The sequence below is a fragment of the Nocardia sp. NPDC003979 genome (assembly GCF_053605015.1).
On sequence record NZ_JBSGIJ010000008.1, the window covers coordinates 227234 to 279920 of the forward strand.

General features: G+C 69.2%; 49 protein-coding genes (1 of these 49 only partly in view). 30 read left to right on the forward strand and 19 right to left on the reverse strand.

Features of this window, described 5'->3' with window-relative positions; all coding sequences use genetic code 11:
- The 3 genes in view from ACWEVR_RS19310 to ACWEVR_RS19320 are tightly spaced (at most 36 nt apart) and all read right to left on the reverse strand, a layout consistent with a single transcriptional unit that may run on beyond the window.
- Window positions 1–297, reverse strand: partial view of a hypothetical protein gene (locus ACWEVR_RS19310; RefSeq protein WP_452468047.1) — the 5' portion only. 1041 nt of this gene lie to the left of the window's left edge; 297 of the gene's 1338 nt are visible here — the first part of the coding sequence; the start codon lies at window positions 295–297; its stop codon lies beyond the left edge, outside the window.
- The gene (locus ACWEVR_RS19315) at window positions 297–668 is read right to left on the reverse strand and encodes a hypothetical protein (protein ID WP_181698332.1); all 372 of its coding nucleotides are present in this window, start codon (window positions 666–668) and stop codon (window positions 297–299) included. Before ACWEVR_RS19315 ends, ACWEVR_RS19310 begins: the two co-directional genes overlap by 1 nt.
- A gap of 36 nt (window positions 669–704) precedes the next feature.
- Window positions 705–1439, reverse strand: coding sequence for an ESX secretion-associated protein EspG (locus ACWEVR_RS19320; RefSeq protein ID WP_067486242.1), 735 nt, complete (start codon window positions 1437–1439; stop codon window positions 705–707).
- Window positions 1440–1675: 236 nt separating this feature from the next.
- Between ACWEVR_RS19320 and ACWEVR_RS19325 the strand changes: the two genes are divergently transcribed.
- A complete protein-coding gene (locus ACWEVR_RS19325; protein ID WP_452468048.1) occupies window positions 1676–2476 on the forward strand; it encodes a DUF5602 domain-containing protein in 801 nt (266 codons plus the stop codon).
- A 53-nt stretch (window positions 2477–2529) separates the two neighbouring features.
- On the forward strand, window positions 2530–5274 hold the full coding sequence (locus ACWEVR_RS19330; protein ID WP_452468049.1) for an ATP-binding protein: 2745 nt from the start codon (window positions 2530–2532) through the stop codon (window positions 5272–5274).
- Here the strand turns inward: ACWEVR_RS19330 and ACWEVR_RS19335 are convergent.
- The 7 genes from ACWEVR_RS19335 to ACWEVR_RS19365 form a co-directional block, all read right to left on the reverse strand.
- Entirely contained in the window at window positions 5268–6218 is a 951-nt protein-coding gene (locus ACWEVR_RS19335; RefSeq protein WP_452468050.1) for a D-isomer specific 2-hydroxyacid dehydrogenase family protein, read from the reverse strand. The two genes, ACWEVR_RS19330 and ACWEVR_RS19335, sit on opposite strands and share 7 nt — an antisense overlap.
- Before the next feature lie 77 nt (window positions 6219–6295).
- A complete protein-coding gene (gene ligD / locus ACWEVR_RS19340; protein ID WP_452468051.1) occupies window positions 6296–7255 on the reverse strand; it encodes a non-homologous end-joining DNA ligase in 960 nt (319 codons plus the stop codon).
- A 63-nt stretch (window positions 7256–7318) separates the two neighbouring features.
- A complete protein-coding gene (locus ACWEVR_RS19345; protein ID WP_452468052.1) occupies window positions 7319–7708 on the reverse strand; it encodes a hypothetical protein in 390 nt (129 codons plus the stop codon).
- A gap of 62 nt (window positions 7709–7770) precedes the next feature.
- Window positions 7771–8862 carry a methyltransferase gene (locus tag ACWEVR_RS19350; RefSeq protein WP_452468053.1) on the reverse strand — a complete coding sequence of 364 codons (1092 nt, stop codon included), beginning with the start codon at window positions 8860–8862 and terminating at the stop codon, window positions 7771–7773.
- Between the two features lie 77 nt (window positions 8863–8939).
- Window positions 8940–11063: a RecQ family ATP-dependent DNA helicase gene (locus ACWEVR_RS19355; RefSeq protein WP_452468054.1), complete on the reverse strand. Its 2124-nt coding sequence runs from the start codon at window positions 11061–11063 to the stop codon at window positions 8940–8942.
- Between the two features lie 61 nt (window positions 11064–11124).
- Window positions 11125–12336, reverse strand: coding sequence for an RtcB family protein (locus ACWEVR_RS19360; RefSeq protein WP_452468055.1), 1212 nt, complete (start codon window positions 12334–12336; stop codon window positions 11125–11127).
- Between the two features lie 102 nt (window positions 12337–12438).
- The gene (locus ACWEVR_RS19365) at window positions 12439–13314 is read right to left on the reverse strand and encodes a ribokinase (RefSeq protein ID WP_452468056.1); all 876 of its coding nucleotides are present in this window, start codon (window positions 13312–13314) and stop codon (window positions 12439–12441) included.
- Between the two features lie 184 nt (window positions 13315–13498).
- Here ACWEVR_RS19365 and ACWEVR_RS19370 point away from each other — a divergent pair, with 184 nt between their 5' ends.
- The 12 genes from ACWEVR_RS19370 to lexA all read left to right on the forward strand — a co-directional run bounded on the left by ACWEVR_RS19370 (window position 13499) and on the right by lexA (window position 24002).
- Window positions 13499–14764 (forward strand): glutamate-5-semialdehyde dehydrogenase, encoded by a 1266-nt coding sequence (locus ACWEVR_RS19370; RefSeq protein WP_452468057.1) that lies wholly within the window; start codon window positions 13499–13501, stop codon window positions 14762–14764.
- Window positions 14761–15639, forward strand: a complete 879-nt coding sequence (locus tag ACWEVR_RS19375) for an AAA family ATPase (protein WP_157105062.1) — start codon at window positions 14761–14763, stop codon at window positions 15637–15639. Before ACWEVR_RS19370 ends, ACWEVR_RS19375 begins: the two co-directional genes overlap by 4 nt.
- A 3-nt stretch (window positions 15640–15642) precedes the next feature.
- The gene (locus ACWEVR_RS19380; RefSeq protein WP_452468058.1) at window positions 15643–17034 is read left to right on the forward strand and encodes a vWA domain-containing protein; all 1392 of its coding nucleotides are present in this window, start codon (window positions 15643–15645) and stop codon (window positions 17032–17034) included.
- Window positions 17035–17045: 11 nt separating this feature from the next.
- Window positions 17046–17381 (forward strand): MmcQ/YjbR family DNA-binding protein, encoded by a 336-nt coding sequence (locus ACWEVR_RS19385; RefSeq protein WP_452468059.1) that lies wholly within the window; start codon window positions 17046–17048, stop codon window positions 17379–17381.
- A gap of 161 nt (window positions 17382–17542) precedes the next feature.
- Complete coding sequence (locus tag ACWEVR_RS19390) at window positions 17543–18697, forward strand: hypothetical protein (RefSeq protein WP_452468060.1); 1155 nt, start codon at window positions 17543–17545, stop codon at window positions 18695–18697.
- Window positions 18698–18708: 11 nt separating this feature from the next.
- Window positions 18709–19353, forward strand: a complete 645-nt coding sequence (nadD, locus tag ACWEVR_RS19395; RefSeq protein WP_067486262.1) for a nicotinate-nucleotide adenylyltransferase — start codon at window positions 18709–18711, stop codon at window positions 19351–19353.
- Window positions 19350–19769, forward strand: coding sequence for a ribosome silencing factor (rsfS, locus tag ACWEVR_RS19400; protein WP_452468061.1), 420 nt, complete (start codon window positions 19350–19352; stop codon window positions 19767–19769). Before nadD ends, rsfS begins: the two co-directional genes overlap by 4 nt.
- Complete coding sequence (locus tag ACWEVR_RS19405; RefSeq protein WP_067486266.1) at window positions 19766–20425, forward strand: histidine phosphatase family protein; 660 nt, start codon at window positions 19766–19768, stop codon at window positions 20423–20425. The genes rsfS and ACWEVR_RS19405 overlap by 4 nt, the downstream gene beginning before the upstream one ends.
- Window positions 20415–21920, forward strand: coding sequence for a diglucosylglycerate octanoyltransferase (gene octT / locus ACWEVR_RS19410; protein WP_452468062.1), 1506 nt, complete (start codon window positions 20415–20417; stop codon window positions 21918–21920). The genes ACWEVR_RS19405 and octT overlap by 11 nt, the downstream gene beginning before the upstream one ends.
- Before the next feature lie 3 nt (window positions 21921–21923).
- Window positions 21924–22766, forward strand: coding sequence for a DegV family protein (locus tag ACWEVR_RS19415; RefSeq protein ID WP_452468063.1), 843 nt, complete (start codon window positions 21924–21926; stop codon window positions 22764–22766).
- 63 nt (window positions 22767–22829) lie between these two features.
- Window positions 22830–23318 carry a GNAT family N-acetyltransferase gene (locus tag ACWEVR_RS19420; RefSeq protein WP_452468064.1) on the forward strand — a complete coding sequence of 163 codons (489 nt, stop codon included), beginning with the start codon at window positions 22830–22832 and terminating at the stop codon, window positions 23316–23318.
- 33 nt (window positions 23319–23351) lie between these two features.
- The gene (gene lexA / locus ACWEVR_RS19425) at window positions 23352–24002 is read left to right on the forward strand and encodes a transcriptional repressor LexA (RefSeq protein WP_452468065.1); all 651 of its coding nucleotides are present in this window, start codon (window positions 23352–23354) and stop codon (window positions 24000–24002) included.
- 8 nt (window positions 24003–24010) lie between these two features.
- Here the strand turns inward: lexA and ACWEVR_RS19430 are convergent, their stop codons facing one another.
- Entirely contained in the window at window positions 24011–24973 is a 963-nt protein-coding gene (locus tag ACWEVR_RS19430) for a DUF2332 domain-containing protein (RefSeq protein WP_452468066.1), read from the reverse strand.
- Window positions 24974–25152: 179 nt separating this feature from the next.
- Between ACWEVR_RS19430 and ACWEVR_RS19435 the strand changes: the two genes are divergently transcribed.
- The 3 genes from ACWEVR_RS19435 (at window position 25153) to holA (ending at window position 30041) form a co-directional block, all read left to right on the forward strand.
- The gene (locus tag ACWEVR_RS19435; RefSeq protein ID WP_452468067.1) at window positions 25153–26160 is read left to right on the forward strand and encodes a helix-hairpin-helix domain-containing protein; all 1008 of its coding nucleotides are present in this window, start codon (window positions 25153–25155) and stop codon (window positions 26158–26160) included.
- 199 nt (window positions 26161–26359) lie between these two features.
- Window positions 26360–29110, forward strand: a complete 2751-nt coding sequence (locus tag ACWEVR_RS19440; protein WP_452468068.1) for a ComEC/Rec2 family competence protein — start codon at window positions 26360–26362, stop codon at window positions 29108–29110.
- A complete protein-coding gene (gene holA / locus ACWEVR_RS19445; RefSeq protein ID WP_067486278.1) occupies window positions 29073–30041 on the forward strand; it encodes a DNA polymerase III subunit delta in 969 nt (322 codons plus the stop codon). Before ACWEVR_RS19440 ends, holA begins: the two co-directional genes overlap by 38 nt.
- A 3-nt stretch (window positions 30042–30044) precedes the next feature.
- Here the strand turns inward: holA and ACWEVR_RS19450 are convergent, their stop codons facing one another.
- On the reverse strand, window positions 30045–30290 hold the full coding sequence (locus tag ACWEVR_RS19450) for a hypothetical protein (RefSeq protein WP_067486280.1): 246 nt from the start codon (window positions 30288–30290) through the stop codon (window positions 30045–30047).
- 92 nt (window positions 30291–30382) lie between these two features.
- Window positions 30383–30643 carry a 30S ribosomal protein S20 gene (rpsT, locus tag ACWEVR_RS19455; protein WP_067486282.1) on the reverse strand — a complete coding sequence of 87 codons (261 nt, stop codon included), beginning with the start codon at window positions 30641–30643 and terminating at the stop codon, window positions 30383–30385.
- Between the two features lie 398 nt (window positions 30644–31041).
- Here rpsT and ACWEVR_RS19460 point away from each other — a divergent pair, with 398 nt between their 5' ends.
- The 4 genes from ACWEVR_RS19460 to ACWEVR_RS19475 all read left to right on the forward strand — a co-directional run bounded on the left by ACWEVR_RS19460 (window position 31042) and on the right by ACWEVR_RS19475 (window position 35234).
- On the forward strand, window positions 31042–32571 hold the full coding sequence (locus ACWEVR_RS19460) for a circularly permuted type 2 ATP-grasp protein (protein WP_245655477.1): 1530 nt from the start codon (window positions 31042–31044) through the stop codon (window positions 32569–32571).
- 4 nt (window positions 32572–32575) lie between these two features.
- Entirely contained in the window at window positions 32576–33553 is a 978-nt protein-coding gene (locus ACWEVR_RS19465) for an alpha-E domain-containing protein (RefSeq protein ID WP_452468069.1), read from the forward strand.
- 8 nt (window positions 33554–33561) lie between these two features.
- Window positions 33562–34392, forward strand: coding sequence for a transglutaminase family protein (locus tag ACWEVR_RS19470; RefSeq protein WP_452468085.1), 831 nt, complete (start codon window positions 33562–33564; stop codon window positions 34390–34392).
- A 65-nt stretch (window positions 34393–34457) separates the two neighbouring features.
- The gene (locus ACWEVR_RS19475) at window positions 34458–35234 is read left to right on the forward strand and encodes an aquaporin (protein WP_067642390.1); all 777 of its coding nucleotides are present in this window, start codon (window positions 34458–34460) and stop codon (window positions 35232–35234) included.
- Between the two features lie 52 nt (window positions 35235–35286).
- Here the strand turns inward: ACWEVR_RS19475 and ACWEVR_RS19480 are convergent, their stop codons facing one another.
- The gene (locus ACWEVR_RS19480; protein ID WP_067642340.1) at window positions 35287–35841 is read right to left on the reverse strand and encodes a type II toxin-antitoxin system PemK/MazF family toxin; all 555 of its coding nucleotides are present in this window, start codon (window positions 35839–35841) and stop codon (window positions 35287–35289) included.
- A gap of 70 nt (window positions 35842–35911) precedes the next feature.
- Between ACWEVR_RS19480 and lepA the strand changes: the two genes are divergently transcribed.
- Window positions 35912–37795: a translation elongation factor 4 gene (lepA, locus tag ACWEVR_RS19485; RefSeq protein ID WP_452468070.1), complete on the forward strand. Its 1884-nt coding sequence runs from the start codon at window positions 35912–35914 to the stop codon at window positions 37793–37795.
- A 1-nt stretch (window position 37796) separates the two neighbouring features.
- Here lepA and ACWEVR_RS19490 read toward each other — a convergent pair whose 3' ends face one another.
- From ACWEVR_RS19490 to ACWEVR_RS19500, 3 genes are read right to left on the reverse strand one after another with little or no spacing between them, the layout of a single operon-like run.
- On the reverse strand, window positions 37797–39101 hold the full coding sequence (locus tag ACWEVR_RS19490) for an ATP-binding protein (RefSeq protein ID WP_452468071.1): 1305 nt from the start codon (window positions 39099–39101) through the stop codon (window positions 37797–37799).
- Window positions 39098–39790 (reverse strand): response regulator transcription factor, encoded by a 693-nt coding sequence (locus ACWEVR_RS19495; RefSeq protein ID WP_067642337.1) that lies wholly within the window; start codon window positions 39788–39790, stop codon window positions 39098–39100. Before ACWEVR_RS19495 ends, ACWEVR_RS19490 begins: the two co-directional genes overlap by 4 nt.
- A gap of 35 nt (window positions 39791–39825) precedes the next feature.
- On the reverse strand, window positions 39826–40203 hold the full coding sequence (locus ACWEVR_RS19500; protein ID WP_067642336.1) for a hypothetical protein: 378 nt from the start codon (window positions 40201–40203) through the stop codon (window positions 39826–39828).
- Between the two features lie 278 nt (window positions 40204–40481).
- Here ACWEVR_RS19500 and ACWEVR_RS19505 point away from each other — a divergent pair, with 278 nt between their 5' ends.
- A complete protein-coding gene (locus ACWEVR_RS19505) occupies window positions 40482–42863 on the forward strand; it encodes a hypothetical protein (protein ID WP_452468072.1) in 2382 nt (793 codons plus the stop codon).
- A 45-nt stretch (window positions 42864–42908) separates the two neighbouring features.
- Window positions 42909–44711 (forward strand): hypothetical protein, encoded by a 1803-nt coding sequence (locus tag ACWEVR_RS19510; protein WP_452468073.1) that lies wholly within the window; start codon window positions 42909–42911, stop codon window positions 44709–44711.
- On the opposite strand, the gene ACWEVR_RS19515 is transcribed toward ACWEVR_RS19510, so the two are convergent.
- The gene (locus ACWEVR_RS19515) at window positions 44705–46675 is read right to left on the reverse strand and encodes a glycoside hydrolase family 15 protein (RefSeq protein ID WP_452468074.1); all 1971 of its coding nucleotides are present in this window, start codon (window positions 46673–46675) and stop codon (window positions 44705–44707) included. The genes ACWEVR_RS19510 and ACWEVR_RS19515 overlap by 7 nt on opposite strands.
- A 96-nt stretch (window positions 46676–46771) precedes the next feature.
- Here ACWEVR_RS19515 and ACWEVR_RS19520 point away from each other — a divergent pair, with 96 nt between their 5' ends.
- Window positions 46772–47011, forward strand: coding sequence for a hypothetical protein (locus ACWEVR_RS19520; protein WP_067642389.1), 240 nt, complete (start codon window positions 46772–46774; stop codon window positions 47009–47011).
- Between the two features lie 113 nt (window positions 47012–47124).
- Here ACWEVR_RS19520 and ACWEVR_RS19525 read toward each other — a convergent pair whose 3' ends face one another.
- Window positions 47125–48174, reverse strand: coding sequence for a M48 family metallopeptidase (locus ACWEVR_RS19525; protein WP_452468075.1), 1050 nt, complete (start codon window positions 48172–48174; stop codon window positions 47125–47127).
- A 73-nt stretch (window positions 48175–48247) separates the two neighbouring features.
- On the opposite strand from ACWEVR_RS19525, the gene ACWEVR_RS19530 reads away from it, so the two are divergent.
- The 5 genes from ACWEVR_RS19530 to ACWEVR_RS19550 all read left to right on the forward strand — a co-directional run bounded on the left by ACWEVR_RS19530 (window position 48248) and on the right by ACWEVR_RS19550 (window position 52295).
- The gene (locus ACWEVR_RS19530; protein WP_019045829.1) at window positions 48248–48337 is read left to right on the forward strand and encodes an Ms4533A family Cys-rich leader peptide; all 90 of its coding nucleotides are present in this window, start codon (window positions 48248–48250) and stop codon (window positions 48335–48337) included.
- Between the two features lie 178 nt (window positions 48338–48515).
- The gene (locus tag ACWEVR_RS19535; RefSeq protein ID WP_452468076.1) at window positions 48516–49565 is read left to right on the forward strand and encodes a sulfate ABC transporter substrate-binding protein; all 1050 of its coding nucleotides are present in this window, start codon (window positions 48516–48518) and stop codon (window positions 49563–49565) included.
- A gap of 35 nt (window positions 49566–49600) precedes the next feature.
- Entirely contained in the window at window positions 49601–50500 is a 900-nt protein-coding gene (cysT, locus tag ACWEVR_RS19540) for a sulfate ABC transporter permease subunit CysT (RefSeq protein ID WP_452468077.1), read from the forward strand.
- Window positions 50497–51303, forward strand: coding sequence for a sulfate ABC transporter permease subunit CysW (cysW, locus tag ACWEVR_RS19545; protein WP_067642329.1), 807 nt, complete (start codon window positions 50497–50499; stop codon window positions 51301–51303). Before cysT ends, cysW begins: the two co-directional genes overlap by 4 nt.
- The gene (locus tag ACWEVR_RS19550; RefSeq protein ID WP_067642328.1) at window positions 51300–52295 is read left to right on the forward strand and encodes a sulfate/molybdate ABC transporter ATP-binding protein; all 996 of its coding nucleotides are present in this window, start codon (window positions 51300–51302) and stop codon (window positions 52293–52295) included. The genes cysW and ACWEVR_RS19550 overlap by 4 nt, the downstream gene beginning before the upstream one ends.
- Window positions 52296–52687: the final 392 nt, after the last annotated feature.

Consider the following 52687-nt stretch of genomic DNA (forward strand, 5'->3'; position numbering starts at 1 on the left):
GCGGGTGCCGACTTCCGCCATCACGGCGGCCAATTCGTCGATGGCGGCGGCGAAACTGCGGGTGCTCGCGGCGGCGGCTTCGGCGGCCGCGCCTTCCCATCCCGCCTCCTCCATCACCTGGTCGGCGTTGGCCTTGGCGACGGGGAGGGTGACGAGGGCGGCGGCGGTTTCCAGCCAGGCCATCGAGGCACCGAGGATCTCGCCCGCGTCGATCTGCTGGGTGCGGGCATAGATCTGTTCGTGCGGCATGGATTCGAAATGTTCCATCGCACTGATGTAGGTGGGATCAGTACTCATCAGTGCACCCGTGTATCGATGGCGCGCAGCGCGGCGGACGCGGCGGCATCGGCTTCCTCGTAGAGACCCGCGCTGAGCAGGAACGCCTCACGCATCCGGTAGGCCGCTTCGATGTAGCGATCGAGCAGGTCGGCGGCGTCGCGCGCCTTGTGGGCGAAGCCGGCCTGTAATTGCTGTGCGGAGACGAAACCACCGAATCCGCCTGCCTCGGCGGCATTTTCGAGGTCGTGGCGTAATTCGGCGAGCCGGTCGGCCTGCTGTGCGTAGAGATCGGCACACCGGCGCGCGGCCTCGGGATCGAATTTCACCGTCCCCGCCGCGGCGGCGCTGCGGAACCGGGAGATCTCGGCTCGGCTGCTCTCGATCGTCATCGCGTCTCCCCTCCAGATCAAGCGTCGGTGTCCAGGCTAGCCGGACCTACGATTGTGCGAACTGTGCGCCGGTGCCACCCGGCGTTGCAGTTGCGCGGCCAGCTGACCGGGCGAAGCGGGAACCACGTGCACCGTTTCCCCCACCCGCAGCAGGTAGCGCCCGTCGCCCGCGACGTCGATCCAGCTGTAATGCAGTGGCGGGGAAGGGGTTTCACGGTCGAGTCCGGTTTCGATGCGGATATGCCCCTCGGCGGTGTGCGGGCGGCGCAGCAAACGCTGGATCCGCGGAACCGCGGGGTGAGCGGCGATCACGGTCTCCTCGTCGCGCACCGCGTCGGCTGCCGCCTCACGCGCGGGTTCACGTCCGGGTGGCGTGTCGGGCAGGCAGGCGGTGACGCGCGCCCCGATTCCGGCGCTGTGCCCGATCGAAACCCGCACCTGCCCACCGTAATCGGGCCGGGTGCCGGGTTCCTGCACCACGAGAACCGCGTGATCGTAGACAGCGCAGGCCAGTAACCGGATCTCGCTGCCCGGTGTGTGCCCGCCGCCGACGAGCACGATCCTGGCGTGTGGTTCGGCGACGATCCGCAGGCACGCGGTGAGATCGGGATCGGTGCCGGGCGTCAGTCGCTGGTCGAGCGTCGAACGTAATCGGCGCGCTTCGTCCTCGGTGCGCGGCGTTTCGAGCAGCCGCAGCGGAAACGGCACCCGGTCGCGACCGGTCTCCCGCCAGACGTGCGCGAACTCGTCCGCGGTGAAGGTCCATCCCATTGCCGATCCCATCCTTACCGAACCAGGACGAGCTCAGCCTAACCGCAGTGTCCGATTCCGGCGCACCGTTCATCCGCCCGAATGGAAACTCCGGCGCAATGAGTACCCGGATGAGTATTTCGGCGGACGTCTGTCACCGCTGTGACTCCTACCGTCAGGACAGATCCGTTGACTGGAGGAGCTATGACCTACGTGTTCGAGGCGGCTGTCCGACTCGCGGAACTGGGGTGAGGACCATGCGTACTCGCGGCATCACCACGGCACTGGCCGCCGTTCTCGTGCTCGCCTTCGGCGCGGCCTGCGGTGACGACAGTGACGCGGCGACCTACTACGGCGACGAACTCGCTCTCGGCAACGGGCAGATCCGCACCTACGTGACCACCGACGACTCGGGCAAGCCGACCGAGATCGGCCTGCGAATCCAGGAGGCGGCGCTGGAGGGGCTGCCGATGCCCGCCGGCGCGCCGGAAGGCCCACCGCCCGCCGGTGTACCGCTGGCGCTGCCGAAGGAAGCGGCGGGCGCGGTGGTCGACCACCTCACCTTCGACTGGGTGCCGCACGGTCATCCGCCGGCAGGCATGTTCGACAAGCCGCACTTCGACGCCCACTTCTATTTCATCGACGCGGCGGCGGTGACGGCGATCAGCCCGCAGGATCCGCAGTTCCTGGCGAAGGCGGCCGTGAACCCGGACGCGAAATACATGCCCGCCGGTTACGTAACAGCACCCGAGCCGATCGAGATGCAGGCGGTCCCCGCGATGGGGGTGCACTGGCTGGATATGAGCAATCCGATCGCACTGGGCCAATTCACGCACACCCTGATCAACGGCTCCTGGGACGGCCAGTACATCTTCACCGAACCGATGTTCACCCTGGAATGGCTGCTCACCAAGCCGTCGTTCACCGGCGACATTCCGCAGCCGCAGGCCTACCAGCGCACCGCGCGGTATCCGACCACCTATTCGATCAGCTTCGACGATACGGCCGACGAGTATGTGGTGACCGTCGGTGGGCTCACCGATCGCACCGCTTCCTGACCCTTCTGCAAGCCCCTCACCTGCGAGTAGGCTCGTCTACTCGGAGGTGAGGTGTGATCACCGAGCTGATCGGGCGCGAGTGGGAGCTGGCTGACCTGCTGGCCCGGCTCGACGATGCGGTCCACGCGCTTCCACAGCAGGTGATCTGTACCGGCGAGGCCGGAGTCGGCAAGACCAGGCTGGTCGCCGAGCTGGCGGCGCGCGCACGTGAACGCGGGGTGCGCACGCTCTGGGCGCGGGCGCTCGAGCTGCCCGATCCGCCGCCGTTCTGGTTGTGGCGCCAGGCGCTCGGTCCGGGGATCGCCGCGCCCGACGGCGACCGGGTCGCGCTGTTCGAGGCGTTCGCGGCGAGCTTGGACAACGGCGCGGCAACCGGCACGCTGCTGGTGATCGACGACATCCACTGGGCCGACGAGCCCTCGCTACAGGCCCTGCTCTATGTCGTGCGCGGGCTGCGGGATCGCCGGGTGATGGTGTGCGCCACCGAGCGCACCGGCGCCGAGGACGGCGGCTGGACCGCGATCAAGCCCGAACTCCTGCGTGAACCGGTCACCGCCTCGCTGCCCGTACGCGGCCTCTCGCCCGCGGACTCGGCGCGCTGCCTGCAGCTCGAAGCGGGCCGCGCGCTGCCGGCCGAGCTCGCCGACCGTGCGTTCGACATGACCGGTGGAAACCCCTTCTACCTGCGTGAACTCGGCCGGTCGATGCGCGGTACCACTGACGACGCGCTGCACCTGCCGACCAGTCTGCGCGAGGTGGTGCGCGCGCGGATGGTGCCGCGGTCGGCCCGGGCCGTCGAGCTGTTGCGGGCGGCCTCGATTCTGGGTGAGCGGTTCTCGATCGCGGTCGCCGCTCGGCTGGTCGAGCGCTCGGCGGCCGACTGTCTGGCCGCGGTGGACGAAGCGGTCGACGCGGGTCTGCTGGCGACCGACGACGACCCGGGCACCGTGCGGTTCGCGCACGCGCTGGTGCGGGCCGCCCTGCTCGACGATCTGTCGCTGCACCAGCGCGTGGTGCTGCATCAGCGGGCGGCCCTGGCCATCGAGGCGTTGTATCCCGATGCGGTGGAGGCGAATTCGGCCGCACTGGCCTGGCACTGGGCGAACGCGGCGGTGACCGGAGCGCACGAACCCGCCGTGCGCTGGGCGCGTCGCGCCGCACAGGTGGCGTTGCGGGAGCTGGCTTTCGAGGACGCCGTGCGGTTCTACGGGCTGGCGATGACCCATGCCGCCGAGCTGGAACCGCTCGAGCGGGGCAGGTTGCTGCTGGAGCGGGCCGCCGCCCAGGTCCGCGCGGGTCGCCTCGTCGCCGCCCGGGCCGATTGCGCCGCCGCCGAGGCACTGGCCCGCAAATCAGGGGAACCGGTCCTGCAGGCCGAGGCGGCCTTGGTGCTCGAACCGATCGGCGAGCGCGGCTGGGACCGCGATATCGCCGACGCGTGCGCCGAAGCGCTCGCCGCCGCCGACCTGCCCATTTCGCTGCGAGCCCGGTTGCTGGCCCGGTCCACCGAAACCGCGATCTACCTCGGCCGCTCGCAGGGTGTCGACGCGTCGAGCCGGGTCGCGCTCGCGGTGGCCGAGCGCAGTGACGACCCGGCGGTCCTCGCCGCGGCGTTGCGGGCTCGTCAGCTCGCCTGCAGCGGGCCCGACCATCGGGACGAACATCGCGAACTCGCCACGAGAATGATCGCCGCGGGCGAGCACGCGCGCGACCCGGCCATGGAGATGTGGGGCAGGTTGTGGCGCATCGATGCGCTGTGGGAACAGGGTGACCTCGGCGCGATCACCAGGGAGCTGTCGTGCCTGTCCTGGTGTACCGAGCACACCGGCGGTCCGATGGCGCGGTGGCACCGGCTGGTCGCGGAAGCCGCGCTGGCGCAGGCGCGCGCCGAGTTCGACGACGCTCTCGACCGGGCTCGGCGGGCACACGAGCTGGCCACCGCGCTCGGCCATCCCGCCGCGTTCGGCGCCTACCGGTCACTGCTGGTCGTCGTCGGGCACCACCGCGGCCATCCGCCGGAGGCATTGACAATGCCGCAGACACCGGCGCGTGGCGAGGTGCGCAATCTGCTGTTCGCCGCGCTCGGCACCGCGTTCCCGCTGGTCGACAGCGGCATGACCGCAGCGGCCGAGTCCCTCTATCGTGGCCTCGGCCGTCCCGGAACCTGGTTGGTCCCACCGTATTTCGCGCTCGATGTGCTCGCCGTCGGTGGTGCGGTCGCGGCCGGTCTGGGCATCGTCGACGACGTGGCCTACTTCCGAGAGCGGCTGAGCCGCTACCGCCACGGCCACGTCACCGGTGGTGGTGGCAATGCGCACTATCTGGGACCCGTCGAGTTGTGGCTGGGGAAATTCGCTGCCGCACTGGATGATCCGGATGCCGCCGAAAAGGATCTGCGCGCGGCGGCGCGAACCGCCCGCACGATCGGCGCCCCCGGATTCGCCGTCGAGGCCGACTGCGAACTGGCCGGACTCCTGCTCGCCCGGGGCGCCACCGCCGATGCCGTCGCGGTGGCCGAGGGTGCGTTGCCGGTGGCCGAATCGGTCGGGATGACGCCGTGGATCGACCGGTTGCGGATGGTCGCGGTGCACGAAAACAGTGGTACGACACTGACTCCGCGCGAACGCGAGGTCGCCCGGCTCGTGGCACGTGGCCTCACGAATCGGGAGATCGCTGCCGCGCTCGTCCTGTCCGAACGCACCGCGCAGAACCATGTGCAGCACATTCTCACCAAACTCGGCTTCACCAGCCGCAGCCGCATCGCGTCCTGGGTCGGCAGCGGCCGGATCGATCAGTAACCGCGCTGCGGATCCACGATCGCCCGCAACGATTCGCCTGCCACGAACCGGGCGACGTTGGCGCCGACATGATCGGCGAAAGCGGCGAGGCGCAGTTGCGGCGGATTGGAATCGTGCGGGGTGATGATCGCGTTCGGCAGGTCCCACAGCGGATGCCCGTCGGGCAGCGGTTCCGGGTCGGTGACATCGAGTCCGGCACCGCCGATGATGCCGCGCCGCAGTGCGTCGACCAGCGCGTCGGTGTCGATAAGGCTGCCGCGCGCCACATTCACCACCCACGACGACGGCTTGAGCCTGGCCAGCTCGTCGGCACCGATCAGATGCCGAGTCTGCGCGGTCGCCGGGGCCGCGACGACGACGTGGTCGGTGTGCGACCAGACCCGTCCGAGCTGATCGGCGGGCACCGTCTCCACGTCGGCGCCGATTCCGGGTCCGGTGACGCGGTCGCCCGACCGGTTCACCGCGATCACGTGCGCACCGAGCGGGGCGAGCATCGGGATCAGCGCGCGGCCGATACCGCCCGCGCCGACGATCGTCACGGTCTTGCCGCGCAGCGATCCCACGTGCGGGAAGAACTCGCGCTGCCGCCACGAGGTCGCGCGCAACTGCTCGGGCAGATACCGCACGCCCGCCAGCAACAGCATCAGCGCGTGCTCGGCGACGCTGTGCGCGAAGGCGCCCGCCGCGGAGGTGAACGTCGGGCCGGGGTGGGCGGCGAACACGCCCGCCTCGAAGAAGTCCTCGATTCCCGCGGCGGGCAACTGCACCCAGCGCACCGACGCGGGCAATTCGGCCGGGAAATCAGCGGGCGTCCCGGTCCAGATCAGGGCGTCGGCGTCGGCGAGCGGACCGACCCGGGCACCCGCGCCGACAACCGCCTTCTCGAGCAGTCGCGGAGCGTTCGGGTCCGGACCGATCGCGACGGTGATCGCGGATTCCTGCACAAAGTCCTCCTGGTTGGTGCCGGGGCGGGCAGAGTTCCGATTCTCCCGGACCGCCGGGACCGCGTCGAGCCAGGACCTCACGATTCGTCGAGATCGACGGGTTCGTCCACGCCGTGGCGGTCGGCGAGTTCCAGCAGTGGCGTGATGTCGAAAACGGCGTCGTCCATATCGGCCTGGATGTCACCGAGTTCGGCGTAGCGGGCGGGGACGGTCCGGATCGTGAAATCACGAGGATGGATGGAGTCGATCTCGTCCCAGCGCACCGGTGTCGACACGGTGGCCTCGGGGACGCCACGCACCGAATAGGCGGCGGCGATGGTGTGGTCGCGCGCGTTCTGGTTGTAGTCGACGAACAGGGCACTGGGGTCGCGATCGCGCCGCCACCACGCGGTCGTCACGTCGTCGGGCGCGCGTCGCTCGACTTCCTGGGCGAAGGCCAGCGCCGCCCGGCGCACCTGCTGGAAGCCGTGCTCGGGCGCGATCCGCACGTAGACGTGCAGGCCGTGACCGCCGGAGGTCTTCGGCCAGCCGACGGCGCCGAACTCGTCGAGGACCTCGTGCACCACCCCGGCGACGCGCTGCACTCGCGACCACGGGCAATCGGGCATGGGATCCAGGTCGATGCGCCATTCGTCGGGTGACTCGGTGTCGGTCGAGCGGGAATTCCAGGGATGGAACTCCACGGTGGACATCTGCACCGCCCACGCGACGTCGGCGAGCTTCTCGACACAGAGCTCGTCGGCGTGCCTGCCGTAGCGCGGGAAGTACACCCGCACGGTCGGAATCCAGTCGGGCGCACCGGCGGGCAACCGCTTCTGATGGACCTTGTCACCGGCCAGCCCTTTGGGGAAGCGGTGCAGCATGCACGGCCGGTCGCGTAGCGCGTCGACGATGCCGTCGCCGACGCTGAGGTAGTAGTTCACCAGGTCGAGCTTGGTCACCCCGAGCTCGGGAAAGTACACCCGATCGGGATTGCTGACCCGTACCGTGTGCTCACCCACCGGCAGTTCGACCGCCGGAGCCGCAGACTTGGCCACACGCGCAACGATAGACGAGCGGGCCCGCCCCGTGGCCGGGTAACGGACCCGCGTGGCGCGCGACTACAGCTCGTACACCCCGAAAGCCCGGTGCTGGATGCACATCGGCATCACATGCACCTGCTCGGTCCATTCGAATTTGGCCGCCGCCTCGACGGTTTCGCGTTCGGCGACGCACACGGTGTTGGTGCCGGGCATCGTCAACGGGTTGAGCACGGCCAGCGGGATGCCCGCGTGGATGCCGCTGTAGAGACCGCCGCTGAAGCACAGCGGGGTGATGGCGATGCCGCGCCGTGCGCTTTCGCGGTCGGCGGCGGCCTGGGCGCCCGGCACGCCGGCGCAGTCGAGCGGGTTCTCGTTCGTCGCCTGGGCAGGGGCGGTGAAAAGGGTGAAGCCGGCCGCACAGCCCGTGGCGACGGCCATCAGGGTTCGAGCAAATGTGGTCCTGGTCATAGCCGCATTGAAACACTGCTCACCGGCGGTACACACAATCGGCGACGGCGTGTCGGGCCCGATCAGCGCGCGACGGCCTCGAGGACACAGACCGGCGCCACGGTCTCCACCGTGCGCGTCAGCGTGAAACCGCAGCGGTCGAGCAGGGCGCGGAACTCGGCTTCGGTGCGTTCGTGGCCGCCCTCGGTATTGACCAGCATCTCCAGATCGACGAATTTGCCCGGGTGCGGCCGATGATGCTCGGGCAGCACCAGCTCGATCACCAGCAGCGTCGCGGCCGGGCCCATGGCGGCGCGGACGGTGCGCAGGATGCGTTCGGCGTGCTCGTCGGACCAGTCGTGGACGATGTTCTTGAGCAGATAGGCGTCGGCGCCCGCGGGCACGGCCTCGAAGAACGAGCCCGCTTCCACCGTGCAGCGTCGCCCGAGTCCGGCTGCCGCGAGATCGGTGCTCAGATCCTCGACCACGCCGGGCAGATCGAACACCACCCCGGTGGTCGAGGGATGCCTGCGGAGGATCTCGACGAGCAGGCTGCCACGACCGCCGCCGACGTCGACGACGGTGTCGAACCGGCCGAAGTCGTAGGCGGCGAGCAGCGGTTCGATCGACAGCGTGCCGATGCTGGTCATCGCGCGGTCGAACAGGTCGCCCACCGCACGATTGCGCGCGGCGTATTCGAAGAAGCTCGCGCCCTCCAGCGCCTGGCCGACCGCCTCGCCGCTGCGGACGGCATCACCGAGATGGGTCCAGTGGTTGCGGTGGTAGGGGGAGCCGAAGAACCGGGCCACCTCACGCATGGTCACCGCCGCGTCGCCGCGCAACGCCGCACCGATGCGGGTCAGGGCGTATCTGCCGTCGCGGCGCTGGGCGAACACCTCGTAGCTCACGAGCAGCCGCAGGAGCCTGCGCAGTCCGTCCTCGTCCACCTCGAGCGCGCTCGCCAGTTGCGCCGAGGTGCGCGGGCCGTCGGCGAGCTGGTCGGCGATGCCGAGCTCGGCGGCGGTGCTGATGGCCTGGGAGAGGAACCCCGCGAACTGCAGTTCCAGCAGCGCGATATGGCCGGGGACGAGCCGCCGGTGGAGTCTGGCCAGCGCGTCGCGCACCCGGTCGAACGCGTGGACCACGGGAATCGGGGGCAGCTTCTTCGACGTCATCACGACTCCATCGTCGGCCGTTCGACCTGCGCGTACGTGCTGAGAGTACGGGATCGGACGCGCTGGGCGGGAGTGGATCAGGTCGGCGTGGCCAGCGCGAACGGCAGCACCGCGTCCGCGCCGCTCGTGCGGAGGGCGTGGGCGGCGACGGTCATGGTCCAGCCGGTGTCGGTGAGGGTGTCGACCAGCAGGATCGGTCCGTCCACCTGTGACAGGTCGGGTACCTCCCAGTAGTCGAACAATCCCGCGACGCGGTGGGCCGAGTTCGCCGCCGAGACCGGGGGCCGGTCGGGGCGCGCGTGCAGGGTGCCCAGGTCGGTGAGTCGGCCGATCTGGGCGAGTCGCTGCGCGAGACTGGTGGTGAGCTGGGGGTAGCGCGGCGATTCCAGGGCGAGGACCGAGGTGGGCCGGGCCGTCCAGTCCCAGTCGCGCAGTACGGCGATACAGGCGTCGAACACCGCGTCGGGTACCGGGGCGTCGGGCCCGTCGAGCAGGGCCCGCAGGCGCTGACCCCAGCCGAGATCGGTGAGTCGGCCGAGCACACGCCCGGTCTCGGCGCCGCCGGTGATCTTGCCCGACAACGGGATTCCGAGTTTCGCCATGCCGGTCGGCCACTGTTTGCGCGGGGCGAGATCGAGGCCGGGGCGGTCGAGCCGGGCCCGGGTGGCGGCGATCGCGGCGTCGTCGATGCTGGCGTCGGGACGGGTGCCGGTGCAGTTGTCGCAGCGGCCGCAGTCGAGTTCGGCGGTGGCCAGGCCGTCGAGGCCCGGGTCGTCGAGCTGGCGGCGCAGGAACGTCATCCGGCAGGTCGTGGTCGACTGGTAGTCGATCATCGCCTGCTGCTCGGCGTCGCGGGCGGCGGCGAGCCGTTCGTAGCGTTCGGTGTCGTAGGTCCAGCTCTGTCCGGTGGACAGCCAGCCGCCGCGCACCCGGCGGACCGCGCCGTCGACGTCGAGCACTTTCAGCACCATCTCGAGCCGCGAACGGTTCAGCTCCACGAGCGGTTCGAGCGCCGCCGTCGACATCGCCCGATCGGTGTCGAGGGCCGCGAGCACCGAGCGCACGATGTGTTCGCGGGGGAAGGCGACGGAGGCGAAGTAACTCCAGATGCGCGCGTCCTCCGGGCCGGGGAGCAGCACCACCTCGGCGCGGTCGGTGCCGCGGCCGGCGCGGCCGACCTGCTGGTAGTAGGCGATCGGTGAAGAGGGCGCGCCGACGTGCACCACGAAACCGAGGTCGGGCTTGTCGAAGCCCATTCCGAGTGCCGAGGTCGCGATCAAGGCCTTGACCTCGTTGTTCAGCAGGGCCGCCTCGAGCGCTTCGCGTTCGGCCGGGTCCGTTTGGCCGGTGTAGGCGGCGACGGTGTGCCCGTGGGTGGCGAGCACGTCGGCCAGGTCGTTCGCCGCGGCGACGGTGAGGCAGTAGATGATGCCGGAACCGGGCATCCGATCGAGGTGGGCGCCGAGCCACGCCGTGCGCTGCACCGCGTCGTCGAACCGGACCACCGACAAGTGCAGCGACTCGCGATCCAGGGTGCCCCGCAACACCAGTGTGTCGGTACCGATCTGCCCGGCCACATCGGTGACGACCCGGTCGTTGGCGGTCGCCGTGGTGGCCAGCACCGGCACGTCGGTGCCGAGGTCGGCGATGAGGGTGCGGATGCGGCGGTAATCGGGGCGGAAATCGTGACCCCAATCCGACACACAGTGCGCCTCATCGATCACGACCAGCCCCGCATCGGCCGCGAGTTTCGGCAGCACCTGATCGCGGAAGTCGGGATTGTTCAAGCGTTCCGGACTCACCAGCAGCACATCGACCGCACCCTCGGCGACCCGCTGATGGATCTCGTCCCACTCGGTGACATTGCCCGAGTTGATGGTGGCCGCCACCACCCCCGCCCGTTCGGCGGCGGCCACCTGGTTGCGCATGAGGGCGAGCAGCGGCGACACGATCACCGTCGGCCCCCGACCCGCCCAGCGCAGCAGTTTGGCCGCGATGAAATACACCGCGGACTTACCCCAGCCGGTGCGCTGGACGACCAGTGCCCGGCTGCGCCGCACGACGAGCGCCTCGATCGCCGTCCACTGGTCCTCGCGTAGCCGGGCCTGCGGCCCGGCGAGGTCGCGGAGCAGCTCCTCGGCGCGTTCGCGCAGGTCGGGAGCCATCAGGTCGAGCACGTCGTTACCTGCCGCTGTGGTCATGGGCCCTATGCTGCCCCACCTCACCGACAGGTTTGATCGGCGATACAGACCGCCCGCCGAGTCACCCCTTCACGCACAGGACCTGACGCAAGGTCGCGACCACGTCGACCAGATCGGTCTGGGCCGCGATCACCTCGTCGATGTCCTTGTACGCGGCCGGGATCTCGTCGACCACGCCCGCGTCCTTGCGCGACTCCACGCCCTCGGTCTGGGCGATCAGGTCCGCGACGGTGTACTGCCGCTTGGCCGCGTTGCGGCTCATCCGCCGCCCGGCGCCGTGCGAGGCCGACTGGAACGACAACGGATTGCCCTTGCCGCGCACCACATAGGAGCGCGTGCCCATCGACCCCGGAATCAGCGCCAGCTCACCGGCACCCGCCCGCACCGCACCCTTACGGGTCACCAGCATCGGCACATCGTCGATGATCTCCTCGGCCACATAGTTGTGATGGCAGCTGATCGGCTCCTCGAAACGCACCGGCCGCTCGCCGAATTCGTCCCGCACCGCCCGGCACACCAGCGACAGCATCACCGCGCGATTGCGCGCCGCGTACTCCTGTGCCCAGGTGAGGTCCCGGCGATAGGCGTCCATCTCCGGTGTCCCGGAAAGGAAAACGGCCAGATCGCGATCGGGCAGCGACTGGTTGTGCGACAGCGCCCGCGCGATCGCCATGTGCCGCTCCGCCAGCTCCTTGCCGATATTGCGCGAGCCGGAGTGCAGCAGGATCCACACGGCGTCGTCCTGGTCGAGGCAGATCTCGATGAAGTGATTCCCGCCGCCGAGCGATCCGATCTGCTTGTGCGCCTTGGATTCCAACGCGGAAACACCAGGGTGCAGCTCGCCGAATGCACGCCAGAACCGGTCCCATCCCTTGGTGCGCGCGGACTGCCCGTGCGACCCGGCGTGCAGCGCGGTGACGTTCACCGCCTCCTTGTGCGCGCTGAACCCCACCGGCACCGCCTGCTCGATCCGCGAACGGAGCGAGCGCAGGTCGTCGGGCAGATCCGCCGCCGTCAGACTCGTCTTCACGCTCTCCATACCGCACCCGATATCCACACCGACGGCGGCGGGCGCCACCGCGTCACGCATGGCGATGACCGAACCGACCGTCGCGCCTTTGCCCAGGTGCACATCCGGCATCACGCGCAGCCCGTGCACCCAGGGCAGTTCCGCGATATTGCGGAGCTGCTGCAGTGCGGCCTGCTCGATCTGGTGCTCGTCTGCCCACATGAGCGTCTGCGCTCGGGTACCGCGCAGCTCGACGGGAAACATGGTCGGTCCTTTCCTTGGTGTAATACCAACGGTAGGAGCCGTGTCGTGGGCGGCGCACCTCATTTACCACGCGGCGGTCGGCGCCGACCTCGCCACCGCGGATCAGCGATTTTCGGCGAGCGCGGCCGCGATCTGTTCCCGTCCGGGGATGGACGCGCTGGCGCCGAGCTGGGTAGTCGCCAGGGCGCCGGCTGTGTTTGCCCAGTTCAGAGCGGCGGCCGCGCCCTGTGACCAGGTTGCTACGAGGGCGCCGGTGAAGGCATCGCCCGCGCCCGTCGTGTCGACCACGTCGACGCGGCGCCCATCGGCGACCAGTTCCGTGTCGCCGCCACGGTAGACCGCACCGTCGGCGCCCAGGGTTCGCACCACGTGCGCGACGGGCCCCAAGGTCGACGAGAACTGTTCGTACTCCAGCGAATTCACGATCGCCAGGTCGACATCGGCCCACAGTCGCGCGGGCAGCGGCTGGACGGGGGAGGGGTTCAGGGCGACGAGGGTGCCTACGGAGCCGGCGTGGTGTGCGGCCGTTGTGACTGTTACGAGGGGGATCTCGAGCTGGCACAGCAGGATGTCGGCGGCCGCGATCGCCGCGAGCTCCGCTTCGGTCAGGTCGGTCATCCGGCCGTTCGCGCCGGCCACGACGATGATGCTGTTCTCGCCGTCGCCGTCGACCACGATCGTCGCCACCCCACTGGGGCCGGCGACCGTGCGCAGCAGTGTGGTGTCGATGCCCGCGCCGTCGAGGGTCGTGCGCAGGGTGGCGCCGAAGGCGTCGTCGCCGACCGCGCCGAGGAAACGCACGCGCGCACCGGAGCGGGCGGCCGCGATCGCCTGGTTGGCGCCTTTCCCGCCCGGAACCGTGGCGAAGCCGGAGCCGAGCACGGTTTCTCCGGGGGCGGGCCGATGCGCGGTAGTGGTGACCAGGTCCATATTGACGCTGCCCAACACCGCGACGGTCGGTGCGGCGGAGTGGTTCATAAACCTCGAATCTAGCGGCGACGGCGTTGTGCGGTGCCCGCTCGCGACTCGTCGTCAGTGGTCGAGTCGCGGGGCGCCTGCTCGCAAGACCCTGTGGATAACTCGGTCCCGCTGCCGGTCGGAGCCACATTCCGGGTCCCGGGCGGCGTCGAGCGAAACCGGCACAATGCGTACGCTGATACCCATGACGGTAGAAGTGACCCCCGAGCTCGACATCCGCGCAGCGGTGCACGACGCCGCCCGCAGGGCTCGCGTCGCGTCCCGTGCGCTCGCTCAGCTCACCACGGCGCAGAAGAACGACGCACTGCACGCCGCGGCCGATGCGCTGCTCGCCGCGGCCGACCGCGTGCTCGCGGCCAACGACGCCGATATCGAGACCGCCCGCGCGGCGGGCACCCAGGAGAACCTGCTCGACCGGCTGCGGCTCACCAAGGCCCGCATCGACGGCATCGCCTCGGGCCTGCGTCAGGTCGCCGGCCTGCCCGATCCGGTCGGTGTGGTCGTGCGCGGCAGCACCCTGCCCAACGGGCTCGAGATCCGGCAGACCAGGGTGCCGCTCGGCGTGGTCGGCATGGTGTACGAGGCGCGGCCCAATGTCACCGTCGACGCCTTCGGCCTGGCACTGAAATCGGGCAACGCGGCGCTGCTGCGCGGCTCGTCCTCGGCGGCGAACTCCAATGCCGCGCTCGTGGAGATCCTGCGCGAAGCGCTCACCGCTCAGGGCATTCCGGCCGACTCGGTGCAGCTGCTGCCCAGCAACGACCGGTCAAGCGTCACCCACCTGATCCAGGCGCGCGGCCTGGTCGACGTGGTCATCCCGCGTGGCGGTGCCGGCCTCATCAACGCCGTCGTCCGCGACGCGCAGGTGCCGACCATCGAGACCGGCACCGGCAACTGCCACGTCTACGTGCACAGCGCCGCCGATCTCGACATGGCCGAGGCGATCGTGCTCAATGCCAAGACCCGCCGTCCCAGCGTGTGCAACGCCGCCGAGACGCTCCTCATCGATGCCGCCGTCGCCGAGACCGCGCTGCCGCGGCTGAGCAAGGCACTCGAGGACGCTGGCGTCACCATTCACGGTGATCTGCCCGGTCAGGTGCCCGCCACCGATGCCGACTGGGGCGAGGAGTACCTCACCATGGATATCGCCGTGAAGGTCGTCGACGACCTCGACGCCGCGGTCGAGCACATCAACACCTGGGGCACCGGCCACACCGAGGCTATCGTCACCGCCGACCTGGCCGCCGCGCGTGAGTTCACCGCCCGCGTCGATGCCGCCGCCGTGATGGTCAACGCATCCACCGCGTTCACCGACGGCGAGCAGTTCGGCTTCGGTGCCGAGATCGGCATCTCCACCCAGAAGCTGCACGCCCGCGGTCCGATGGCCCTGCCCGAACTCACCTCCACCAAGTGGATCGTGTGGGGCGACGGCCAGACTCGGCCGGTGTGACCGTGACCCTGGTACAGGAACCGATCTTCACCTCGGTCGACGACGTCATCGCCCGCCTGGCCACCACCGGCTACCTGGCCGACAAGGCCACGGCCACCTCGGTGTTCCTCGCCGACCGGCTGGGCAAACCGCTGCTCATCGAGGGCCCGGCAGGCGTCGGCAAGACCGAACTCTCGCGCGCGGTCGCCCAGGTCGCCGACGCCGAACTGGTGCGTTTGCAGTGCTACGAGGGTGTCGACGAGGCCCGCGCCCTCTACGAGTGGAACCACGCCAAGCAGATCCTGCGGATCCAGGCATCGAGCGAAAACGATTGGGCCGAAACCAAAGCCGACGTCTTCACCGAGGAGTTCCTGCTCTCGCGTCCGCTGCTCACCGCGATCCGGCGCACCGACCCCACGGTGCTGCTGATCGACGAGACCGACAAAGCCGACGTCGAGATCGAGGGTCTGCTGCTCGAGGTCCTCAGCGATTTCGCGGTCACCGTTCCGGAGCTCGGCACGATCACCGCCACCCGTAAGCCGTTCGTGGTGCTCACTTCCAACGCCACCCGCGAACTGTCCGAGGCACTCAAGCGTCGCTGCCTGTACCTGCACCTGGACTTCCCCGACGAAGACCTCGAGCGCCGCATCCTGGCCAGCCGGGTACCCGAGCTGTCGGCGGTGGTGTCCGAGCAGCTGGTGCGCATCGTGCATGTGCTGCGCGGCATGCAGCTCAAGAAGCTGCCGTCGGTGGCGGAGACGATCGACTGGGGCAACACCCTGCTCGCACTGGGTTCCCAGGACCTCGACGACGCCACCGTGCGGGCCACGCTCGGTGTGGTGCTCAAGCACCGCAGCGACCACCAGCGCGCACTGTCCGAGCTGAAACTGGCCTGAGGCATGACCGCGCCCGCGCCCCACGGCATCAGTGGTCACGTCGCGGGTTTCGTCGCGGCGTTGCGCTCGCGTGGGGTGCCGGTCGGTCCGTCGGAAACCGTCGACGCCGGCCAGGTACTCACCGTGCTCGACCTGCTCGACCGGGAAGCGGTGCGGGAGGGCCTCGCCTGCGCCCTGCTGCGTCGGCCCACTCACCGCGCCACCTTCGACAGCCTCTTCGACCTGTGGTTCCCGGTCGCCGTCGGGCAGCGCAGTGCCCAAGCGCCCGAACTGCCGCGCACACCCGACGGACGCGTCGACCTGCCCGCCCTGCGCGAACAGCTCGCCGAACTGCTCGCCACCCCCGACAGCGGCAACCAGCTCGAGCTGCTCGCCGCCCAGGTGGTGGAGCAGCTCGGGCGGTACCAATCGGCGCGTGGGCCGTCGTTCTCCGCCTACCAGGCGCTCAAAGACCTTGCGCCGCAGACCTTGCTGGCGCGTGCGCTGGCCGGTCTCGCCCTCCCGCCCGACGCGAGCGAACGCGACGCCGAGATCGCGCAGCGCCTGCTGCGGATGCGCATCGCCGGGTTCCGCGCCACCGTGGAGGAGGAGACGAACCGCCGCGTCGCCGAGCAGATCGGGCGGGAACGGGTCGCCACCTACGGGGTCGCCCGGCAAGCGGAGGACGCCGACTTCCTGCGCGCCTCCGAACGCGAACTCGCCGATCTGCGCCGGGGAACCCACCGGCTGGCGCGCATTCTCGCCTCGCGTTTGGCGGTGCGGCGCAAGCGTTCCCGTCGCGGCGAGATCGACCTGCGCAAAACCCTGCGGGCATCGATGTCCACCGGCGGCGTGCCGATCGACCTGGTGCAGCGCAAACCGCGCCCCGGGCGCCCTGATCTGGTTCTGCTGTGCGACATCTCGGGCTCGGTGGCCGGCTTCAGCGGCTTCACCCTGCTGCTGGTGAGCGCCCTGCGCGAACAGTTCTCCCGGGTGCGGATCTTCGCGTTCGTCGACCGCACCGACGAGGTCACCGACTACTTCGGCCCGCAGACCGGTCTCGACGACGTGCTCACCAGAATCTTCACCGAGTCCACCGTCATCGACTCCGACGGCCACTCCGACTACGGTCAGGCCTTCACCAGCTTCGCCGACAACTTCGGTGACGCCGTCACCAGCCGCACCTCGCTGCTTGTCCTCGGCGACGGCCGGACCAATTACCGCAACCCGCAGGTCGATACGCTGCGCGGTCTGGTCGAAACCGCCAAACACGCGCACTGGCTCAACCCGGAGCCGCACAATCTCTGGGGCACAGGCGATTCGGCCGCACCCGACTACGGTGGGGTGATCGAGATGCACGAATGCCGCTCGGCCCGCCAGCTCACCGACGTCGTGTCGAAACTGCTGCCCGTCTGAGGAGCCGCGAGATGGATGTGTTGGCGTACGGCCTGGCCAAACCCGGTGCGTGGGAAGACGAACCGTGGGAGGGCGACACCGTGGCCAAGGTGGGCGACAAGGTGTTCGCGTTTCTCGGCGCGGGCACATCGATCGGTCTCAAATGCGGGCGAGACCGCGCCGAAGCCGACGAACTGGTCACCATCTACCCCGACGATGTCACCGCCTCGGCCTACATCGGCCGCTACGGCTGGAACAGCATTCGCGTCGGCGGCGCCGTTCCCGACGACGAACTACGTGAACTCATCGACGCGTCCTACGACGCGATCGTCGCCAAACTCCCGAAGTCCGAACGGCCGCAACGCTGAAACGTTGAGCGGACGTTAAGCCACTTGTAGGGGCGAACCACCAAGATCACCGCCATGCTGGCAGGGGCGTCGCGCGACGACGGGCGAACTGAACATCGGGGGACGGATCGAAGAATCGGGGCCGTCGCCCGCGTCTGTGTCGTGCGGATGTGGTTCGCCCGGTGAGCGACCGGTTCGCCGCCGAGAACGATGACGCCCGAGCCGAATTCGCCGCGCCGGCCGAACCCGCCGCTCATGCCGCACTCGTCGGGCCTGCCGTCCACGCCGCGCGGATCGGAGGGGCGATCGACGAGGACGCAGGCCACGATGCCGAGCTCCGGGTCGGTGCTCCCGCCGGTCAGGTGAATGCCTCCGGTTCGGCTGCCGCCGAGGCGGCCCGCCTTCTCGAGCCCGGTTCGCTGGCCCGCGCCGCGCGAAAGCTCGCGACGATCGCGGCGGCGCGCCTCATCGATGCACCCGACGCGGCGGAGGCGCAGCTGCGGCGTGCCCTGGTCGTCGGTGCGGCGGAGCTCGGGGCACGGGAGCGGGCGGAGCTACGGACACGGCTGGTCACCGCTGTCGCCGCCCAACCCGGTCGCGCTCGCGATGTCGCCCGCGCGGCTGCCGCGGCCGCCGCCGACTGGGCGCCGATCTCACCGGCCGACTCGACACATCTGTGGATCGTCGCGGGCCGCTCGTGGCATCGGGCCCGATCGCATGCCGAGGCGGTGCGGGCGTTCGACCAGGTGCTGCTCGGCGGGGCATCAGTCGGCTACCCACCCGGCGAGCTCGCGCGAGTCCGTGCGGTCTTCGCCGAATCGCTCAACCACCTCGGCCGATACCGTGAGGCAGCCTGGCAGTTCACCGAGGCCGCCCGGCTGATCGCCGCCTCGCCCACCGAGCGGCACCGGCACGCCGATCTGCTGTGGTCGGCGGCGGTGGCAAGGGAATGCTGCGGGCAGGAATCGGAGGCGCTCGGCGGCTACCTGCGCGCGGCCGGTCTCTGGGGTGAACAGGACAAGATCGTGCCCCGCGCGCGCTGCCTGCGCGCGGCGGCCTGGCTGCAACTACGCGGCCCCGGCGGGACGCTGCGCGGCCCGTGGTGGGTGACCCTGGACGTGCTGCTCACCGAACTGAACCGCCTTGTCGCCGCCGACCCGGCCGCCCACCACGTCGAGGAGCTGCGTCGCACCCGCAGTCAGTTCGCCCAGATGTGCGCCCAGGCGTCGGGCACGGTCGAGCATCGACCGGGCGAAGCAGGCCCGCGACCACGGCGAGCCGATCGGCCCCGGTTCCCGGAGCCCTCCGATCCGTACGAATGGTGGCGGTCCTATTAAGCTCGGACCTCATGCACGAGACAGCCCGGCCGCGCCGCAAGCTCGGCGTGATGGGTGGCACGTTCGATCCCGTTCACCACGGTCACCTCGTCGCCGCCAGCGAGGTCGCGCACCTGTTCGACCTGGACGAGGTGATCTTCGTCCCGACCGGTCAGCCCTGGCAGAAGGCGGGCAAACAGGTCAGTCCCGCCGAGGACCGCTACCTGATGACCGTGATCGCCACCGCGTCCAATCCGAGGTTCTCGGTGAGCCGGGCCGACATCGAGCGCAACAAGGTCACCTACACCGTCGACACCCTGCGCGAGATGCAGAGCGCCCATCCCGACGCCGAGCTGTACTTCATCACCGGTGCGGACGCGCTGGCCAACATCCTGACATGGCAGGATTGGGCCGAACTGTTCGAACTGGCGAAGTTCGTCGGGGTGAGCCGTCCGGGGTACGAGCTGAACACCGACCATCTCGAGGAACATCTGCGGGACCTTCCCGCCGATGCCGTGACGATGATCGAGATCCCCGCGCTGGCCATCTCGTCGAGCGAATGCCGTCGCCGCGCCGCGCAGGGTCGGCCGGTCTGGTACCTCGTCCCCGATGGCGTGGTGCAGTACATATCGAAGCGGCACCTCTATGTGCCCGCAGGAACGGAAGGTAAGGCATGAGCGCCACCGCCGAAGCGGTCGAGATGGCCAGAGTCGCCGCACTCGCGGCCGACGACAAGCTCGCCACCGATGTCGTTGTCCTCGACGTCTCCGAACAGCTGGTGATCACCGACTGCTTCGTGATCGCGTCGGCGCCCAACGAGCGTCAGGTCAACGCGATCGTCGACAACGTCGAGGAGAAGCTGCGCGAGGCCGGGCACAAGCCGGTTCGTCGCGAAGGCACCCGCGAGGGACGCTGGGCGCTGCTCGACTACGTAGACGTGGTCGTGCACATCCAGCACAACGACGAGCGCAACTTCTACGCCCTCGAACGCCTGTGGCGTGACTGCCCGACGGTTCCCGTCGACGGTATCGCCGCACCCAAGGCCCCGGCCGCCGCCGACGACGACGCGCAGGCAGAGGCAGACAGCGAGTGAGCAAGTACGCCCATGTGCGCACGCTGATCCTGCTGCGGCACGGGCAGACCGAATGGAACGCCGCCGACCGGATGCAGGGCCAGATCGACACCGATCTCACCGAGCTCGGTCGTCAGCAGGCCAAAGAGGCTGCCCGGGAACTGGTTTCACGCAACGCCATCGCCATCCACGCCTCCGATCTGCGTCGTGCCAAGGAAACCGCCCAGGCGCTCGGTGACCTCAGCGATCTGCCGGTGATCACCGATACCCGCCTGCGCGAGACCAACCTGGGCGACTGGGAAGGCCTGACCCACCTCGAGGTGGACGCCGATTATCCCGGGGCCCGGGTGCAGTGGCGGCTCGACGCCACCTACCGTCCGCCCGGTGGTGAGAGCAAACTCGAGGTCGGCGCCCGGTCGCTGCCCGTGGTGCGCGAACTGTACAACGAGCGGCAGGATTGGCCCGGTCGGACTATCATCCTGGTTGCGCACGGCGGGCTGATCGCTGCCCTGACGGCCGCGTTGCTGGATCTGCCACCGGAGAACTGGCCTGCCCTCGGTGGGCTGGCCAATACGAGCTGGGTGCAGCTGTCCAGTCACGGCCCGGATGTCGACCGACCCGGCTGGCGCCTCGATGTTTGGAACGCAGCGGCGAAGGTAGCTCCCGATGTCCTCTGAAGAGCCCGTCCGATCGGTACCGGACGAATTGTTCCAGCAGGTGACGGCCAAGCCCGGACGGCAATTGCCGGACGCGCTGTTCGGCCCGCCACCGGCGCGGCCCGCACGCCCCGAGCGTGAGGAGCCGATCCGTTCGGTACCCGACGAACTCTTCAAGCAGGTCACCGCACGCAGTACGCGATCGCTGCCCGACGCGCTGTTCGGGCCGCCGCCTTCCCCGGTCGCCGAACCCGAGGCCGATTCGTCGGCCGAGGGTGAGTCCGGTTCGAGTGCACAGGATTCCGGTGAGGAGTCGTCCGACGACGAGGGTTCCGTAGCGGCGAATGTCGTCGACGATGTCGGGAAGGTCGGCGCCGGTTCGTCCGAGAGCGCCGACGTACTGACAGACGGCTCGGATTCCTCTGCAGCTCAGGCTGATACCGGTACCGCGCAGACAGAAACGGCTCAGCCGCAGGCGGAGGCTTCGGTTGTCGCTCCCATCGAAACTGCTCCCGCGCAGGACGACGCTTCCGGTATCGCTCACGCGGAATCGGTTCCGGTGCACGCTGATGCGGCCGCTGAAGCGCGGCTCGGAGCTGAGACGGTGGAATCCGGGTCCACGGGCGAAGGGGAGCCCACTGCGCAGTCTTTGCTCGCGCCTTCCCCGATCCAACCGACCGATGGTGTGAGCGTGGCGCCGAGTGCTCTCGCGGAACCTGCTGCCCCGCAGGATCAGTCGATCAGCACCATCGATGCCGAGGCGCCCGCGGTTCGGCAGGAGACGTCGACCGAGGTGGTGGAGCAGGCGTCGCCGCGGCCGGTGCTGTTGGTGATCGCCGATTCGCTGGCCTACTTCGGGCCCAAGGGCGGGTTGCCTGCCGATGATCCGAGGATCTGGCCGAATCTCGTGGCGGCCGAACTGGATTGGGATGTCGAGCTGGTCGCCCGGATCGGGTGGACCTGTCGTGACGCCTACTGGGCACTGATCGGTGATCCCCGGGTGTGGGCCGCCGTGCCGCGCGCGGGGGCAGTCGTATTCGCCGTCGGCGGCATGGACACCCTGCCGTCTCCCCTGCCCACCGCCCTGCGGGAGACGATCCGCTACATCCGTCCGCCCCGGCTGCGTCGCGGGGTGCGGGCCACCTACAACTGGCTGCAGCCGAAGCTGTCGAAACTCGGTCGGCCCGTTGCTCTTCCACCGAGAGTGAGCGTGGACTATCTGGAGCAGTCGCGTGAGGCGCTGACCCAGTTGCGTCCGGAGCTGCCGGTGGTCGCGGTATTGCCGTCGGTGCATCGCTGCGATGCCTACGGTCGCGTGCACCGTGGTCGGCCGCGCGCGGTGAAGGCGTTGCGGGCCTGGTCGGCGCGTACCTCGGTGCCGCTGGTCGACCTCGGCGAAGCCGTGCGCGACGACATCGAATCGGGATCGGCCAACCCCGACGGTATCCACTGGGGCTGGGCCGGGCATCAGGCGGTCGCCACCGCCATGACCAAGGCGCTGCAGGAGGTCCGGTAGTCCGTGGCCGTTGTGGTGGTCACCGATTCGGCGGCCGGGTTGTCCGCCGACCTCGTCGCCGAGCTCGGTATCGAAGTGGTGCCCCTGCACGTGCTGGTCGGTGACCGGCAGCTGCGCGAGGGCGTCGAGCCGGTCGAGATCGACTACAGCGCCGACTCGGTCACCACGTCGGCGGCCTCGCCGGGTGAGTTGCGCGAGGCCTACGAACGCGCCATGGAGCACAGCGGTGGCGACGGAGTGGTCGCCGTGCACCTGTCGCGGATGTTGTCGGCAACCTGGGAGGCCGGGCGACAGGCGGTGAGCGAGATGGGCGCCGACGGCCGTGTGCGCCTGGTGGATTCGCTCGGCGCGGGCTTGGCCACAGGATTGCCCGTCCTCGGCGCCGCCCGCCGCGCCCGCGCCGGTGACACCCTCGACGCGGTCTACGAGTGTGCGGTCGCCGCCGCCAACCGTGCCCGCACCTTCATTCTGGTGAACCGCACCGAACAGTTGCGTAAGGGCGGCAGGCTCAGCAGCGCGGCTGCCTTCTTCGGTAGCGAACTCGTCACCAAACCGCTGCTGCAGTTGGTCGAGGGCAAACTGGAGCTGCGGGAAAAAGTGCGCACACGGTCGCGCGCCGTGACCAAGCTCGTCGCCGCCGCTACGTCCGCCGCGGGCACCGACGGCGTAGCCCTCGGTATCCAGCACCTCGGTGCCGCCGAGGCCGCCGAGTCCCTGGCCACCCAACTGCGCGAACAGAATCCCACCCTCACCGAACTCCACATCGCGGAATTCGGCCCGACGCTCGGTGTTCACCTCGGTGTGGGCGCCCTCGGCGTCGCGGTGCTGCCCGGCGGATGCACCTAGGCCGAGAATCTCGGTGAGGACAACCGGCGCGCCCGGATCGGTCCCCTGCTTACGGTGGAGAACATGACCGCCTCCACCACGCGACCGACCCCACCCGCCGTCGAAGTGCTGACCGTCGACTGGGCGCATCCGGACGCGGACGTGCTGCGCGCGGAGATGTCGGCAGAGGTCGGCCCGCGCTACGCCTATATCGAATTCGTCGGGCCGCCACCGACACTCGTCGACCCGCGCACCGTCCACAAGACCTTCGTGGCCTACGCGGGCCGGACACCCGCGGGCCATGCCGCGGTGCGCTGGAACGCCGGAGATCTGGAGCTCAAGCGGATGTTCGTCCGGCCGGCCTTTCGTGGCACAGGCACAGCGACGGCCTTGCTCGCGGCCGCCGAAGCAGCGGCGCGGGAGGCGGGGCAACCGCGGCTCATCCTGCAGACCGGGCATCTGCAACCCGATGCGGTGCGGTTCTACGAACGCAGCGGATATCACCGGATCCCGCTGTTCGCGCCGTATCACGAGCTGCCGCTGTCGAACTGCTTCGCCAAGAACCTGGCCTGAAAGGGTGCGGTGGCCGGGCTCTACGATGCCAGCGTGACCGCATTCGACGAGTTCGACTTTCCCGATACCTCGAACATGCCGCCGCGCAGGCAACACATCCTCGCGGTGATCCGGGATTCGGTGCTCGCGCACGGTTATCCGCCGAGTGCGCGCGAGATCGCCGACGCGGTGGGGCTGCGATCCACCTCGACGGTCTCCAAACATCTGAAGGCGCTGGAGGAGGACGGTTTTCTGCGTCGCGGCGCGGCGATGACCCGGCCCATCGACGTGCGTCTTTTCCTGCGTGGCGCACCCGGTGCGAGCTCCGATTCGGCCGTCAGCGTGCCGGTTGTCGGTGACATCGCGGCGGGCACACCGATCACCGCCGAACAGCATGCCGACGACGTCTTGACGCTGCCACGTGAGCTGGTCGGACGCGGTGAGGTTTTCGGCCTCCGGGTGCGCGGCGACTCCATGATCGACGCCGCCATCTGCGACGGCGATCTCGTCGTCGTCCGCAGCCAGCGTGAGGCTAACTCCGGCGACATCGTGGCGGCCATGATCGGCGAGGAGGCGACCGTGAAGGTGTACCGCCGCCGCAACGGCCACATCCACCTCGAACCGTGCAACCCCGCCTATTCGACGATCGACGGCGACGACGCCGTCATCCTCGGCAAAGTGGTCTCGGTGATGCGCCGGCTCTGATCCCGCCGCTACGCCGGACCGAACCAGTCCAGCGACCGGCCGTGCGGGTCGGCGAAGGCCGCCGCGACCTCGTCCAATGCGACCACCATGCGCGCCTCCTCGGACGCCCGTGGCGGGAGCCGGCCGGACAGCCAGGGCAGCACGCCTGTGCCTTCCTGGGAAATCCAGTGGCAGGGCAGTGATCGCACTGTCGTGCGGAACCGTTCCCTGGCTTCCGGCGGGAGGTAGGTGAGAACGGCGCTGTGGAACACCACCACGGTGCTGTCGGGTGGCGCGGCGCGCACGAGTTCGGCGATCCGTTCGTTCAGATCGCCCGTGACGAGGATCGGTGGGTCGGCCGCGACGATCTCGCAGGCGGCGCGCAGTCGCGTCTTCCGGTCCTCCTGGCCGGGCCAGACGAGTGCCTCCAACCATTCGCGGCTGTGCCGGTCGGTGACGTCGAGTGGGTTCAGATCGACGCCTGCGCGATAGACGACCTCCGGCAGGACTGTCGGCACGGGGACCGGGCCGGTCACGGTGCAGGGCAACACCACCGGTGACTCGCCGTCCGGTGGGTTCAGCACTGTTGTGCCGTATCGGTAGCTGAAACGGTCCGGGTAGAGACACAAACCCGCGGAGGCGCCGACCTCGATGAGTGCGAGTGGGCCCGGTAGCCCGGCCAGCACCGGAAGCAGTGTCGCCATACGGCCGACCTCGTTGGTCTGCGTGCGGTGGGACAACGCCGTTGTCGCGATCGCCTCCCACCGTTCGATCAGCTGCGTGCGGAACTCGCTGTAGGGGACCGCGTTCACGCCGTTCACCGTCGCGGCGGCGAGCACGAGGTTGGGTTGTTGTTTCTCGACGGGCAGCCGCGCCAGCAGGGCCAGGACCGCCGGGTCCTCGGCGATGTCGAGGGCACGGCGGTAGTACAGCGGGGAGTTGGTGTGGACTTCCCGCACCGCGAAGTCGCGGAAGCGTTGTGCCAGGTGCATATGTACCTGCGTACTGCGAATCGGCCATGAGCGCACGGTATTCGGCGAGCACCGCCGGTGGTCGGTGGGAAAGCGCCGCTGACCGAGAGTTGTCCACAGGGTGCGAGTTATCCACAGACCCATTGAAAGCCCAGGTGGGCAGCGGGTTTCGAGTGGAGCCGAGGGCTAGCGTCGCCGCCATGCCACGACACGAAGAGCACGAGCGAGTTCGGCAGCGGTTGGGCGGGCTCGCGGTGCAAGACAAACCACGACCACATACGACGGCTCGGTGGGAGGCGGACGACGAGCCCCTCGGCTACCAGCGGGGCGGCGCCGCCGATCCGCCGCGTACCGGCCACTGGGACGACGACGAGCTGACTCCCGCGGACGGGGCGCCGGGCGAGGTGGGGACGCCCGGCTGGCTGGACGAGGAAGGTCGGCGCGGCCGGAACAAATTGGTGCCGGAACGTTTTCGTCAGGCTCGAATTGATCCGGGACGGCGGGGCGCGCTGGCGCTCGGGATCATCGGCCTGGTCGCGGTGGTGCTCACCGGGGTGATGGTGATGCGCGATCGTCCGGTATCGCAGGCGGTGCCACCGGTACCGGCACTGCGCGCCGAGCACATCACTCCGCGCGCTGAACAGACCGCTGTGGCAGCGGCGGCCAGCGGTGCGGCAACCGATGATCCGGGAGCCGGAACCGGGAGTGGGAGTGGGGAACTCGTCGTCAGCGTGGTGGGTTTGGTGCAGCGTGCCGGACTGCATCGTCTGCCCGGCGGGGCACGTGTCGCCGACGCGATCGAGATGGCTGGCGGTGCCCGCGAGGGTGCCGACCTCGCGGGACTGAACCTCGCCCAGCGGCTCACCGATGGTGATCAGGTGGTTGTCGGTGCAGCCGGGCCCCAGGCGGGCCAACCCGCGCAGGGCAGCGCGATGATCAGTGCCGCCGGTGGGCCACCGGGCTCGAGCTCGGCGGGGGCGATCGCGGGTCCCGGTCCCGGTGCGGCCGGCGGCAATTCACGAGTCGACCTCAATTCGGCGACCGAGGCTGAACTCGATGCGCTGCCCGGCGTCGGACCGGTCACCGCGAAAGCGATCATCACGTGGCGGACGACCAATGGGCCGTTCACCGAGGTTGCGCAACTCGGTGACGTGAACGGTATCGGTCCTGCCCGACTTGCTCGCCTACGCGATCTGGTCACGACATGACCCGGGTGCGAGCCGCGATCGGCACCAGCCTGCGTGATCAGGTTGTGCAGCCCGCCGGTGCGGCGGGTCGATGAGGATCGGGTCGGACAGGGCGAGTGCCGAGATGTCGAGTCGAGCTGTCGACCGGCCGTTGGCAACCAGTTCCGCGTCGGTCGGCAGGTCGTCGTTCAGATCGCCGGGGTCGAGTCGTCGTGCATCGGTGACACCGGCGAACACGGCGGCCGACGAGGACCAGGAGGAGCCTCAGGTCCTGGATATGCGGCTGGTGCCCGCCGCGCTCGGGTGCTGGGCGGCCACGCTCATCGCCCTGACCCTCGGCTGGCGAGCGGGGGTGGTGCTGGCCGTCCTGGCGGTGCTGGGAGCGATCGGCGCGTGGGTCGGCTTGTTGTGGGCGATGGCGCATCGCCGGGAACGGTGGCGGGTCGTCGCTGTGGTGGGGACAGCGACGATGCTGCTCGGCGCCGGATTCGGGGCGGCGGCCGCGTGGCGGGAACATCATGTGCAGGCGCATCCGTTGCGGGAATCGGTCGGGCGAACCGCGACGGTGGTAGCGGAGATCTCGGACGACGCCAAACAGATTCGGGCAGGCTCGTTCGGCGGTGAACGGCGATGGATCATCCGGGCCGGACTGCGCGAGTTCGGCAACGGTACGCACCGCACACACGCCGGTGGTGCGCTGGTGGTTCTCGCTGCCGGGGAGGAGTGGGCGAAACTGGTTCCGGGACAGGTGGTTCGATTCCGGGGAACGGTGAGCGAACCGTTGCGGGCCGACCTCACCGTCGTCACGTTGCGGGCGAACACCGAACCGGAACGCATCGGTGCTCCGCCCTGGTGGCAACGACTCGCGACGGGCGTACGCGCCGACTTGGCCGACGCGGCCGCGCGAGCCCTTCCGCCCGACGCGGCGGGTCTGCTACCCGCACTGGTCGTCGGCGACACAGCCGCCCTGTCGACTGAGGTCAGAGATGCCTTCGAAATCGCCGGCTTGCAGCACTTGTGCGTAGTCAGCGGAGCCAATTTCACAATCTTGTTGACCGCGCTGCTCGGCTCGAGCCGTATCCTCACCGCCGGACCAAGAACCAGGGCAGCGACCGCCGCCGGGGCAGTGGTGGTGTTCGTGATCCTCGCCCGGCCGGATCCCAGTGTGTTGCGAGCGGCCGCAATGGGTTCGGTGACGGTTCTCGCCCTGCTGACCGGACGACGCAAACAGGCACTACCCGCACTGTGTGGCGCGGTGATCGGATTGCTCGCCGTCGCACCGGAATTGGCGGTGAGCGCGGGATTCGCGCTGTCGGTTCTCGCCACGGCCGGACTGATCCTGCTCGCACCGAGCTGGGCGGACTGGTTGCGCGAGCGCGGGTGGTGGCGTGTACCCGCCGAGATTCTCGCGGTGTCGGCGGCGGCCTTCGTCGTGACACTGCCACTGATGATCGCCCTGTCCGGACGGGTGAGTCTGGTCGCCGTCGCCGCCAATGCCCTCGTCGCGCCCGTGGTCGGAGTGATCACGGTGATCGGAGCGGTCGGTGCCGTAGTCGCGTGCCTGTGGGTGGACGCGGCCGTGTGGGTGCTGTGGTGTGCTCGCCCGCCACTGTGGTGGTTGCTCGGGGTCGCCGAACACGCAGCCGCCCTTCCCGGCGCCGCCGTCACGGTGCGGTCGGGCACTGCGGCGGGCCTGATCGCGGCTGCTCTTGTGGTCGTCCTGGTGGCGGCATTGCGCTGGTCGCGGACCCGTCGGCTCCTTGCCGTCGTCTGCCTCGGTATCGCGGTCGTCCTGGTCCCCGTCCGGCTCTGGCACCCCGGGTGGCCGCCTGCGGGCTGGGTCCTCGCCATGTGTGATGTGGGCCAGGGAGACGCCCTCGCCCTCGCTGTCGCCCCCGGTGCCGCCGTAGTCGTCGACGTCGGCCCCGACCCCCGCCCCATCCGCCGCTGCCTCGACCGCCTGCGGGTCACCCGGATCCCCCTCCTCATCCTCACCCACCCGCACGCGGACCACATCGACGGACTCGCGGGCGCCCTACACAGCCGCACAGTGGACGCCATAGCCACCGCCCCCGGCGAAACCCGCCAACCCACCTGCCCCACGCCAACCCTTGGATCGCAGTCGAGGCCTGCGGAGACGCTGCCGAGAGTTACTTCGAGGCTGCCGACAGCCTGCGTTCGGTCTGCGTCGACTGAGACGACCACAAGGGAGAGCGTTGGCACTCATGACCATTCAGGCGACGGAGTGCGCAGGGTCGTGGAGCTTGCGGAGGAAGTGGGGATTCCACTGATCGAGCTGCATCAGGGACACGTGTTGCGATTCGGGGCGACAGAACTCGACGTTCTCGCACCGGGGGAGCGGGCGCCCGGTTCGCTGGAGCTCGATGATGCCAATGATCGGTCGCTGGTGGTGCGGGCGCGCACGGCACTCGGGACGGTACTGCTGACCGGGGATATCGAGAGCGAAGCTCAGCGGAAGATGATGCGCGGCAACGACATCAGAGCCGATGTGCTCAAAGTTCCGCACCACGGTTCGCGGACGACCACCGCGGAATTCCTGCGCGCGGTCCGGCCACGCCTGGCATTGATCAGCTCCGGCACCGACAACACCTTCGGACATCCACACCCGGATGTCATCGGGGCGCTCACCTCGCTGGGCGCGACAATCGCCCGAACCGACCTCGACGGCGATGTCATCGTGCTCGGGGGTGCGACAGAACAACGGATGGTCAAGTCCCGCCGACTACCGCCACCGACACCTCGTTCACGCCGAGCACGTCGATGCCGAGGACGACGTGATCCCATGCCTGAGGCGCTACAGGAAGGAGCCGACACAGCGCGAACGCTCGCGCGACCGCCCCTTTGCGCGGCGGACGAGCAGCGGTATCGCGACCCTCGCCGATCCCGTCGGTCCCCCTACGTAGGATCGCCTCGTGAGCGAACTCCCTGCGGTGCATCTGGTTCTCGGTGACGAGGAACTGCTGGTCGAGCGCGCTGTCGCGCGGGTGATGAGCGAGGTACGGGCGGGGGCGCCCGACCCGGATTCGGTGCCGGTGGACAGGATGCGCGCCGGTGACGCCAGCACCGCCGAACTGGCCGAACTGCTCAGCCCTTCACTGTTCGCCGAAGACCGCGTGATCGTGCTCGAATCGGCGGCCGAGGCGGGCAAGGACGCGGTGGCGGTGATCACCGACGCGGCAGCCGACCCGCCGCCCGGCGTGGTCCTGATGGTGCTGCACTCCGGTGGCGGCCGCGCCAAGGCGCTGGTCCCGGCGCTGCAGAAGCAGGGCGCCGTGGTGCACGAGTGCGCCAAGCTCACCAAACCGGCGGAGCGGGTGGAATTCGTGCGCGGCGAGTTCCGGACCGCGGGCGTGAAGGTCGGCGCCGAAGCGGTGCAGGTGCTGATCGAATGCGTCGGGTTCGAGCTGCGTGAACTGGCCGCGGCCTGCTCGCAGCTGGTGTCCGACACCGGCGGCAAGATCGATGTCAACGCCGTGCGCCGGTACTACTCCGGCCGCGCCGAGGTGACCGGATTCGATGTCGCCGAACTCGCTGTGGCAGGCGACCGGTCGGCCGCGATGGAGGCGCTGCGCTGGGCGACCGACCGGGGCGTCCCACACGTGCTGCTGGCCGACGCGCTGGCCGACTCGGTCCACACCATCGCCAAGGTGGGCTCGGCCGGCCGCGGCGACCCGTTCAAACTGGCTCAGCAGCTCGGTATGCCGCCGTGGAAGGTGAAGAAGGCCCAAGCGCAGGCGCGTGGCTGGAACCCGGCCTCGATCGGCACCGCCCTGCAGGTGGTGGCCGCCCTCAACGCCGACGTCAAGGGCGGCGCCGCCGATGCCACCTTCGCCGTGGAGCACGCGCTCGCGCGCATCCTCGATCTGCGGGCCACCGGCTGAGGGTCAGTCGCCGATGACGGCGAGGGCCTCCTCGTCTTCCTCGAGGTCCTCGTACCGGCCCTCCCACTCCTCGTAGAGCGGGATCTCGTCCTCACGGGTGACGACCCAGGCGACGCTGTAGCCGCCGTCCTCGTCGGGCACCATCACGTTCTCGATCTTGAGACCGAGCCCGAGGATCTCCGCCGCGCGGATCACCTCGGCCAGGTCGTCGCCTCGTACCACCGTCTGATTCGCGTACACCGTCAACATGCGCGGAATGGTAGCCGACGACAAAAGCCGCCGTGGTCATCGAGGCCACGGCGGCTGCGTCTTGCGAACCGGGTACTAGCGACCCGGGCAGATCAGATCTTGTTCAGAGCCAGCGCGAGCGCGGACTTCTTGTTGGCGGCCTGGTTGGCGTGGATGACGCCCTTGGAGGCAGCCTTGTCGAGCTTGCGGCTCGCGAACTGCAGCTGCTCGGCAGCCTTTTCCTTGTCACCGCTGGCGGCGGCTTCGCGGAAGTTGCGGATCGCGGTGCGCAGCGCGGACTTGACCGACTGGTTGCGCTTGCGCGCTTCCTCGTTGGTACGGATCCGCTTCATCTGGGACTTGATGTTGGCCACGCCTGTATCCTCTGGTTTCCTGTCGCTGGGTGGTATGTCTTGAAAGCTCGTCGGGCGCGCGCCCACGATGCAGCAGATGGTGCTGAACTACGGGTAACACCGCGCCGAAGATCGAGGTTACCAGCTCGGCACCGCCCGGCGAAATCGGGCCCCGCCCGCCCACACCGGTGCGGACGGCGAGTTCACCCGTTTCAGGTGATGCGAGAAATTTACGTGGGGCTCACACGGCGTTGTCACCGGGTAGTGGACAGTTTTCTCCCATGACCTCCACCACAACGCCGGGTACGGCACGATCCGCCTCACCGGCGTTGGTGAGCACGAACGGTCATCCGGCGGTCGCACACACCGGTTTGTTCCACGGCTACGGCCCCGGCCGCTTCGCCGGCGCCTTCGACGAGATGTTCGACCCGAACGGCAAGGTTCGCGCGCCCTACCGGGGCATTCACGCGGCGATGGCCGCCAACGACGTCCACGATCTGGCCAAACGCTCCGCCGCCCTGGACCGCGCGTTCATCGACCAGGGCATCACCTTCTCGCTGTCGGGAAAGGAACGCCCCTTCCCCCTCGATCTGGTGCCGCGCGTGATCGCCGCGGCCGAGTGGGCGCATCTCGAGCGGGGCATCACCCAGCGGGTCCGCGCCCTCGAACTGTTCCTGGCCGATGTGTACGGCGAGCAGAACATCCTGCGCGACGGGGTGATCCCGAAGCGCCTGGTCACCTCCTGTGCGCACTTCCACCGCGAGGCCGCGGGCATCGTCCCGCCCAACGGTGTGCGCATCCATGTGTCGGGCATCGACCTGGTGCGTGACGAACACGGCGATTTCCGGGTGCTCGAGGACAATCTGCGCTCGCCGTCGGGAGTCTCCTATGTGATGGAGAACCGGCGGACGATGGCGCGCGTCTTCCCCGACCTGTTCTCCTCGCACCTGGTCCGCGCGGTCGGTGACTATCCGGCGCACCTGCTGCGGGCATTGCGTGCTTCGGCGGCACCCAACGAGGCCGACCCGACGGTGGTCGTCCTCACACCCGGGGTGCACAACGCGGCGTATTTCGAGCATTCGCTGCTGGCCAGGCAGATGGGGGTGGAGCTGGTCGAGGGTCGTGACCTGTTCTGCCGCGACAATGTCGTCTACCTGCGGACCACCGAGGGGGAACGACAGGTCGACGTGATCTACCGCCGCATCGACGACATCTACCTCGACCCGATGCACTTCCGCCCGGACTCGGTGCTCGGCGTCGCCGGTGTGCTCAACGCCGCCCGCGCGGGCAATGTGGTGATCTCCAGCGCCGTCGGCAACGGCGTGGGCGACGACAAACTCGTCTACACCTACGTCCCGGCGATCATCGAGTACTACCTGGGCGAGAAACCGATCCTGCCCAATGTCGACACCTTCCGCTGCTGGCTCGACGAGGAACGCGCCGAGGTACTCGACCGGCTCGACGAACTGGTGGTCAAACCGGTGGAGGGGTCGGGCGGCTACGGCATCGTGATCGGCCCCGACGCCGACCGCGCCGAACTCGACGCCGTCCGCCGCAAGGTCTGCGCCGATCCGAGGGGCTGGATCGCGCAACCGGTGGTGCAGCTCTCGACGGTGCCGACCAAGATCGGCGACGACCTGGTCCCACGGCACGTCGACCTGCGCCCGTTCGCGGTGAACGACGGCGACAGCATCTGGGTGCTGCCCGGCGGCCTCACCCGCGTCGCGCTGCCCGAAGGGTCGCTGGTGGTGAACTCGAGCCAGGGCGGGGGCAGCAAGGACACCTGGGTGCTCGCAGGCCGCTCCGACGACAGCGAGCTGGCCGGCCCGCAGCTGGTGAGTGATCCGCTCCGCGCCGATCCGTTCGAACAGGGTCGCGACCTCACCACCTCCCAGGCCCATCAGCAACAACAGCAGCAACAACAGACCCAGCGGCTGATCGGGGATTGACCACATGCTCGCCCGTAATGCCGAATCCCTGTACTGGATCGGCCGCTACGTCGAGCGCGCCGACGACACCGCCCGCATTCTCGACGTAGCCGTGCACCAACTCCTCGAGGACGCCACCGTCGACGCCGACCGCACGTCGCGAGTCCTGCTCGAGGTGCTCGGCATCGAACCGCCCGGCGGTTTGCGCCTGGACGTCTGGTCGGTCACCGATCTGGTCGCGTTCAGCCACGAGCACGGCGTGTCCATCAGCGAATCCATCGCAAAGGCACGCGAAAACGCCCGTGGTGCAAGGGAAGTCACCTCCAGCGAGATGTGGGAGTGCCTCAACACCACCTACAACGGGCTGGCCTCGGCCGAGCAGGCCGCCCGTGGGCTGGGTCCGCACGAATTCTTCGCCTACGTCAAGGACCGCGCGGCGATGTTCACGGGCCTCACCGACTCGACCCTGAGCCGCGACGACGGGTACCGCTTCCTGCTGCTCGGCCGTTCCATCGAACGCATCGACATGATGGTCCGCTTGCTGCTGTCCCGGGCCGGTGACCGCACTTCCTCACCCGCCTGGGTGACGGTGCTGCGGTCCGCGGGCGCCCACGACACCTACCTGCGCACCCACCGTGGCGCGCTCGACGCGGCACGGGTGGCCGAATTCATCCTGCTCGACCGGCTTTTCCCGCGTTCGGTGTTCCATGCGTTGCTGGTTGCCGAGGCCTGTCTGACCGAGCTGGATCAGCGGCCGGGCAGCCGCGTCGGTGCCCGCCACGAAGCGCAACGCGTGCTCGGCCGGGCGCGCAGCGAACTGGAATTCCTGCCACCCGGCGTACTGCTGGAAACCCTGCAGACCCGGTTGCTCGCCTTGCAGCAGGCGTGCCGTGAGGTCGGGGAAGCCGTGTCGCGGCAGTACTTCCACGCCGCACCGTGGGTGGCCTGGACCGATGTGCGGCGCGGCACCGACGCCACCGTGACCGTGGAGGGGGAGCTGTGAGCTGGCGGATGCGGGTGGTGCACACCACCGGATACCTCTACGACGCGCCGGTGACGCGCTCGTTCAACGAGGCAAGACTCACCCCGAGGGCCGACAGCAGACAGAACGTGATCCTCAATCGGGTCGAAACCGTGCCCGCCACCCGGTCCTACCGCTACACCGACTACTGGGGGACGGCCGTCACCGCGTTCGATCTGCACGCCCCGCACACCGAACTGGAGGTGAGCGGGTCGTCGGTGGTGGAAACCGAACCGTTCACCGAACCGGCGACGGAACTGACCTGGGACGAGCTGCGTGGCGAACGCACCGTCGACCGGTTCGACGAAATGCTCCGTCCCACCGCCTACGTGCCACGCGACGAGGCCCTCGACGCCGTGGCCGGTCAGCTGGCGCGCGGCGTCTCGCCCGCCGAAGCGGTGGTCCGGGCGGCCGAATGGGTGCACCGGGAAATGGACTACAGCGCTGGCACCACCTCGGTGCACACCTCGGCCCCGCAGGCCTTCGCCGAGCGGCGCGGCGTCTGCCAGGACTTCGCGCACCTGACGCTGGTGTTGTTGCGCGCCATGGGAATTCCCAGCCGCTATGTGTCGGGGTATCTGCATCCGAACCCGGCCGCGCCGATCGGGGAGGCGGTGGCGGGGGAGTCGCACGCCTGGGTGGAGGCCTGGACGGGACAGTGGTGGGGTTACGACCCGACCAACAATCTGGCGGTCAACGAGCAGCACGTGTCGGTGGGTGTGGGGCGGGACTACGCGGACGTACCGCCACTGAAAGGGGTGTTCTCCGGCGGCGGCTCGACAGACCTCGCGGTCGTTGTAGAGGTCACTCGCCTGGCGTAATGTCCGAAACGCTCGTGCGGACCCCGCTCGTCGCGGGGATCATTCTCCCGGAGAGGTGGTCGCAGATGTCGCTCACAGCACAAGAACTCACTGAACCCGAAGTCATCCCCGAGCCCAAGAAATGGGCGGCGGAAGCACTCGGCACGTTCCTGCTCGTCATGGGCGGTGTCGGCACCGCGGTGATCGCCGGTGATCGGGTGGGTGCGCTCGGTGTGGCGCTGGCCTTCGGTCTCACTCTGCTGTTCCTCGTGTACTCCATCGGGCCGATCTCGGGCTGCCACGTCAACCCCGCGGTCACGCTCGGCCAACTGTTACTCGGGCGGGTCACGGTCGTCTCGGCGGTCGGCTACTGGGTCGCCCAGCTCATCGGTGGCCTCCTGGCCGGGTTGGTGCTGTTCGCGGTGGCCAAGAACCTGCCGAGCTACGACCGGCCGGTCGACGGCCTCGGCGCCAACGGCTGGGGCAAGCACAGTCCGTCGGCGGCCACCGGCCCGCTCGGCGAGGTCGTGGTGCAGAACGGGTACGGCATGGCGGCCATGATCATCATCGAGGTGATGCTCACCGCGGTGCTGGTCTTCGTCGTGCTCGCTTCGACCGACCGCCTCTCGGATGTGCCGCTGGCCGGTATGTCGATCGGCTTCACGCTCGCCGTGATCCACCTGATCTCGATCCCGGTCGACAACACCTCGGTCAACCCGGCGCGCAGCCTCGCGGTCGCTCCGTACCAGGACGGCGCGATGGGTCAGGTGTGGGCGTTCTTCGTGTTCCCGCTGATCGGTGGCGTGCTCGGGGCACTGGTGTACGGCATGATCTTCGGCCGTTCCCGGGATGTACTGAGCTGAGCCGAGCTTTCACGACCCCTGATCCGGTGTGTCCGGATCGGGGGTCGCCGCGTCAGCTCCAGCTGTATTCGGCGACCAGCCGGTGCGCGACGAGGTCGAAGGTCTTGCGTTCGACGATCGCGCCTTCGCGCCGGATGCCGTCCTCGGGCACATCGAGCACCCGGTCCAGCCGCACCCAGCTCGCCCGGCCCGCGTGGTCCCAGGGACCCGAGCCGATGCCCACCCAGTTGCGGTCGTGCGCGCGTTCGGGTTTCGACGACAGCATCAGCCCGAGCAGCGTCTTGCGATCGCGCCCGACCACGAGTACCGGCCGGTCCTTGCCGTTGGTCGGGTCCTCCTCGAACGGCACCCAGGTCCACACCACCTCACCCGGGTCGGCACGCCCGTCCAATTGCGGGCAGTAGACGATCTGGCGGGCCCGATGCGCGGTCGGCACCGGGGTGGAGGCGGTCGGGCGCACCGGCACGACGGGGCCGGGCTTGGCGCCGCCCAACGCACCCGCCAGCTTCTCGAGCAGCCGAGGTCCCTGCTTGCGCACGATCTTCGGCCCCTGCTCCTTGGCGATCACGCCGAGCTGCTTGCCGAGAGTGTTCCAACTGCTGGCCATGCTTGGAAATATAACGACTGACCCGGCTCCGGTGCACCGGTGACAGAGCCGCGCGTGTGGTCATGGGACGATGGACCCAGTTCGCCGATACCCCTCGAGGAGTGGAGTGGCTTCCAGCTTTGCCGATACGACGTTCACCGATCCGTCGCGGATCAGGAACTTCTGCATCATCGCCCACATCGACCACGGCAAGTCGACCCTGGCCGATCGGATGTTGCAGCTGACCGGTGTGGTCGAGGAGCGGGCGATGCGCGCCCAGTACCTGGACCGGATGGACATCGAGCGCGAGCGCGGCATCACCATCAAGGCGCAGAACGTCCGGCTGCCGTGGCAGGTCGACGGCACCGACTACGTGCTGCACCTGATCGACACCCCGGGCCACGTCGACTTCACCTACGAGGTGTCGCGCGCGCTGGAGGCCTGTGAGGGTGCGATCCTGCTGGTCGACGCCGCGCAGGGGATCGAGGCACAGACCCTCGCCAATCTCTACCTGGCGATGGACAAGGACCTCACGATCATCCCGGTCCTGAACAAGATCGACCTGCCTGCGGCCGACCCGGATCGCTATGCCGCCGAGATCGCCCACATCGTCGGGTGTGAGCCCGAGGACGTGCTGCGCGTCTCCGGCAAGACCGGCGTCGGTGTGCCCGCGCTGCTCGACGAGGCGGTCCGGCTGGTCCCGCCGCCGGTCGGTGAGGCCGACGCACCCGCGCGCGCCATGATCTTCGACTCCGTCTACGACACCTACCGCGGCGTGGTCACCTACATCCGTGTGGTCGACGGCAAGCTGACCCCGCGCCAGAAGATCAAGATGATGTCGACCGGCGCGACCCACGAACTGCTCGAGATCGGCATCGTCTCGCCCGAACCCAAGCCCACCCAGGGCCTGGGCGTCGGTGAGGTGGGCTACCTCATCACCGGTGTGAAGGACGTTCGTCAGTCCAAGGTCGGCGACACCATCACCAGCGCCCGCGACGGCGCGACGCAGGCCCTCACCGGATACCGCGAACCCCAACCGATGGTCTACTCCGGCCTCTACCCGGTGGACGGTTCGGACTACCCGAACCTGCGCGACGCCCTGGACAAGCTCCAGCTCAACGACGCCGCGCTCACCTACGTGCCGGAAACCTCGGTGGCGCTCGGTTTCGGCTTCCGCTGCGGCTTCCTCGGTCTGCTGCACATGGAGATCACCCGCGAACGCCTGGAGCGCGAGTTCGGCCTCGACCTCATCTCCACCGCGCCCAACGTGATCTACCGCGTGGTCATGGAGGACGGCAAGGAACACATCGTCACCAACCCGTCGTACTGGCCGGAGGGCAAGGTGCGCCAGGCGTTCGAGCCGGTCACCAAGTGCACCGTGATCGCGCCGAGCGAGTTCATCGGCTCGATCATGGAGCTGTGCCAGTCGCGGCGCGGCGAGCTGCTCGGCATGGACTACCTGTCCGAGACCCGCGTCGAGATGCGGTACACGCTGCCGATGGCCGAGATCATCTTCGACTTCTTCGATTCGCTGAAGTCGCGCACGCGCGGCTACGCCAGCCTCGATTACGAAGAGGCGGGCGAGCAGGAAGCCGCGCTGGTGAAGGTCGACATCCTGTTGCAGGGTGAGGCCGTCGACGCGTTCAGCGCCATCGTGCACAAGGACGCGGCCCAGCCCTACGGCAACAAGATGACCACCAAGCTGCGCGAACTCATCCCGCGTCAGCAGTTCGAGGTGCCCATCCAGGCGGCGATCGGCTCGAAGATCATCGCGCGCGAGAACATCCGCGCCATCCGCAAGGACGTGCTCGCCAAGTGCTACGGCGGTGACATCAGCCGTAAGCGCAAGCTGCTCGAGAAGCAGAAGGAAGGCAAGAAGCGCATGAAGACCATCGGCCGGGTCGACGTGCCGCAGGAGGCCTTCGTTGCCGCGCTGTCCTCGGACGCGGCCTCGGACAAGCCGAAGGGCAAGTAACTCAGCCGGCTTCGGTGGGCACACGCACGGTGAGGCGTGTGCCGCCGAGCGGGCTGCGGCTCAATTCGGCTGTACCGCCGTGTAATTCGGCCTGTTGACGAACCAGCGCCAGGCCGAGTCCCGATCCGGGTGAACCGGGACGTTTGACGAAGCGGTCGAAAGCTTTGGCGCCCAGGTGTTCCGGGATGCCGGTGCCGTCGTCGTCGATGGTGATCGAGCCCGGCTCCGCCCGGACCCGCACCACGCTCGCCTGCCCGTGGTGTACCGCGTTGGCGACGGCGTTCGTCACGATCAGCATGATGCCGCCCGGCAGCCCTGTCATCGGGACCGGATCGCAGGCGGTGAGCGTGATCTCGGTGCCGGTGTGGGCGCGGCGCGCGTTCTGCACCGCGCGGTCGAGGGTTTCGCACAGTTCGAACGGTTCGAAAGCGGCGCGGTCGGTGAGTTCGCCGACGGCCAGGCGCTCGAGATCGGTGAGGGTGTGCTCGATCTGGCGTTCGGCCGCCAGCACGTCGGCCAGCACGGTGCCGCGCTGCTCGGCGGGCAGTTCGGTACCGGCGAGGACTTGCAGGTCGGTGCGCATGGCGGTAAGCGGGGTGCGCAGTTCGTGCGCGCAGACGGCGGCGAAATCGCGGGCGCTCGCCAGGGCCTGATTGGTCTGTCCGTGGGCGGTTTCCAGGCGTTCGAGCATGCGGTTGATGGCGTCGGACAGTTCCTCGGCCTCTCTCACCCCGCGCCCCGGCAACGGCGGCAGGCGGTCGAGGGTATCGATCTCGTGTGTGGCCGAGGCGAGCCTGCGCAGCGGCCGGGCCGCGAAACCGGCCAGCACCCAACCCAATCCGGCCGCGACGAGCACTCCGCCTACGCCGATGCCGAGCCCGATCAGCTGGCTGCGGGTGATGGCGGCATCGATCAGGTCGCGATCGGGATTGAGCCGCACGACCATGCCGGGCGCCCCCTGCACGAGCGCCAGCCCCACATCCGGCGGTGCCGGGCGGGTGAGCGTTCGACCGTCGGGCAGCGAAGCGTTCGGCGGCGCCGGACTGACCTGGGAGCCGTCGGCCGGCGCGGGTGATGACTCGAACGGTGTCGCGGGTTCGGCCGGAAGCGGTGGTGCCGACGGGATTCCACGGGCGGGATGGGCGACGATCACCCGCATGGTCGACACGGTCTCGTCGAGCTGACGGGCGCCCGCCGCCTTCAGCAGTGCCGCGTAGGTGAGCCCGAGCGTCACCGCGACGACCGCGGCGACCACCGCCGACACCACCGCGACCCGGGTACGCAACGACCACGATCGCGTTCTCACGGCTGCTCCCGCATGACGAATCCGACCCCGCGCACGGTGTGCACCACTCGCTCCACCCCGTCGGCCTCCAATTTCCGGCGTAGATACGACACGAACACATCAACCACATTCGTGTCGGTGCTGAAGTCGTAGCCCCACACGGTGGACAGGATCTGTTCGCGACCGAGCACGATGCCCACATTGCGGGCCAGCATCGCCAGCAGTTCGAACTCGCGTTTGGTCAGGTCGACCGGTCGTCCGGCCGCGTGCACCCGGTGCCCGGCCAGGTCGATCGCCACCGCACCGACACGGATCGTCTCGCCGTTGGACCCGCCGGTGACCGGCCTGCGCCGCAGCAACGCCCGCAACCGGGCCACCAGTTCGCCGAGGTCGAAGGGCTTGGTGAGGTAGTCGTCGGCACCCTTTTCCAGGGCGGCGATGCGGTCGGTCACCGCGCTGCGGGCGCTGAGCACGCAGATGGGGATGTCGTTGCCCAACGCCCGCAACGCCGTGACCACGCCCACGCCGTCGAGCTCGGGCATGTTCACATCGAGCACCATCGCGTCGGGTGCGGCCGAGCGCACCAGGGTGAGGGCAGCGGCGCCGTCGCTCGCGGTGAGCACCTCGAACCCCGACAGTTCCAGCCCGCGCCGCAGCGACGCGAGCACGCGGACCTCGTCGTCGACGACCAAGATCTGCTGTCCGGTCATCTGCTCACCCTAGTGCGATCGATCGTCACAGCAGGTCAGCGCGGGAAAGCCGGACGCGCGGGGCGTGCGCCGTCGGGCAGCTCGACGACGGTCCGCTCCCCGCCCGGTGCGATCCGCACACACTCGACGCCCTCGGGCAGCTCGCCGGGTGCGCCCGGGCCGATGTGGATCGTGCGGTCGTGACCGGGATGTGCCGGGAAACGCTCGAGGTCGATGCGCGGTTCGAGCGGCGGTTCGGGCGGCACGGGCAGGTCGCCGCCGGGGGCGGTACAGATGATCCGGACGTGTTCGCCGCGGTCGGGTGCGCCGGGGTCGGCGAGCGCGGCGCCGCTGAGGGTCGCGGTGAGCAGCGCCACGCCACCGACGGTCGCGGTGACGACGCCGATGCGGCGGCGCAGGGAGGAAGTGGTCATGATCGGTCTCCTGGCTGTGTGGTCGCCGACTCGTCTCGGTCGGCGAAACCGACGCTAGGCAGGCGATCTTCACGCTTCGTTGAGCGATCGTTAGAGTTCTCTTGGGATCTGCGTCCCCCTGGTTCCGACGGCTCGCCGAAAGGCGTTGCTCGCCATAAGGTGGGACCGGCCGTCCTGGTGAAAATGACAGTACAGATCCGGGCAATTAGTGTTGGATGATCTTCACTTCGCCTCGTTCGTGGGTGGGGAGAGTCAGCGATGCGAGTGGTGGAGCAAGAATGACGCGGGAACTGCCTTTCGACGACGATGACGCGCGCGCCGACGGCACCGACACGGCCTACCTGGTGGCCAACGGTGTTGCTCGGGTGGCGCGGGCCGGCGCGTACGTCACCGGTGGCGCGCTGGTCGCCGCCAACGGGACGAGCCCGGAACAGGGCAGCAGCAATGCCGACAGTCGCTACGCCGGCTGGTCGTCGCAGGTGCCGAGCGACCCGGAGCCCGACGCACCGAGCCCGGTCCTCACCTTCCCCGACCTGCCCGCGGAACCGGCGCCGAACCCGTTGCCCTACAGCCCCTTCGGTACGCAGCGCCCCATGGACGGCGATGTCACGCTGACCTCGCAGCCACGCGAAAGCGGTTGGCGCCCCGAGATTCCGGGTTCCGACGGCGACCACGGCATGCGGATTCCCGGCACCGACGACGACGATTCGTCGAACGGCATAGGCATTCCTTCCTACGGGCCCAAACCGGGCTACGGCGACAGCGGCTTCGGCATCCCGGGCACCGACAAGCCGAGCGCCGGCCAGCCCGGCGCCGGGCAGCCGGGCGCCGGATTCCCCGAACTCGACGGCATTCCCGGCATCGGGATCCCGGGATACGACGGCCTCCCCGGCGGTATCCCCGGTTACGACGGCGTCCCCGGTGGCGGCATCGGCATTCCCGGCTACGACGGCCTACCCGGTGCGGGCATCCCCGGCTACGACGGCGGTATCCCCGGCTACGACCACGGCCTGCCCGGTTTCGGTGGGCTGCCCGGCTCCGACGGGCCAAGCCAGGTCGCAGGCCCCGGCGGCGCCTTCGACGGCATCGGTGACCTCGGCGGCCTGTTCGACGGCTTCGGTGCGATGGTGACCTCCGACTGGCAGATCGACATGCACGCCGGGCTCGACGGCGTGTGGTTCACCTCCCAGATGAAGGTCGACGTGCAGGTCGGCAATGTCGGCGACGCACTCGACGACTACAGCCAGTGGCTCGGTGACGGAATTCGCATCCCCGGCGAGCCCGCACCGCTCGACGGTGCGGCGAATGGGGTACCCGGTGCCGCGACCGGCCCGGCACTGCCCGGTTCGGACGTACCCGGTGGATCGACGGGTCCGGCGCTGCCCGGCTCCGAGGTGCCCGGTGCGGCGAGCCCTGGTCTCCCAGGATCCGCGACGGGTGCCGACCTGCCCGCAGCGACTGTTCCCGGCTCGACCGGTGGGCCCCTCGCACCCGGACAGAGCGCACCCGGTCAGCCCGCGCCCGGTCAGACCGATTCCGTCACACCCGGCCCCGGCGGATCGGCCATGCCCGGCGCCACCGCGCCCGGCCCCGGCGGATCGGCAGTGCCCGGCGCCGGCGCGCCGGGTCACACCGGACCGGGTCAGACCGCACCGACGCAAGGCGCGGTCGTGCCGGGTCAGTCCGCGTCGGCCCCCGGCCATGCGGCCCCGGGCGGCGTAGCGCCGGTGACCGGTGTGCCCGCGCCCACCGCCATGGCGCCCGTCGCTCCCGCCCCGGTGGCCCCGGCGCCGATCGCTCCGGCCCCCGCCGCCATCGCACCCGCACCGATCGCCGCGGCACCTGCTCCGGCACCCGTCGCCCCGGTCCCGGCTCCGGTTCCGGTCGTCGCCGCGCCGATCGCACCGAGCCCGGTGGTCAGCACACCCCTGCAGACCACCATCCAGCCCGACGCGGCGACCACCCCCATCGCCAACGTGCTCGGCGGTCCGGCGGGTGCGTCCCCGCTCACCGCGCCCGCGGCGGCTGTACCGGGCCTGCTCGCTCCGACCCCGGTCACCAAAACCGTTGTGGTTCCCGAGCCTTCGATCAGCACGCCGACACCCCTGCCCACCGTCACCCCGCCGTCGACGCCGACGACCGTCGACCTCAGCACGCCCTCGACGGTGAAGCTGCCCGAGGTGCCGACCGTGACAGTCCCGACAACGCGCCCCGACGTGACGGTGCCGACGGTCACCGTGCCGACCACCGGAGTCACCGTCCCGGTGACGCCCACCTACCCCGACGACGACCTCACCACCGGCCCCGGCACGGGCGCGACCACGCCGAGCACCCCCAGCGTCGATACGCCCGCCGATCCCACCGGGCCGACCGCGTCGGTGCCGACGGCGACCGTACCCACACAGCAGCCGACCGCGCCTACCAAGCAACCGACCGTCGACGTCGACCCGCCCGCGGTGGTCACCCCGCCCGCCACGGTGGCGCCGACCGTCGCACCGGTGAAACCGCCGGTCATCGAGACCAAGCCCATCGCCGCCGAGTTCGATCAGCACGACGGCGGCTACTATGGCGCCTCGGCCGGTCTGTTCGAGCCGGGCGTCGGTGCCGCCGACTTGTCGTCGGCGTTTCCCACCGCGCACGCTGGGTACGACTTCGTCTAGTCCCAGAACGAGGACCGGGCCCATGCAACGAGAGTGAGGAACAGGTTGTCTGCCGCGACCGGACTGCAGACCGCGACGGTAAAGCACCCGGACGCGATGGCACCGGTGGTCTCGCTCGTCGACGAATTGCGGGACCTGGTCCGCTCCGGCGGGCGCGACGACCTCGATGCCCGCCTCGGCATGGTGCGGGCACGGCTCACCGATCCCCGGGTGCGCATGGTCGTCGTCGGCGAACCGGGTGCCGGGATGAGCACCCTGGTCAACAGCATGGTCGGCACCCCGGTCAGCGCCACCGACGGCAAGCCGAGCGTGCCGGTGATCGTCGAATACGGCCGGACACCGACCGCGACGCTGGTGAAGTCGGACCCGCGCGGCCGGATCGAGCGCGTGCCGGTCGACCCGCTCGACCCCGGGCCGGCGCTGATCTCGCTCGGCGTCGTGCGCGCCGAATTCGCCGAGCCGAGCCCCCTGCTCGCCGACGGCCTGGTGGTGATGGACGCACCGGGCGCGACCACCCACGACAAAGCGGCCTGGTCGATGATCGCCGCCGCCGACGTGGTCCTCTACGCCACCGACTCGGCCGCCGAACTCACCCCGGCTCAGCTGGACTACCTGCGCCGCGTCGAACGGGTCTGCCCGTCGGTGGTGTGTGTGCTCACCAAGATCGACCGCAACCCGCACTGGTCGCTCACCCAGCGCCGCAACCGGGTCCTGCTCGACGAAGCGGGCCTGAACTTCGCTGTCGCCCCCGTGTCGGCGGTGCTGCACCGCCAGGCGGGCGAGACCCGTGACCCGCAGCGCGATATCGAATCCGGGGTGCCCCAGCTCATCGATCACCTGCGCGAATTCGTGGTCGCCCGCGCCGATTCGGTCGCGGTGACGGCGGCGGCGCGCGATATCGCGCTGGTCACCGACCAGCTCACCGTCACCCTGCGCGCCGAGGCCGACACCCTGCGCGACCCGCGCCGCCGCGCCGAGATCACGCAGCGGCTGGCCGCTGCCCGCACCGAGGCCGATCAGCTGCGTCAGCGCACCGCCACCTGGCAGGTCACCCTGGTCGACGGCAGCGCCGAACTGGGCGCCGATATCGAACACGACCTGCGCCATCGCCTGCGCAGCCTGGTCCGGGAGGCCGAGGCCGAGATCTCGCGGATCGACCCCGCTCGCAAGTGGGCCGATTTCGCCACCGAACTCGACGCGCGGATCTGTGAGGCGGTCGAGGAGAACTTCGTGATGGCGCACTACCGTGCCGTCGAGCTGTCCGAGCAGGTGGCCGCGAAGTTCCCACCCGACAACCGCACCCCGCCGTTGCCGGAACTGCGCCTCACCAATCCGGGCGAGGTGCTCGAACCGGTGCAACCGCTCGAACCGTTGGAGAGCGCCAAAGCCGGTGTGGGACAGCAGTTCCTGTCCGCCCTGCGCGGCTCCTACGGCGGCATCCTGATGGTGGGTCTCGCCACCAGCCTGCTCGGTATGTCGCTGGTGAACTGGTACTCGGCGGGCGCGGGCGTGCTGCTCGGTGTGAACGCGCTGTGGGACGACCGGCGAAATCGCAAGCAGCGCAGGCAGGCCGAGGCCAAGGTGGCCGTCGCCCGGCTCGCCGACGACGTGATCTTCCAGGTGGGCAAGGAGTCCCGCAACCGGCTGCGCACGCTGCAGCGGGTGCTGCGCGACCACTACACCGAGATCGCCGCCGAGGTGTCGCGCACCGCCGAGGAGGCACTGCGCGCCGCCGAGGAGACCGGGCTGCGCTACGGCGACCACCGCGAGCTGCGCCTCACCGAGATCGACGCCGGACTGCGCACGGTGGCCGCGCTGCGCGCCCGGGCCGAGAAACTCGCCTACTGACTCGACTGGTGTACCGGGGTGTGGGCGGGCTGGAACTGACCGGCCTGACGCGAGTCCTCGGCCCGGATCACATGGGTCACCGCGTTGATGAGAGCCAGGTGGGTGAACGCCTGCGGGTAGTTGCCCAGGTGCCTGCCGGTGCGCGGATCGATCTCCTCGGCGTAGAGCCGTAGCGGGCTCGCCAGCCCGAGCAGCCGTTCGCACAGGTGGGTGGCGCGTTCGAGTTCGCCGATCTCCACCAGCGCCGACACCAGCCAGAACGAGCAGATCGTGAAAGTGCCCTCCTCGCCGGACAACCCGTCGTCGGTGGTGTCGGTGTCGTAGCGCAGGACCAGCCCCGACACGGTGAGCCGGTCGGCGATGGCGAGCACCGTGGCCCGCACCCGCGGGTCGTCGGCGGGCAGGAACCGGGTGAGCACGATCAGCAGCAGGGAGGCGTCGAGGGTGGTTCCGCCATAGGTCTGCGTGAACACCCCGTCGGCATCGACGCCGTTGGCCAGGACGTCTTCGCGGATCTCCTCGGCGATCTCGAACCAGCGCGTCGCGTGGGTGTGCTTGCCGTGCAGCTGTGCCAGCCGGGCGCCACGGTCGAGCGCCACCCAGCACATCACCTTCGACGCGGTGAAGTGCTGCGGTTCGCCGCGTACCTCCCAGATGCCGCGATCGGGTTCACGCCAGTGGTCGATCGCCGCGTTCACCGTGCGTTCGAGCATGGGCCACAACGAATCCGGCACCTGCTGGCGCGATTTCATGTGCAGGTACACCGCGTCGAGCATGGTGCCCCAGATGTCGTGCTGGTCCTGGTCGTAGGCGGCGTTACCGATCCGGACCGGCTGGGAGTAGTCGTAGCCCGACAGCTCGGGCAACGTTTCCTCGGTGAGGTGGCGTTCGCCGCCGATACCGTAGAGCACCTGCAGGGGGACGGCGTCGCCGTTGTCGCCGGTGGTCACGTCGTTGAGGAAGTTGAAGAAGTCGTCGGCCTCGTGGTCGAGACCGAGGGTGTACAAGCCCCACAGCGCGAAACTCGAGTCCCGCACCCAGGTGTAGCGGTAGTCCCAATTGCGTTCGCCGCCAGGGGTTTCCGGCAGCGATGTGGTCGGCGCGGCGAGCAGGGCGCCGGTGGGGGCGTAGGTGAGGCCCTTGAGGGTCAGTGCGCTGCGCTGCAGATAGTTGCGCCACGGGTGGTCGGGGAAATCGCCGAGGGTGATCCAGCGCCGCCAGCATTCGGCCGTGGTCCACATCTTGTCGGCCGCTTCGTCGAAGGTGGCGGGCGCGGGCAGTTCCGACCAGGTGAGCGCGACGAATCTGTTGTCGCCCTCGCTCAGCCTGGTCCGGGCCCGCGCCTCGCGGCCCTCCAACCCGAGCCGCAGATCGGTGGTGAGTGTCAGGCTCGGGCAGGAGTCGTCGGCGGCGCACGACGCGGTGGCCTGCTCGTACACCTTGCCGGTGTACTCCCAGCGCGCACCGTCGCGGTGGTAGTCGAACGACGGCTCGCAGCTCATCTCCAGTTCCACCGTGCCGCTCACACACTTCACCGTCCGCAGCAGGATGTGCTCGGCGTCCCAGTCCATCGGGGTGCGGCGGAAGCTGCGCGAACGGGAGGTGGTGTTGTGCCACGGGCCGAGGACCAGCGCGTCGCGCACGATCATCCAGCCGGTCTCGGTCTGCCAGGTCGTCTCCAGGATCATCCCGCCCGGCAGGTAACGCCGCGCGGCGGGCACGTGCACACCGTACGGGCCGATCCGGAAATGGCCGGCGGCACGATCGAGGACGGCGCCGAACACGCTCGGCGAGTCCGGCCGCGGCACACACATCCACTCCACCGAGCCGCTGCTGGCGATCAGGCAGTTGGTCTCACAGTCGGACAGAAAGGCGTAGTCGTCGATCGGTGGGAAGGCGCCTCGTCGACCACTCGAGAGCACCGGCGTCAGAATCGGCAGGCTGTCTTCGGGAGAAGAGGGCATACCCCATGATCTGTGCGATGTCGGCCTGCGTCCACCGCACCGGATAAACCGCCCGGTCGTGAGGGGTGTTCACGACGACCTACTAGGGTGGTGGTCGTGCAACGGATCGCAGGATGGTGGGACGGCTTCGAACTGTGGGTGGCCGGGCTGCCGTTCATCCCCCAATTCCTCGTCGTCCTGGTCGGCATGGTCCCGATCAGCTTCGCCATCGCCTACGGCCTCGACCGCGCCCTGCGCGCGATCTTCCGTGCGCTCGGCCGCGACGACCGCCCCGAGCTCGCACCCGTCCCGGCGCCCGCTCCGGCACGCCCCACCGTCGGCAGCGGTGCCCGCTGATGCCACGTTCGCGCGTTCAGCTCGCCCTCGTCGCCCTGCTCGTCCTGGTCGTCATCGCCTGGTTCTTCACCAGGTGACCGACGCGCGCCGATAGCGCACACCGGTCGGCCGGATCAGTTCCTACGCCAGTCGTCGAAACGTTTGCCCAGGTCGGCGACGGTACGGCCGACTTCCTGGCCGACGGTGTTCACCGCCGATCCCACATCGCGCCCCAGATCGCGCACGGTGCGCACCAGCATGTCCTCGGACTGGTCGAACGACTCGCGGTAGTGGCGGGCCGCCTCCTTCACCTCGTCGCTGATGCGCGCGTTGCGATCCTGCTCACGTCGCGGATAGGTACCCGAAAGGACCCGGTCGTATTCGCCGGACTGGATCCAGCGGCGCAGTTCGGCGGCGCGCAGCACCGAGAACGGATGCGACTGCAACTCCAGGTTGAGCAGCTTGAGCACGCCGTCGCGCAGGTCGCCCGAACGGAGGTAGTCGTCGGCCTGGTCGAGGAAGGCGCCGTGGTTCATCTCCTTCAGCCAGGCGCCGCCCGCCGTCTTCATGTGCACGCGCACCGAGGCGTCCACGTCCTGGCAGCACAGCAGTCCCGCGCGGTCGCCGGACAGTTCGGACTTGCGGCTCCACTCCATCAGCGCCGCGACGATCGCGCGCAGCGCCCAGCCACCCACCGGCATCCAGCCCACCGAGGCCGACAACCGCATCAGATGCATCAGCATCGTGCGGTACACGGCGTGCCCGGACAGCGCGTGCCCGAGTTCGTGCCCGACGACGAACCGCAGCTCCTCGGTGTCCATCAGCTCGAGCAGGCCGGTGGTGAGCACGATGAACGGCTTGTCCATCCCGATGGTGAAGGCGTTCACCGACGGGTCCTGCAGCACGAACATCTCCGGCGTGACCTGCGCGTCGAGCACGCCGACACAGTCGGCGCGCAACTGGTGCAGGGTGCGGAACTGGCGATCGTCGACCCGTACTGCGGTGGCCAGGTAGAGCAACCGGTGCTGGCGTTCCCGCAGCAGGCTCGACAGTGCGCGCAGCACCGTGTCGAACCCACTCAGCGAGCGCAGGGTCACCAGCGCGGTGCGGTCGGCCGGGTGCTCCCAGGTGCGCGTGCTGATCTCCGGAAAACGTGTCCGGACCCGGTCAGGAGCCATGGTCATGGCTGAAATCCCCCCTCGTTGTTGAACTCTCGTCGATTCGAACCATCATGCACAAATCTGCTACAGTTCGCCTGTGTCATCGAGTGTCGCCCCGCAGATCCGCCATGAACTGGCGTTGATCGCTGTCGGCAACCTCGCTGTCGCCGATATTCTCTGTCGTTGATCGGCCACCGGACACTCCTGCGCGTTTCTTCCCAGTAGACTGGCGCGCGCTTCCTTTCGCAGGTGTCGTTCGTCACTCCGGGGCCCCGGGCCCGAGTCGCGCCATCCTTCTCGACATGCGTCAACCCGCCACAACGAAAACCGTTGTCCGGCAGGTCCTTTCCGAAAGGTTCATCCCGATGTCTCGCACCACCCGATTCGGCTCGCGCCGTCGCGTCGCCGCTGTCGCCCTCACCGCTGTCGCCGCCATCACCCTGTCGGCCTGCAGCGGCGGCGCCAGCGACTCCACCGGCGGTGACTCGGCCGCCGACGGCAGCGCGGGCACCATCAACCTCTACGCCTACGCCGTGCCCAAGCCGGGCTTCGACAAGGTCGTGCCCGAGTTCAACAAGACCGAGGCGGGCAAGGGCGTCCAGGTCCAGGCCTCCTACGGTGCGTCGGGTGACCAGTCGCGCAAGGTCAAGGACGGTGCCGAGGCCGACATCGTGAACTTCTCGGTCGAGCCCGACATCACCCGCCTGGTCGACGCGGGTCTGGTCGAGTCGAACTGGAACGCCGACGCGAGCAAGGGCATCCCGTTCGGTTCGGTGGTGACCCTGGTGGTGCGCAAGGGCAACCCCAAGGGCATCAAGGACTGGGACGACCTGGTGAAGCCGGGCGTCGAGGTGGTGACCCCGAATCCGTTCAGCTCCGGTTCGGCGAAGTGGAACCTGCTCGCCCCCTACGCGGCCAAGAGCGACGGCGGCAAGAACCCGCAGGCCGGCCTGGACTACCTGACGCAGCTGATCTCGCCCGAACACGTGAAGGTGCAGCCCAAGTCGGGCCGCGAAGCCACCGAGACCTTCCTGCAGGGCACCGGTGACGTGCTGCTGAGCTACGAGAACGAGGCCATCTTCTCCGAGCGCAAGGGCGACCCGATCGAACACGTCAACCCGCCGGTCACCTTCAAGATCGAAAACCCGGTCGCGGTGCTCAAGAACGCCAAGAACCAGGCCAAGGCGCTGGCCTTCCGCGACTTCCTGTTCACCCCCGCGGGCCAGAAGGCCTGGGCCGAGGCAGGCTTCCGCCCGGTCGACCCGAAGGTCGCGGCCGAGTTCGCCGACGACTTCCCGCAGCCGACCAAGCTCTGGACCATCGACGACCTCGGCGGCTGGAAGACGGTCGACAAGGAGCTGTTCGCCCAGGGCACCGGCAAGGTCGCGGTCATCTACGACCAGGCCACCAAGTAGGCCGTGACCCAGCGCACACGCGATACTGGACAACTGTGACTGACAGCAGTGGGCACGCCGGGACCGGGGTCACCCCCGATCCCGGCGGTGCCGCGAAACCCGAAAAACGCCCGGCGGGCCGCCGCTTGTCGTGGCTGCGCGTGACCGGCTCGGTCGGCCCGGTCGGCATCGGTGTCGCCGTGCTGTGGCTCAGCGTCATCGTGCTGCTGCCGCTCGCGGCGCTCACGGTCAGCTCGTTCGAGGACGGCTGGGCCGGATTCTGGGACGCGGTCACCGCGCCCGCCGCGCTCGACTCGCTGAAGGTGACCATCGGCGTCTCGGTGATCGTCGCCGTCATCAACGTGCTGATGGGCACCCTCATCGCCTGGGTGCTGGTGCGCGACGAATTCCCCGGCAAGGGGATCGTCAACGCGCTGATCGACCTGCCGTTCGCGCTGCCGACCATCGTGGCCTCGATCGTGCTGCTCTCGCTCTACGGCCCGAACAGCCCGATCGACATCCATCTCAACGCCTCCCAGCCGGGCCTCGTTGTCGCGCTCGCCTTCGTGACGCTGCCGTTCGTGGTGCGTTCGGTGCAGCCGGTGCTCATCGAAGTCGACAAGGAGGTCGAGCAGGCGGCGCTGTCGCTCGGCGCGAGCAACTGGATCACCTTCCGGCGGATCGTGCTGCCCACGCTCACCCCCGCGATCATCTCCGGTGGCGGCCTCGCCTTCGCCAGGGCGATCGGGGAGTACGGGTCGGTGGTGCTGATCGGTGGCAACATCCCGCGCGAGACCCAGATGACCTCGCAGTACATCCAGCAGCAGATCGAGGTCGACCGGCCGATCAATGCGGCCGCGGTGTCGGTGGCGCTGCTGGTGATCTCGTTCGTCAGCCTGCTCGTGCTGCGGCTGCTGGCCGAACGGTCCGCGCGCAAGGAAGAGGCGGCCCGATGAGACTGTCCGCGTTCACCCGGCTGTCGTTGCGTACCGTCGCGCTCGGCTACCTGGCCGTGCTGCTGGTGCTGCCGCTGGTCATCATTCTGTGGCGCACGTTCGAGCGGGGGATCGGGGCGTTCCTCGAGTCGATCACCACGCCCGCCGCGCAGTCGGCGTTCCAGCTGTCGATGATCATCGTCGCCATCGTCGTTCCGCTGAACGTGGTGTTCGGTGTGGTCACGGCGCTGGCGCTGGTGCGAAGCAAGTTCCCCGGGCGCAGCCTGGTGCAGGGCATCGTCGACCTGCCGTTCGCGGTGTCGCCGGTGGTCGTCGGTGTGTCGCTGATCCTGCTCTGGGGTGCCGGTGGCTGGTTCGGTGGGCTGGAGACGCTCGGTTTCAAGGTCATCTTCAGCCTGCCGGGCATGGTCATCGCCACCATCTTCGTGACGCTGCCGTTCGTGGTGCGCGAGGTGGAGCCGGTGCTGCACGAGATCGGCGACGACCAAGAACAGGCGGCCGCCACGCTCGGCGCGTCGCGCTGGCAGACGTTCTGGCGCATCACGCTGCCCGCCATCCGCTGGGGTCTGACCTACGGTGTCGTGCTCACCGTCGCCCGCGCGCTCGGCGAATTCGGTGCGGTCATCATGGTCTCCACCGCGCTGCCCGGTGAATCCCAGACGCTCACCCTGCTGGTGCACGGCCGCTACATCAACGACCACAACACCTTCGGCGCCTACAGCGCGGCCACCCTCCTGATGGGCATGGCGCTGGTCGTACTCCTTCTGATGACTCTTCTCGAACGCAAGCGGGGCACCGAATGATCACCGTGACCAACGCGCGCAAGAACTACGGTTCCTTCGCCGCTCTCGACGACGTCAGCATCGACATCCCCTCCGGCGAGCTGACCGCCCTGCTCGGCCCGTCCGGTTCGGGCAAGTCCACCCTGCTGCGCTCGATCGCCGGCCTGGAGAACCTGGATTCCGGCGTCGTGGTCATCGCGGGCAACGACGTCACCCACGTGCCGCCGCAGAAGCGCGACATCGGCTTCGTGTTCCAGCACTACGCCGCGTTCAAGCACATGACCGTGCGCGACAACGTCGCCTTCGGGCTGACCATTCGCAAACGGCCCAAGAAGGAGATCGACAAGCGCGTCGACGAGCTGCTCGGCATCGTCGGCCTCGACGGTTTCCAGCACCGGTACCCGGCGCAGCTCTCGGGTGGTCAGCGTCAGCGCATGGCACTGGCCCGCGCGCTCGCCGTCGACCCACAGGTGCTGCTGCTCGACGAGCCGTTCGGCGCGCTCGATGCCAAGGTGCGTACCGATCTGCGCCAGTGGTTGCGCAGGCTGCACGACGAGGTCCACGTGACAACCGTGCTGGTCACCCACGACCAGGAGGAAGCCCTCGACGTGGCCGACCGGATCGCGGTGATGAACAAGGGCCGCATCGAGCAGGTCGGTTCGCCCGAGGAGGTCTACGACCGGCCGGCCAACGAGTTCGTGATGTCGTTCCTCGGCGCGGTCGCCCGGCTCAACGGTCACCTGGTCCGCCCGCACGACATCCGCATCGGCCGCGATCCGAGCATGGCGCTGGCCGAGCACGAGGGCACCGCCGAGTCGGCCGGGGTCACCCGGGCCACCGTCGAACGCATCGTCCGGTTGGGTTTCGAGGTCCGCCTCGAATTGCGCAATGCCGCCACCGGCGATCAGTTCGCCGCGCAGGTGACGCGCGGTGACGCCGCAGCCCTGCGGCTCAACGAGGGCGAGACGGTCTATGCCCGCGCCACCCGGATTCCGGACCTGCCACAATCCTGACATCGCCTAGGCAAGGCCCCGCGGCAGTCGTCGCGGGGCCTTTGTTTTTGTGCGGATCGCCGCAGGTAGTCGGTACCGCCGGTCCCGCGACGCGCCCGCCACAAAGAATTTTCCTGATCTCACCACGCGGGCCCACAGACTGTGCATGACACGGTGTCACAGGTAGAGGCGTTTTTACTGGTGAGTAGCTTGTCCGGCCGCCGCGTCGACGCGCGCGCGGGCCGGCTTCCAGGGGTTCGCGGAGTTGACGTGACCACCCGTAGGTGTAACTATTGGAAACAGTAAACGTCCCTTGAGGAGAGGCAGTGACGACGATGTCTGCGCCCACCAACCCTGACGTCGATCCTGTAGTCGCGGAGGCTCAGGCGTACGCCGAGAAGTTGCTGATGCTG

Bases quoted from the DNA above. Each gene is read 5' to 3' on its own strand.
- ACWEVR_RS19435 (WP_452468067.1), top strand. From the start codon at position 25,153: ATGCCACGACACGAAGAGCACGAGCGAGTTCGGCAGCGGTTGGGCGGG.
- ACWEVR_RS19325 (WP_452468048.1), top strand. From the start codon at position 1,676: ATGCGTACTCGCGGCATCACCACGGCACTGGCCGCCGTTCTCGTGCTC.
- ACWEVR_RS19535 (WP_452468076.1), top strand. From the start codon at position 48,516: ATGTCTCGCACCACCCGATTCGGCTCGCGCCGTCGCGTCGCCGCTGTC.
- ACWEVR_RS19355 (WP_452468054.1), bottom strand. From the start codon at position 11,063: ATGACCACAGCGGCAGGTAACGACGTGCTCGACCTGATGGCTCCCGAC.
- ACWEVR_RS19500 (WP_067642336.1), bottom strand. From the start codon at position 40,203: ATGACCACTTCCTCCCTGCGCCGCCGCATCGGCGTCGTCACCGCGACC.
- ACWEVR_RS19450 (WP_067486280.1), bottom strand. From the start codon at position 30,290: ATGTTGACGGTGTACGCGAATCAGACGGTGGTACGAGGCGACGACCTG.
- ACWEVR_RS19515 (WP_452468074.1), bottom strand. From the start codon at position 46,675: ATGCCCTCTTCTCCCGAAGACAGCCTGCCGATTCTGACGCCGGTGCTC.
- rsfS (WP_452468061.1), top strand. From the start codon at position 19,350: ATGAGCGCCACCGCCGAAGCGGTCGAGATGGCCAGAGTCGCCGCACTC.
- ACWEVR_RS19420 (WP_452468064.1), top strand. From the start codon at position 22,830: ATGACCGCCTCCACCACGCGACCGACCCCACCCGCCGTCGAAGTGCTG.
- ACWEVR_RS19430 (WP_452468066.1), bottom strand. From the start codon at position 24,973: ATGCACCTGGCACAACGCTTCCGCGACTTCGCGGTGCGGGAAGTCCAC.
- ACWEVR_RS19380 (WP_452468058.1), top strand. From the start codon at position 15,643: ATGACCGCGCCCGCGCCCCACGGCATCAGTGGTCACGTCGCGGGTTTC.
- ACWEVR_RS19460 (WP_245655477.1), top strand. From the start codon at position 31,042: ATGTTCGACCCGAACGGCAAGGTTCGCGCGCCCTACCGGGGCATTCAC.
- ACWEVR_RS19465 (WP_452468069.1), top strand. From the start codon at position 32,576: ATGCTCGCCCGTAATGCCGAATCCCTGTACTGGATCGGCCGCTACGTC.
- ACWEVR_RS19350 (WP_452468053.1), bottom strand. From the start codon at position 8,862: ATGACGTCGAAGAAGCTGCCCCCGATTCCCGTGGTCCACGCGTTCGAC.
- ACWEVR_RS19315 (WP_181698332.1), bottom strand. From the start codon at position 668: ATGACGATCGAGAGCAGCCGAGCCGAGATCTCCCGGTTCCGCAGCGCC.
- cysW (WP_067642329.1), top strand. From the start codon at position 50,497: ATGAGACTGTCCGCGTTCACCCGGCTGTCGTTGCGTACCGTCGCGCTC.
- nadD (WP_067486262.1), top strand. From the start codon at position 18,709: ATGCACGAGACAGCCCGGCCGCGCCGCAAGCTCGGCGTGATGGGTGGC.
- ACWEVR_RS19385 (WP_452468059.1), top strand. From the start codon at position 17,046: ATGGATGTGTTGGCGTACGGCCTGGCCAAACCCGGTGCGTGGGAAGAC.
- ACWEVR_RS19505 (WP_452468072.1), top strand. From the start codon at position 40,482: ATGACGCGGGAACTGCCTTTCGACGACGATGACGCGCGCGCCGACGGC.
- ACWEVR_RS19470 (WP_452468085.1), top strand. From the start codon at position 33,562: ATGCGGGTGGTGCACACCACCGGATACCTCTACGACGCGCCGGTGACG.
- ACWEVR_RS19345 (WP_452468052.1), bottom strand. From the start codon at position 7,708: ATGACCAGGACCACATTTGCTCGAACCCTGATGGCCGTCGCCACGGGC.
- ACWEVR_RS19525 (WP_452468075.1), bottom strand. From the start codon at position 48,174: ATGACCATGGCTCCTGACCGGGTCCGGACACGTTTTCCGGAGATCAGC.
- ACWEVR_RS19320 (WP_067486242.1), bottom strand. From the start codon at position 1,439: ATGGGATGGACCTTCACCGCGGACGAGTTCGCGCACGTCTGGCGGGAG.
- lepA (WP_452468070.1), top strand. From the start codon at position 35,912: ATGGACCCAGTTCGCCGATACCCCTCGAGGAGTGGAGTGGCTTCCAGC.
- octT (WP_452468062.1), top strand. From the start codon at position 20,415: ATGTCCTCTGAAGAGCCCGTCCGATCGGTACCGGACGAATTGTTCCAG.
- ACWEVR_RS19495 (WP_067642337.1), bottom strand. From the start codon at position 39,790: ATGACCGGACAGCAGATCTTGGTCGTCGACGACGAGGTCCGCGTGCTC.
- ACWEVR_RS19360 (WP_452468055.1), bottom strand. From the start codon at position 12,336: ATGTTTCCCGTCGAGCTGCGCGGTACCCGAGCGCAGACGCTCATGTGG.
- ACWEVR_RS19480 (WP_067642340.1), bottom strand. From the start codon at position 35,841: ATGGCCAGCAGTTGGAACACTCTCGGCAAGCAGCTCGGCGTGATCGCC.
- ACWEVR_RS19475 (WP_067642390.1), top strand. From the start codon at position 34,458: ATGTCGCTCACAGCACAAGAACTCACTGAACCCGAAGTCATCCCCGAG.
- ACWEVR_RS19365 (WP_452468056.1), bottom strand. From the start codon at position 13,314: ATGAACCACTCCGCCGCACCGACCGTCGCGGTGTTGGGCAGCGTCAAT.
- ACWEVR_RS19550 (WP_067642328.1), top strand. From the start codon at position 51,300: ATGATCACCGTGACCAACGCGCGCAAGAACTACGGTTCCTTCGCCGCT.
- ACWEVR_RS19370 (WP_452468057.1), top strand. From the start codon at position 13,499: ATGACGGTAGAAGTGACCCCCGAGCTCGACATCCGCGCAGCGGTGCAC.